A 57,077-nucleotide genomic window follows, 5' to 3' on the forward strand; every position below is an offset into this window, starting at 1 on the left:
TTGCACCGCAGCCCCGAATTTTCAAAAACGAAATGGATTCCCCTCCAAGATCTCAAACTGGAAATGTTTCCCAAATTCAAAAGGAAAGTCATTAAAAACGCCCTTCAGCAATTCTTCGGGCCCGGCTTTCCTTCCAAACATGCCGCCGTGAAAACATCTTCACCCTCCTCACCCTCATCTTCAACACTAACTCCGCGTACAATGAACCGTTACCTGGTGCCTCCCGGCAAAAAACTGCGTTTAAAGGATTATTCTCCGGACGATAAATCTCTCTTCTCCGGAACCAAGGAAGAATCCCTGATTGAATTCGACAAACTGAGGGAAGAACTGCAGGAACTGCAGAAAAAACTTTTTGCCCAGCACAAGCACAAAATTCTGGTCATTCTTCAGGCCATGGACGCAGGGGGCAAGGACGGCTGCGTCAAGCATGTCTTTTCCCGGGTGGATCCGCAGGGGCTGCACGTAGTCCCCTTCAAAAAACCTACTACTGAGGAACTGGACCACGATTTCCTGTGGCGCGTACACAAGGAAGTGCCCGCCAAAGGGCAAATCGCCATCTTCAACCGTTCCCATTATGAAGATATCATTGCCGTCCGCGTGAAAAAAATCTTCCCGGATCCGGTCTGGAAACGCCGCTACAAGCACGTCCTCGATTTTGAATCCATGCTTGCGGAAGAAGGCACCGTCATCATCAAGCTATTCCTGAATATCTCCAAGGCGGAACAGAAAAAACGGCTGGAATCCAGGCTTCAGGATCCGGACAAACTTTGGAAATTCTGCATGGATGACCTGGATGACCGGAATCGTTGGGACGAATTCCAGACAGCTTACCAGGATCTCATTGAAAAAACATCTACTCCGGAAGCGCCCTGGTACATTATCCCGGCAGACCGGAAATGGTATAGAAACCTGGTTGTCGCCCGCCTGATGGTAGAAAAACTGCGCCATCTCCAGCTTTCGCTCCCCACTCCCAACTTTGATCCTGCCTCCATCGTCATTCCAGATTGATAAAATCTGTCATAACGATAACAAATTTGTGCATCTTGAAATTATTTTTGTACATTTCTCGGTATTCAGTTGTCCCACTATTATAAAATCTGCATTATTCACAATAACAATCAAAACTTAGAATTTCTAACGCTTGACTGTTCTAGTGAAAAATTGTAGAAAACAACTTAACGCCCAGAACGTGTAAACATTCTACATAGAAAAACAAAATCAAATGTATTTAGCATCCCAACGAAAGGAGTTCATTCTGAAAACGCTGGCCGAACATGGAGCTGCAAGGACCATCGCTCTGGCCAAACAGATGAAGGTCACGGATGAAACGGTCCGCAATGATTTGATTAACCTTGAAAAACGCGGCTTCCTCAAGCGCGTCCACGGCGGTGCTCTGGCGCTTACTCACAAATCCCTTCATGAAGACATTGTCACTCAAGACGATGTGTCTATCAGGATTGCCAAAAAAACTGTTCAGAATATTCCCGCTTCCGTGGTTATGTTCATTGACAGCAGCACCATGGGCTATCAAATATGCAACCACATCAATTCCAAGGATACGCACGTGGTTTCCAACAACCCCACGTTGCTGACCCGGCTTGAAGGCATTCCGAACCTGAGCTTCTATTGCACGGGCGGACACTTTGACCGCGAAGCCCTGGTCTATGTAGGACAGGACGCCGCCAAGGCCGCCGGCTCCCTGAGCATTGACATGGTTGTGCTGACGCCGGACTGCTACTCCCCCAAGCATGGCGCCGGATACAAGAACATGCTGCAATCCGAATTCATCAAGAGCGTCATCCCCGCGGATGCCAAGGTGATCATCGCCATGCCTTCCACCAGCGTGGCTAACAACCCGGCATTCTATACCGTTGCGCCCTCCCAGGTTTCCATGCTCATCACTGATGAGGCCCTTTCTCCGGAAATGGCCGACCAGATTGAAAAGAGCGGCGTCAAGGTGGAACTCGCCTGACGGCTGTCTGCTTTACAGGAGGCGGAAGTTCATCGGAACTTCCGCCTTTTTTATGATAATCACATACTCTCTCTTTTCCATTCCATCCGGTACTCCCGGCTTCCCGTCAACTCATCCTCCCTGGAGCCGATTTCTTCAAACCCGCCCCGCCGATAGAATGCGCGGGCGCGGGCATTCTCTTCATAAACTCCCACCGTCAGCATTCCCTTGCTGTGTTCCTTTACCCAGTCCAGCAGCGCTGTACCTATTCCTTCACACTGGCGTTCCGGCGCCACGAACAGGGCGGCCAGTTCCCCTTCCCCCACCAGGCAGGCAAACCCGACAACGCGACCACCGTCCCTGCACACCCATGTACGCGCCTTGGGCAGGTACACCTGCCTCATATCTTCCACCAGACCGCACCAGAACCCCACGCCCGCAAAAGAATGGGCCTGTTCGGACGCTTTCAGCCAAATATTCAAAACCTCCGTTTCATCCCTATTCTGGTAATGTTCTATCTTCATACATCAATAACAGGTATTCGGAAACCTTCCTGTAGTCTGTACAGATTAGCATGGCGGATGTATGGAACTCAAGAAAGAAAGGCCCGCCTTCCGGTAAAAATGAAAGGAAAGGCCATGCCGGCCGGCTTCTCTTCCATCCTCTTCCTTCAACACACCGCCAGCCCTCAAATTATATAATACGGCTTTCTGAACGAGCGCCCCAACCTTCCCCCCCCTCCACTACGGCCTGTACACAAGCACCGGTCCGGTACGCGAAGACTGGACGCCGCGCACCTTCCGAACGGCGGCTCCCACCAGGGCCGCCGCCTGTTCCACCTCCTCCTGCGTCGTCATGAAAGACAGGGAAAAACGCAGGGAGGAACGTACCGCCTCATCAGATAATCCCATAGCCGTCAGCACATGGGAAGGCACAGGCTGCAGCGTGTGGCAGGCCGAACCTGCCGAACACAGCAGGCCGGCAGGTTCCAGCAACAGCATCAGCGCTTCCGCCGTACACCCGTCAAACGCCAGATTGGAAGTATTAGGAATACGTTCCGTTCCTCCGGAATGCACCGTCACGTCCCCCACCTGTGCCCTCAGGAGAGCCTCAAAAGAATCCCGCATCCGGGACAGCCGTCCGGCGTCTTCCTCCAAGTGCCTCAATGCCGCCCGCGCCGCCGCACCAAAACCAATGATTCCCGGAACATTCTCCGTGCCGGACCTCAGCCCGTACTCCTGTCCTCCGCCGAACAGCAAAGGGGAAAAAGGAGCCCCCGCTCTCCTGTACAGACATCCAATCCCCTTGGGGCCATGAAATTTGTGTGCGGATACGGAAGCATAATCCACTTCCATTCCGTGTAAATCCACGGGAATTTTCCCGGCGCACTGAACCACATCCAAATGCACGGGAACTCCGTGCTTCCCGGCGGAGGAACACAAAACCGCCGCATCCTGCAATGCGCCTGTCTCATTATTGGCCCAGGCAAAAGAAACGCCGGATACTCCCCCCGCGCACATGGACTCCCATTTTTCCGGAATCGCTCTCCCTTCCCCGTCCACGGGGCAGACACGGCCGCAGCCCAGGGCCAGGGCAGTTTTCAGGGAGGCGTCATGGTCCGTGGACAAAACGCCTATCCCACCCTCCCGCACCCCGGCCATCTGGCGGAAAGCCATATTGGACGCCTCCGTTCCGCCGGAAGTAAATATAATTTCCGAAGGAAATGCGCCCAACAGGGCGGCAACGGCCTCACGGGCCTCATCCACGGCCTCGCGCACGCGCCTGGCACAGCCGTAACCGGCGGACGGGTTGAAAAACCGTTCTTTTAAAAACGGCTCCATGGCCTCGTAAACCTCCGGGGCCAGCGGTGTGGTGGCGTTATTATCCCAATAAATCACGCCTTCATAACTCCCCCAATCGCGGGAAGGAGTCAAGCCGGAACATAATGCGCGGCTGCACAAGATCACTCTTCACTTTTACCCGTGATTCCGCATAATGCCTTCCATGCGTTTTCTCATCACGGCAGGCCCCACCAGGGAAGCTATTGACCCCGTCAGATACCTCACCAACCACTCCTCCGGGAAAATGGGGTATTGCCTGGCGGAAGCGGCTGTTCACGAAGGCCACAGCGTCCTTCTCATCTCCGGCCCCACGTCCCTGGACATTCCGCACGGAGTGGACTTCCTGCCGGTGGAATGTGCCCAGGAAATGTATGACGCCGTCAAAAACCAGGCCCCCTACGCAGACGCAGCCATCCTCAGCGCCGCCGTGGCGGATTACCGCCCCGTCTCCGTTCCGGACCGCAAAATCAAGAAAACGGGGGAACGCATGATTTTGGAACTGGAACGTACTGCGGATATTTTGGGCTCCATGCGCGCGGAATTCGGCTTCAGAGGCATTCTGGTAGGCTTCGCGGCGGAAACTCATGACGTGGAAAATTACGCGCGCGGCAAACTGGAACGCAAGCGGTGCGACATGATTGTGGCCAACGACGTTTCCCGCAGCGACATTGGTTTCAACTCCTCTGAAAATGAAGTGCTGCTCGTTTATCCGGACCGGACGGAGCTTCTGGAAAAAGCGCCTAAAACACAAATTGCCATCCAAATCATCGAGCGCGCATGCCGTCTCGCACAGGGGAAAGCTCCGTCATGCCGGCCGGCAGACCCGTTCCACGCTTGAACCGGAAGAAGGTTTGCCCCACGATTCCATGCTGGCATATAAATGCCGGCGGCCTTTCCCAAAACTACATTTTCCATTTTCATGCCCGTCACTCTTCAGGATTTAGGCTGGAACGACCACTTTCAACGCGCTTTCGACGCCGTTGCCAAACCAGGCTGGGTGCCGGGGCGCCTCATCCGGGAAACGAAAATCAACTTCACTGCTCTTCTGGAAGGGGGGGAAGATATAGATGCCGTCATCAGCGGCAAACTCTGGCATGACGCGGCCACGGATGCGGAACTGCCCGCCGTTGGAGACTGGGTGGCGATCGATCCGGGGGAAACGGGAGACGAGGCCGTCATACGCTCCATTCTCCCGCGCCAGACCTGTTTTTCCCGCAAAGCCCCAGGGAAAAGTAGCGCGGAACAGGTATTGGGAACCAATGTGGATATCGTGGCCGTGGTGACGGAGCCGGGAACGGACTTCAACCCCAGGCGCATGGAGCGCTACTTCACGCTCATCCGCCGCAGCGGAGCCTCCCCCCTCATCCTGCTTAACAAAACGGATCTTTTTTCCAGGGAGGAAGTGGCAACAGCCATGCAAATCCTGCGGGAGCTTTCCCCGGAATGCGCCATGATCAGCATCAGCGCCCTGCACAACAGGGGAATCAGGGAATTCCGCAAATGCCTCTCCAAGGGAAAAACCATCTGCATCGTCGGGTCCTCAGGCGTTGGGAAGTCCACACTGGTCAATACCCTGCTGGGGGATGAATGGCTCTGGACGGGAGAAGTCAATGAAGTAACCGGCAAAGGGCGCCATACGACAGTGGCGCGGGAATTGGTGCTCCTCAGGCATGGCGGTTTGCTGATTGATAATCCCGGCATCCGGGAAATACAGATGTGGACTGATGAACATACTCTCCGTGAAAGCTTTGCGGATTTGACGGAGCTGGCTCATGAATGCAAATTCGCGGATTGCAGCCACGGTAAAGATTCCGGCTGCGCCATCAGGAAGGCCGTGGACGAAGGGAGGCTGGACAAGGAGCGGTACTTGAACTTCCTGAATTTGGAAAATGAAATCGCCCGGCTTGCAAAACGCCAGAAAAAAAGGCAAATGAACGTGGAACGGGCCGGAAAAAGAGACCGGAAAGTGCAGGCCCGGAACTACGAAGACCGCGTGGAACTGGAACGCCGCCACAAACCCAACCACCGCAGCCATGACTGATGCTCCTTCAGAATTGGCTTGTCAAACTGCAAAAACACGCTTAATGGTGAAAAAATGCTATCCTCATGCAGCTTCATCCGCACTTCCCTGGCTCTTCTGGCGTTAGGGACGCTTCCCTTATCCGCAGAAGAACAGGCGGTTCCCGCCGCAGGCGGCCCTGTCGTGTCCATTACTGACCTGAACCCCGTAAAGCTGGAGAAGGATTCCCGCAGCAAGCTTCTTGTAGCGCAATGCGCTGTCAATGGAGTCCCATGCAATCTTATTGTGGACACGGCGGCTTCCCACACCACATTTGACATCAAATTCATCAAGAAGAATTTTCCCGGCCTGCCTCTTGAAGACGTTCAAATCGCCCCTGGTTCCAACGTCCGTGCCGCCCCCCGGCTATTTGCCATGCGGTCTTTCTCCATGGGAGGGCTTCATATTAAAAATTTCTTCGGCCTTGCCCTGGATCTTACTCCCCTTCAAAAGGATATGCAGGTGAAAGTGGACGGCATTCTGGGCATCAACTACCTGGGGTTCTCCCCATTCCTGCTGTCCGTCAGGAACGCTTCTCTGCAGTTTCTGGAACGCTCCCGCTTCCCCGTCCAATACATGAAGCCGCTGGATGTGGAACGAGGTCCTTCCGGAATTTTTTACATCCGCTGTTCCCGTGGGGGAGACGCTTTCCCCCTGGCCCTTGACTCCGGCTCTTCTCTTTCCATGGCGCCGGTGGAACAGTGGCCCGTGGATCCGAACGGCCATCAGCTCACCACCAAAGCGACCGACATTAACGGACACAACGGGGATTGTACTGTCATGAAACTGGGTATCCCCTCCACGCTCCGCATGGGACCGGACTTCCAAATGGACGGCCTTTCCTTTGCCGTAACGGGAACAGGGGGCCGATACCAGATTGGCGTAGACACCTTCCAGCATTTTGACATCATCATTGATGCGCCGCAAGGGGAAGTTTTCGCCCTCCCGCCCCATTCCAGGCCGGAGCCTCAGGGGCAAAAAACTCCCGATATTAAACGGGAATCTTGAGCATGATGCAGATCATGCGAATGGTCCGGGCCGTAGCGCCGAAATGGGCCTTCAGCGCCACCTGGGCGCGGGAAGACTGGGCATGAGCCAGCAGGGGATTGTCCAGCATCTCCTTGAGCACGTCCGCCAGACGGTCTTCTCCACACCTGGTGATTCCGTCCACGCCTTCAAGCAGCTGGACCAGGCCATCGAAATTTTCCATATGAGGCCCCGTCAGCACGGGCACGCCGCAGGCGACGGCTTCAGCCGGATTCTGGCCACCGTCCGCCAAAAAGCTTTTGCCGATCACGGCTACATCCGCCAGCGCAGTCCAGTCCCTCAATTCCCCCGTCGTATCCGCGATGTAACAAACATGGTCCTTCAGGGTTTCCGGAATTTCCCCATCAGTCCGCAACACGCACTGCCAGCCCTGGGCTTCCAGTTCCCGCACCACGGCATGGCGGCGTTCCGCATGCCTGGGCACGATCAGGGGAAAGCCCCCCGCCTTGCGCGCCGCCTCCGCAATCAAAACTTCCTCCCCGTCATGCGTGCTGGCGGCCAGCACTACAGGCTTGCCGCGTTTCAGCTTGTCCAGAATGGAGGCAAACTCCGCATTAACCTCCTTGCGCTCCGCCATTTGCTGGTCAAATTTGATGCTTCCCGTTACATGGATGATGGAGGAACGCACGCCCACGGATTCAAACCTCCGGACATCTCCCTTGTCCTGTACGCCCATAGCGTCAAGGAAGGAAAAATAATACTTTGAAATCCATTTAAAAGCGCGGTAACGGCTCTCGGATCTGGCGGACATGCGGGCATTAATCATCGCCATGGGTATGCCGCGCACCCTGGCGGCGCGGGCAAAGTTCGGCCACAACTCGGCCTCCACCAGAACAATGGCTTCCGGTTCAAAACGGTCAAAACACCTTCCCGGCAGGCCCAGAAGGTCAAAAGGGGCATAAATCACGCGCACGCCGGGAACCTGCGCATTCACCGCCGTATCATGCCCCGTAGCCGTACTGGTGGCCAGCACGGCGGAACCTCCGCGTTCCCGGAGCCACGCCCGGAGAAACTTGAGAGCCAGCACCACTTCACCCACGCTTACGGCATGCACATACAATACCCCCTTCGGTTCCCGGTTATAGGAGACCCGGTACAGCCCGAAACGCTCCAGAAGCCCCGTGCCGAATCCGCCTCTTCTCTTCTGCTTAAGCAGATAGGAAGGCAGCGTCACCAGCCATCCGACGGTATACAGAATATTGTAGCAGAAGGGAAACAGGAAGGCTTTCATCTTACTTCTCAGGTAATTGGTAGAACAGCAGCATATTTTTCCCGTACCGGCGGGTATCCACCAGATTCAGGCCGTCAATTTCCGCGGCGCCTTCCCTTCCGGTACCCCAGCCCTCCTGCACTTCCGCAATAAACACGCCGCCGTCCTTCAACAGCCCGGCAACTCCTGCCTCCGCCAGCTCAACAATAAAGTCGCGGTCCGCCGGACCCTTGCAATAAGGAGGATCTGCAAAAATAATATCGTACTTCCTGCCGGCCAGCAGGTCCCTTTTTACAAACTGGACGGCATCCCCCTGGATAACGGTTCCGCCTTCCAAACCTGTTTTGACGAGATTGGCTTTGGCCGCCGCGCAGGAGAGACGGGAAAAATCCACCATGCGGGCGTTTCCCGCCCCACGGCTGAGAGCCTCCAGGCCGAAAGCGCCGGACCCGGTAAACAAATCCAGCACGTCGGCCCCGTCCATCAGCGGATTCAGGATGGAAAAAACGGCCTCCCTGACCCGGTCTGTCGTGGGACGCACTTCCCCTTTGGGAACAGACAGGGTTATGCCGCCGGCCTTTCCGCTGATAATACGCATTGTTGTCTTACCGGAAATGAAAGGAACATCATATCCCTACTGGCGGGCCTTGGCCTTGGCCTTCTCCAGCAAAGGATCCCCCGCGATGCGGGTGACGGGAACGCGCAGAACAATGGACTGGTTGGCAATGGCAACATTGTCCGGGTTCTTTTCGGACATGTTGTAAACGAAATAGGCATATTTGCCGTCCTTGCTCTTGCCCGCAATGATAGTCTCCGTCAGGGTGGAAAGGATGGTTTTCTTTTCCATCGTCCATTCCTTGCCGCTCCACGCGCCATACACATTCAGTTCGTCATAGGACACGTCCCCTTTCAGGGACAGGGTTCCGTTGGGAGAAATCCACGACTTGGTGCTGGAATCATACTTCAGCGTGCTCATCGGCAGCGGCCCCTGCTGCGCCACAGCAGCCAAATCCCATATATTCCGTTCTCCCGAAGCGAAAATGCCCAGGGCCACAGGCGCTACTTCCTGCACCTGCTTCAGCTTCCAGCACTCCAGATACTTGGCATACTCGTCCTTGGTCCAGCCCAGGCGTTCATCATACGGGACGGGCTGGCCGGGGACAATCTGGCTGACAAGCTCTTTCTTGTCCTTGTCGGGCAGGGAGGCGAAAACGCCGTCTATCTTTTCCATAAACGGCTGCAGGCTTTCATCAAGCACAACGCTGACGGCGGCGGCTTCCGCCATTTTGCCGACCGGGAGATATTCGCCAACTATTTCCGGCTTTTCCGCTGCGGACAGGGAAGAAACCAGAACGGGGACCATCAGTGTTAAAGCCAGATTGCGGAGCGCTTTCATAACGTGTTCGTACATTTTACTCAACAAAAGACCCTTGGCAAGAGTCAAAGTGAGTGTTATCCGTATGCATATCATGAGTTGGAAGTTACTTTTCACTACCCTGTCCGCCGCTCTGTGCCTTGCTTCCTGCGTATCCACCCCGGCATCACGCATCCAGAAAAATCCGGCCCTTTTCAATTCCCTCCCGCCCAGCCAGAAAACACTGGTGGAATCCGGGCAAATTGCGGAAGGGATGTCTCCGCCGGCCGTTTTCCTGGCCTGGGGGGACCCCTCCGCCGTAGCGGAAGGCAACCTTAACGGGAAATCCGCCACGCGCTGGATTTATTCCTCCCTTCAGCCGGTTTACACTCCGCCGCCCTCTTTCTGGGCCGGACCTTACTGGGGCGGCCCCTACTGGGGACCGGGCTTCTACCGTCCCTATTACCCTTATTACAATGATGTCACCTACGTTCCGGTAAACACCGGTTACGTGCTCTTTATCAACGGAAAAGTACAATCCTGGGAACGTAGGCGCTGACGAAAACGGAACCTGCTCCATGAAATGAAATAAGGCGGCGCAGCCAAAAGGAGGGCTATCTCCCGCTGGCGCGCCGTTTTTCTCTCCGCGTTTCCAAATGTCACCCTAATCCCCGCCCCCGGACAGGGGGCGTTCCAGTTCCTCCCGGAATTTGGGAAAGAACGCTTTCAATTCCCCGGAAACCTTCGGGTATTCCAGCCTCATTTCCGCCAGGGCCTCCACAATGGCGCACAAGCAGACGAGCCGGGAATACCACTTGTTGTCCGCCGGCACCACATACCATGGAGCCTCCCGGGAAGAAGTATGGCGTATCATCTCCTCATACGCTTTCTGGTACTGGCCCCAGAATTCGCGTTCGTGGATATCTCCTTCTGAAAACTTCCAGTTCTTGTCCGGAGTATCCAGCCGCGCCAGAAGGCGCTTTCTCTGTTCCTCCGGGGAAAGATTGAGGAATATTTTCACAATGCTCGTCTTGTTGGCGAGCAGGTGGCGTTCCAGATTATTAATGGACCTGAACCTCTCCTCCCAGAAAGCACTTTTGGCATGGGCGGGATTAAATCCCTCTCCGGCCAGAAACTCCGGATGCACGCGCACGCTAAGAACTTCTTCATAATAGGAGCGGTTGAAAATGCCAATCATTCCCCGCCTGGGGAGACGGGATACACACCGCCACAGGAAATCATGGCTCCGCTCCAGCGTGGAAGGCTGCTTGAAGCTGCTGACTACGCACCCCTGCGGATTGACGCCTCCCATCACATGCTTCACAATGCCATCTTTCCCCGCGCTGTCCATCGCCTGCAACACCACCAGCAGAGCATAAGACTCGCTGGCATACAATACTTCCTGAAGCTGTGCCAGCAATTCGATGCCCTTTTCCAGCTTATCCACGGCCTCTTTCTTGCTGTCTTTGCCCAGTTTGCCGAGATCGCCCGGGTCATAGCGGGACAACTTGAATCCCCTGCCGTCCGTCACCCGGTACGGTTCAATAAATTTCCTGCATCTTTTGACCAGGCGGGAAGAAATATCCATCATTCCTGTAATGACACCGTCCCTTCTCAAAATGTTGAAACAACAGTAAAACATCAATGCTTCTCTGTTTGAAGGATTCCACCCCGGCGATAGACGACACTTCCCGGCATAAATCAGGAACGTTCATCCTTGCCGGCCCCATTGCATAAAAGCAGAAGTTAACATCACTGCCCTGCAATAAGATCCAGCCGTGCAGTAAAAACGGCGCAATCAAAAAACAACCAGCGTCTTTGGCCCCCTCCTGAAAAAACAGGATGATAAAAATATCCAGAATATATTAAATAACTTTATCCAGCAGCCTTCCGTTCCCTGCTGCATGACGCACGATGCATTATAACTTCATCAATCCAAAAACTTTGATTATTCAGGGAAACAAAAAGAACAAAAAAGTAAAATCCGCCATGTTTGACGCCTTCGTCATTGCCTTTCCCCGCTCTTTCTTGTTCCCGGCACATAGTGCAGGTCAATATGGCGGGACTGCATCTCCGGCTCCTGTTTTTTACAGGAAAACAATCACAATTCTATTGAATATCAATGAACAGATATTCAAATAGATTTATTTCTCTTCTTATCTCTGCAACTTTGAAAAGCTCTGAATGCTTTTATCCCGGAAAATATATTGCCGCCGGATATGTAATCCGCGGGAAAATGTAATTTCTATGAATATTGCTTAAAATAAAAAACTTACTCACCAAAACAAACCTGGTCTGCGGGAGTATTTTCCAGCTTGCAGTCTTCAAGAGTCCATGTGCGTGGAGGCAGCACCTTGTTATCTTTAATCAGAATATTGGCGCATCTTCTGAATTGGAAAGGTTTCTGCCCCCACCCCTTAAACTCATCATTGTAAATGACTTTATTATTGATGAACCTGAGGTTGTCCGTGGAAATGGCGAACAGCAGCGGCACATCGAACGTCTTGAAAACATTATTTTCTATCAGCACATTGCGATGATAGTAATCCTTCTGTCTGCCCAGCTGCTTGACTTCCGGGTAAATGGAAATAATGGCATTCGTAAACTGGTAGCGCGAGGTCAGGTTGTTAATGAACGTATTTTTGCGGATCACCACTTCATGGCAGGCGCCGCTTTCATACCACCCCTGGGCATCCCCTGCCAATAGAATGGCGGAGCCGGAGGAATGGTCAAACAAATTGCCCTCCACCAGCACTCTCTCCGGAGTTGTGAAAAGAGATCCTCGTGCACGGTTGTTGCGGACGATATTGTCGCGGAAAACCACGGAAGGGTAAAAATCCGCATTCTCCACGGCATCCCCGGCCCTGACGGAGGGGGGAAGCGGCTCTTCCACTGTAATCACCAATTCCGAGGAACTTTTTTTCACGGCCGTTTTCACAGTGGCCGTTCCTCCGGGTTCCAGCGTAGGACCGTTGATGAAACGGATTTTTTCACCGGGAAGAAATACCTCAAACCCCACCGCCTGACGATGCATGTATTTGCACTTCAGGGTATGGCCGTCCACTACTTCCATCACGCCCAGGCAGGTGGAATGGACATTGATGGCGTCATCCATCATCCCTTCGAAAAGGGCTTTCTCCACCACGATTGCGCCCCGGGTATTGGAAAAATGGGTAGCGTCCGCTCCGGCGGTGTGCACGCGCCCCGTACCTTTCCTGACCATGACTCCGCCGCCTTTCATATGGAAATCCTCCGACCGCTGGACCAGCAGGGCCATGCCTGAACTCTGGTGCAGGGATACGTCATTCAGTGATGTTTTCCGCGCCCGGTACACCACGCATCCCGGATGGGGGCGGTTGTAATTCCGTAGCACCAGCGTATCCCCCGGCTTGATTCCCTTCTGCTTGAGGTTCCAGTCCAGACGGAGACGGTTCCCGCCCAGCGGCTCCACATGTCCGTTCCAGCCGATGTCCGATGTATTAGCGATGATATGTCCCGTCCCCTTCTCAAAGGCCATGCAGTGTCCCATCCCTTCTTCCCAGCCTTTCCCCTGAAAGACGAATCTGTTGTTCCGAATTTCGTAAGGATAGGCTTTTTTGTCTATTTCCACTTCCGTAAACCGGTCGTCCGCCTTCATGACGCGCGCCTCCGTGCACCAGGACCGTTCATAATCCACGGCCAAACGGTTGACGCTGACATTTTCGCAGTCCATCACCAGCAGGGGAACCACCTTGCCGTGAAAAAGAAACAGGGAACCATTGCCCTCCACGCGGACATCTCTCAAATCGGCCAGGGGCACGCACACCGGATGAATCAGCGGCTGGTCATGGTTGGAAATATGGAAGCTCATGTTCAAAGCCCCCTCCGGATAAAAATGGTAAACGCCCCCGGGGATGTTCAAAACGCCTCCGCCCTGCTTTCGGAGAGCGGAAACGGCTGCCCTCAGCGCCGGCCCCTGGTCTTTTCTGACGCCGGGAACCATGCCGAATTCAGAGGCATTCACCACAGCTCCCTTCGCCCCCTGCCCACTTCCTCCCGTCTTCCAGGCCAGGTCCACCCAGTCCGCATGATCGTAGGAATTGTTGTCCACCCGGTCGGCCATCAGGTAAAGATGCCGTATGCCGTTTTCCGCCACCGGAATGGAAAACTTCTTCGCGGCCATCCCCCTCTTCATCACGCCGGAACTCCACAAAACCCCGGAACCGCTCATCACGCGGAATTCCACGCTTCCGTCCCCATCCGCACCGTCATCAATGCCGCATGCTCCTTCCAGCCTCAGAATTTTCGGGGTTTCCGGAACGGGAAGGGGAATCATGGACGTAGCGTGCGTACCGATTCCCGTGGCATATTTCTTGCCGCCTATGCTCAACCCCGCATTACTGAAAGAACGGTCCAGCCGGGTTTCTCCCGTCTCCTGGCGGGCCATCAGCAGGCTGGAGGCAGGCACTTTCACGGCGATGGCTCCAGATTGGGCAGCTTCTTCCCCGCCTAGGGACTGCGCCGGGAAAAATCCCGCCAGACACGCTGCCGCTGCAAAACTCCATGAAAACATCCGGACGAACATATATATCCTTTATACCCTTTTCCCGTTTTTCTTCTATCGGAAAAATTTCAATCCCTGAAAAAGACCATCATTAAGAAAAAAGAGAGATTGCCTTCCCCGTCAAATTCAGGAACACTGTTTCCATGCGATCAGCATTCTTCCTACTGCCCGGCATCCCGCTGGCGCTTTCCTCCTGCGGGCGCGGAGGCGCCACGCTTGAAACGGATAACGTCCAGGCGGAATGGTTCCCCAACGGCAGCAGAACGGAGATTGCCCTGGAAGGAGAAAGCGAACCCGTTTCCGAACGGGAAGCCCGGCATTCCCCTTCCGGCATGACTCTTTTTTACCATTCGCTGGGGGAAGGAAGAGGAACGCTGGAAAGCACAGGAGGGGGGACGGAAACGGCTACAGTAACATACAGCCAGGGAGCATCTTCCACAGTGCTGCATTTCAAAACGCCCTCCCAGGAAGTACTCCTGAATGATGTAAACTGCCTGGACGCGGACGGCAAAACGGCCCTCCTGAACGGCTGGAGCTGCCGGGAACGGGGCACAGCCCGGCTCCGCACCGGGACAGCCGGAACCATAATCACGAAGAAAAATTTCCCATGAACCTTCTGAGGCTACTGAAAACGGGAACATGGAAAATCCCGTGCACACTTCTGCTTGCCGGAGCGCTGGCCCTGGCGTGCCTCCAGTGCTCCGTCCGCTCCCTGGTGTACCTGCCGCCCCAGCCCAGGGACAAAACCGCGTATCTGGAAAAACGGGCCGCCTGGGAACCGCATCGGCGCACCTTCCACCATAATGGGGCCAAACTCAGCGGCTGGCTTATTGAAAAGAAGGGGCAGCCCCTCCTGGTATATTATGGGGGAAACGCCATGGACATCTCCATGATGCTTCCCTACCTGGACCGGTTTCCCCATGCCAAGCTCCTGGTCAATTACCGCGGGTACGGGCTCAGCACCGGCATCCCCACGGAACAGGATATCATGGGAGACTCCCTGGCTATTCTTGACTCCGTTCTGAAGGAAACCGGAAGAACGCCGGATGACGTCATTCTGGTCGGGCAAAGCCTCGGTTCCGGAGTCGCTACCCAGGTAGCCTCTGTCAGGCACGTAAAAAAACTGGTGCTGCTGGTTCCTTTTGACAGCCTTCTGGAAACCGCCCGGGGCCTCTTTCCGTACCTGCCCGTCAGGCTTCTCCTTCCGGACCACTTCCGGTCGGACCTGGCCGCGCCCAAAGTCGCCTGCCCTGTCAGCATTCTGGCCGCGGGAGCGGATGAAGTCATTCCGCCGAACCACGCCAAACGGCTTCGGGACTGTTTCTCCGTACCGGTCAGCTACCAGGAATTCCCCGGAGCCATGCATAATACCATCTGGTCCAGCCCCGGCTTTGACAAAGCGTTTTCCCAAAGCATCGGGTACTAATCCGTTTCATTCCGCAGGGGCCAGAGACACGCGGCGCAGGCAGCTTCCTTCATGTTCCAGCAACAGCCATGAGGCTTCTTCCGGAAGCGCTTCCGGAAACAGGTTGGCCCATTCGACAATGAGCACGGTCTCTCCGTCCAGATACTCTTCCCACCCTATGCCGGTCAGCTCGGACTCATCCTTCAGGCGGTAAAAATCAAAATGGCACGCCGGCAGACGGCCGTCAGCATGCTCATGCACCAGGGAAAATGTCGGGCTGGCTGCCGCCTCGGAGCTCCCCAGCCCCTCCATAATGCCCTGGGTCAGGTGCGTCTTTCCGGCCCCCAGCTCACCCACCACGCCCAGAATTTCACCGGGCATTAAAATTTTACCTATTCGCCTTCCCAGTTCCCTCATTTCCTCCGGGGAATGAGTCAAAACGGGGCCGTTTTTAAAAATTTTATGCCATTCGCTCATTTTTCCATGAAATTTTGCTTGTCTAAAAGAAAGTCATATGGTTTATTGCGGCTCCCGCATCTGCGGGCGAACCTTAACAGTGATAGCAATGGCATACGCAATTTTCAAAACAGGTGGCAAGCAGTACCGCGTCCAGACGGGCGACGTGATCGACGTTGAATGCATCAATACCCTTGAAGAGGGGGCCGAAGCAAGCTTCGATCAGGTGCTTATGGTGGAAAATGACGGAAAAGTGACCGTCGGCGCCCCTATGGTGGAAGGAGCTACAGTCTCCGCCAAGGTGGTCAGCCAGTTCCGCGGCAAAAAGATCATCGCTTTCAAATTCAAGCGCCGCAAGGGCTTCCACAAGAAAAAAGGTTCCCGCCGCGCCATGACGAAGCTGGAAATCACCGCTATCAACGCCTAATTTCAACCCTTAATTTTTATTATCTTATGGCTCACAAGAAAGGTCAAGGTTCTGTCAAGAATGGTCGCGACTCCCGCAGCAAGCGCCTCGGCGTTAAAAAATTCGGCGGACAGGAAGTGATCGCGGGCAACATCATCATCCGCCAGCGCGGCACCAAGTGGCACCCCGGCAAGGGCGTAGGCATGGGTCGTGACTACACCATCTTCTCCCTGGTGGACGGCCGCGTGTTCTTTGACCGCGAAGGCCGCCGCGTCAATGTGGCTCCGGAAGGATCTGAAGCCGCCAACTAAATTACGGATTACTCTATCTCCCTGCAGGGGCGGCCATCCACAGGGATGACCGCCCCTTTTTCTACCCTTCTCCGCGCTCCAATAAATAACAGGAATTGTTCTTGCAAAACAATTACCCCTCCCCCACTATCCACGCAGAGCATGAAAAATAAGATATGAATCCCAAAACAGATTCCAAGCAGGCCGTCCGCACCGCCTCTACCCTGCCGGTCATTTCCGGGTTGAGACTTACCAAGCAAAGGCAGGAAGTCTATCAGGTTCTTCTGGAACAAAGGGATCATCCTACGGCCAATGAAGTTTACCAGCGGGTACGCAAAAAACTCCCCAGCATTTCCCTGGCCACCGTTTACAACTGCCTGGAGGCTCTGGTAAACCACGGCCTGGTCAATCAGGTCAACTTTGAACGTAGCTCTTCCCGCTTCTGTCCCAACCTCGTTGAGCACGGTCACTTCCAGGACACCCGGACCGGACGCATTTATGACATCACCATCAAGGAAGGCGTGGACCTGAAGGAATTCATCAACCTGCCCGACGACGTGTGCGTGGAAGAAGCCCAAATCACCCTGAGGGGGTCCATCACCACGCCGCAGGGCTAACTCTCTTTCATCATCATGAGTCTGGTCATTAAAAATTTGCACGCCAATGTGCAAGGCACGGAAATACTTAAAGGCATCAATCTGGAAATTCCCAAAGGAGAGGTGCATGCGATCATGGGGCCCAACGGTTCCGGGAAAAGCACTTTATCCAAAGTGCTTTGCGGACATCCGGACTATGAGGTAACGGAGGGGGAAGCCTGGCTGGACGGACAGAACCTGCTGGATATGAGCATTGACGAGCGCAGCAGGGCGGGACTCTTCCTGGCATTCCAGTATCCCATGGAAGTTCCCGGCGTCTCCAACGCCAACTTCCTTCGAGCGGCCATGCAGGCCCGCATGCCCCACGGGGAGGAACTGGATGCGGTCACCTTCTACAAAACGCTCTATGCAAAAATGGACCAGCTCGGCATGGCCCGCAAATTTACGTCCCGCGCCGTTAACGAAGGTTTTTCCGGTGGAGAGAAAAAGCGCAATGAGGTGCTGCAAATGCTTCTTCTGGACCCCCTGTACGCCATTCTGGATGAAACGGATTCCGGCCTGGACATCGATGCCCTCCGCATTGTCTCGGAAGGGGTCAACTCCATGCGGTCCCCCTTCCGCAGCTTCCTGGTCATCACCCACTACAAACGCCTGCTGGACTACATTAGGCCGGATGTGGTCCACGTGCTGGCTGACGGGCGGATCGTCCGGACCGGAGGCGGAGAACTGGTGGACGAACTGGAAAGCAGGGGATACGAGTTCCTGAAAGACACGGAAACAGCGGAAAAGGCGTAATGCCGCCATCCGGCCATCAATCATGAGCGATACACCTGACATGCCAGAGAACGGGAACACACAGAACCTGTTTGACTTCGACCGGAGCAAGGGAAACTTCTCCTTCCCGGAGCGCCATAAATTTGATGCCGGATACGGCCTGACGGAGGCCACCATTGACTACATCTGCGACGTCAAGGACGACCCGGAATGGGTGCGCCAGTTCCGCAAAAACGCGCTTGCCGTTTTTGAAAGCAAGCCCATGCCCACCCACTGGGCTTCTCCGGATATTAAAAAAATAGATTTCTCCCAAATCCGCTACTACCTCTCCGACGGAGAACGGCCCAAACGAAGCTGGGACGACGTGCCGGAGGACGTCAAGCGCACCTTCGAACGCCTGGGCGTCCCGGAACAGGAACGCCAGTTTCTGGCGGGCGTGGAAGCCCAGTACGACTCCGAATCCGCCTACTCTAACATGAAGGAGGAACTCCGCAGCCAGGGCGTTATCTTCGTCAACTCCACGGAAGGCCTGAAACACCATGAAGACGTCTTCCGCCCCTGGTTTGGAAAAGTCATTCCCACGGGAGACAACAAATTCTCCGCCCTGAACAGCGCGGTATTTTCCGGAGGTTCCTTTATTTACGTGCCCAAAGGGGTTAAACTCAAACATCCTCTCCAGGCCTACTTCCGCATCAACTCGGAAAATTTCGGGCAGTTCGAAAGAACTCTCATCATTGCGGACGAAGGCGCGGAACTCATGTACATGGAAGGATGCACGGCTCCCCAGTTTGAAACTTCCACCCTCCACTCCGCCGTTGTGGAGCTGGTCGCGCTCAAGGGAGCGAAAATTCAGTACGTCACCGTGCAAAACTGGTCCTCCAATGTCTTCAACATGGTCACCAAACGCGGCCTTGCCATGGAAGATGCGGAAATCCGCTGGATAGACTGCAACATTGGCTCCGGCCTCACCATGAAATACCCGGCTGTGGTGCTCAAGGGCAGGCGCGCGCGCGGGGAAGTCATCTCCATCGCCCTGGCAAACACGGGCCAGCATCAAGATACGGGGGCCAAAATGATCCATGCGGCGGACGACACTACGTCCAACATCGTTTCCAAATCCATCAGCATTGGCGAAGGGCGCGCCAGCTACCGGGGCCAGGTAATCATGGGCAAAGGGCTCAAGGGTTGCAAAAACAACACGGAATGCGACGCCCTTCTTCTGGCGGCCAACAGCCGTACGGACACCTACCCCGCCATCACGGTAAAAGGGGATGGAGGCACGGTGCAGCATGAGGCGTCCGTCTCCCAGGTCTCCGAAGAAATGCTTTTTTACATGCAGCAGCGGGGCATTCCGAAAGCTGCGGCGATGTCCCTGGCCGTCAATGGATTCATTAACGACCTCGTTCAGGAATTCCCCATGGAATACTCTGTGGAGCTGCGCAGGCTCATTGATCTGGAAATGGAAGACAGCATCGGATAAGGAGGGAAATAATGGATCATTTGCTTAACGAAGAACAATTCCCCGCAGGCTTTCTTCCCGCATGGTTTGAAGCCCGGCGCCGCCATGCCCTGGAGCAGGCGGAACAGCTTCCGGAACCTTCCCGCCATATGGAATCCTGGCGTTTCGGCGCCCCCGGCAACGAATCCCTGGAACATGTGGAAGCGGCTCCTCCTGCAGATCCGGAAACCTTGGCCCCCATCATCAGGGAACGTGCCTCCATGCCGGAGGCCCTCCGCATTGTCTACGCCAACGGAATCCCCGTTTCCATCCCGGAAGAACTGCCGGAAGGGCTTTCCGTAATGGATATGGAAGACTTTGTGCTGCAATGCCCGGACACCGCCCGGAAATACCTGGAAACAGAGACGGAAACGCTCGGTTCCGAAAAACTGTCGGCATTGGCTACGGCCCTCCAGCACAACGGGCTGGTTATTATGGCGGGCAGGGAAATCTCCCTCCCTCTGGAAATACTCCACTTCATTTCCGGAGATAACGTGGCCGTTTTTCCCTCCACGCTGCTCATTGCGGAAACCGGAAGCCGCCTGCGTATTCTGGAACGCCACATTAGCGCAGACCATGGCCGCCAATTCTGCGGAGCGCTCCAGCAGTACCATCTTTCCTCCGCGTCATCTGTCAAATACGCGCTGGTTCAGGAACTTAACAGCCATTCCCGTGCCGTGGAGCTTTCCCATATGATGGCGGATGATTCCGCGGAAATGGAACATCTCGTCAGCCATCCCGGCGCGGCATGGGTCAGGCAGGAGACGGTCTGCATCCTGAACGGAGACGGCGCAGGAGTCCGCCTGCTTTCCGCCAACCATCTCAAGGAAAACAAGAAGCTGGACCAGAGAACCTGCCAGAAGCACCTTTACCGCGGAGCCTCCAGCAACCTGCTTTACGCCAACGTGCTTGACGACGAAGCCAGCAGCATTTTCAGCGGCATGATCCTGGTGGCGGAAGGAGCGCATGACACCAGCGCCTATCAAAGCAACCGTAATCTCATTCTCAGCCCCAGAGCGGAAGCCAACTCCATTCCCGGCCTGGAAATCCTGGCGGACAGAGTGCAGTGTTCGCACGGTTCCGCCACATCCTCCATTTCTCCGGAAGAAATCTTCTACCTGCTTTCACGGGGAATTCCGGAGCAGACGGCGCGCAGCATGATTGCCCAGGGCTTCCTGAAACATGCCTTGAACCAATTTGGCGATGAGACCATACGTGCCGCGGTAGAAAGCCTTATCCTGCCCTGACCGCTATTTCATGAAAACAAAAAAGACGGAGAGAAGGTCCTCCCTATCCCCTCTTTCCCGTCCTGGCATTCATGCGCCGCTGCAAGAAAACTGTCACAAGCAGAAACAGGGCCGTTCCCCCCATCATGCTGTAATACCATTCACGGTAAGGCGTATGGTACTGAAGGAGGATTTCCGTCTGCTGCTCCGAATCCGGGACAGAAACAAGAATGGAATAACGCTCAGTACTGGATAAAGGAAGCTCTTCCCCCTTCCCGGTGCGGGCGCTCCATCCCCTGGAATAGCTCTCAAGCACAGACAATTCCTTTGTTCCTGGCGGCACGGTAACATGGATTTTATTATTCGTTCTCCAATCCGGAACAACAGGGGAAAAATGATTTTCTTCCCCTTGGGCGCGGACGAAATAGCGTCCACGGTACAAGGGATTTTCCAGCAAGAAGAAATTTCCCGTTTCCTGAACCAGAATCCACCCGTCAAGGCGTGGTTTTCCGGCTCTGGCATCGCACAGCAAATGGGAAATGCCGGCCATGGCATAATCTTTCGGATGATAATGTCCATCCGACAAAGGTCTCAAATATTTGGGCTGTACCGTTTCATAGCCTGAAGCCAATCTTATTCCATATGTGGATAAATGATTGGTACATAGAAAATCCAAATCATTATGAGGATTGACGATGACAACGGCGCCATCCCCCACATGACCGCGGAACTCGGGCATCCATTTCGGTTCTTTATAAAGACAGCCACTTTCCGGTTTATCGGAATAGGCAAGCCAAGAAGAAGAAAACACCAGCTGCTCCCCAAAGGTACATAACACCACAAGTCCCGCCCACCACTTCGGATAACGGCTGGACATATTCAGGCGGGAACAAGCCCAGCCCCCTATGCCGACCAAAAAAATTAATGAAACATTGCGCCAATCCCAAATCATCAACTGGTCCAGGAGACGCTCGCTTCTGAACAAATACCAGGAATGACGGTATTGTTGCTGAGAAGTCGTTATGTTTCCGTCAATAAAGCCATGCAATTTTAACAGCAATGGTTCATGGAAGCACTGAACGGCTACCGACACGCCAAGCCATACGCACAAGATTCCAATTCCCCACCAGGCAAGTCTGCGCCAGACAGGAAGAGCTGGCTGCCGCCCAAGGTCAAATAACTGCCATCCGGCAAGCCAGCTCATTCCAAAGGCCATCACAACCGTGGAACGTGAATAAAGAAAAGTAGAAAGAGGAGTGCATGAAATAATGAAACTGACAAGAAAACAGAACTTGGCCGTCAACGGTGCCCGTCGGTTAAACAATGCCAGAACAGCCAGCACGAAAACAACTCCTCCACCAAACTTGATATCGAACAAATCAGCGCCGATCACTTTGGGAATACTGATTGTCTGAGGAATGCCGAAGAGCGTCGGCATCACAGACGTGACCAAAAAAGGAAGATTTTCCAGTCCCCAGACAAACGGCAGGCTTTTACAGCCTTCCATACGCGGCAGGGTATCCACAAAAACGTCCAAGGAAAGCAACGCCGCCAAAAATCCGGAGATCAAATAAAAAGAAGATGATTTCAGAAAAACTTTCCAAGACCAGCGATCTGTCCGTTTCCACCAATCCGCAAGAAACACGCACAGCACCAAAAGAAAAACAAAGAGACACGCTTGCAGATGGCCGCCTCTGAATCCAAGAGCAATAAAAAGAATAGAGGGAATATGCACCCATTTGTTTTTTCTTCTCCCTTCCAACAGGGACCAGACAATCAACGGAGCCCAAATCATTCCACCAAGCCACCGGTCATATATCCACATAATAAACTGGGAATAAAAACTGAAACTCACGGCTCCCAGCAATACGTACGGAACGGGAATTCCCCTGGATTTCAGCAGAAGGATCATCCCCAGCCCCGCTATAAAAAACTGCATCCAGATTCCCGCATCCCATGCCGTCCAGAAAGGAAGAAAACCAAATAACCAATGATGCCAATCCCCCGGGCTTAACATGGTGTTTTCCGGCAGGGAAGTGCCATTGTGGGTATAAGGGTTCCATCCCATATACCCGTCACTTTGCCAGGACTGCTGCATCGCCCAGCTATAAGGCAAATATTGCGAAGCCCCATCCACGTTATATTGGTTATGGACTTCCTCCATTGGCTGAACCGCGAAAGGTCTGAACAGGCACTCCACACAATCCACCGGAGCTAAAACCTTTCCCCCGAACACGGCAGGAGCAAAAAAAAGCAGTACAAGCGCAGCCCAAATGATTATCCCCCACCACAAGGAAACTTTTTCTATTTTTTTACAATTCATTTATCATAAAATCTGGCATTGGCCCCATGCATACCCGAATCAAATCCCTGCAAAGGAACGAATGAATTTTCCCACAGAATTGTTAAAAACCGGCATCTATCGTTCTCCTTCAATTCAGGAATCAAATCAACGTATCGGAACGCCTTTTTTTAGCGGATTTACAATCCGGAGTCAAGTTGTAACTCTAAGGGAAAAGAACTTGCAACGTTGTTCCTTTACGTATCAGGGGATTTTATGCAGAACAAAAATCTGCCTGGGCGCACCCTTGTGACGTGAACACAGAAAATTTCTACGATCTCCGGGCTTGAAGTAGAATTTTGGCAAATCCTCTTTCATGGAGTCCGTTGCATGTTAAAGCGGAGCCTCGTTCCAATAACTGTGAAGATCGGCACTTTCTCTGAGAACAAGATGACTTTTCCCGTTTCCTATCCGTAACGGATTGTAAATCCGCCCTCCCCCTCAAGGAAGAGCTGTCTTATTGAAAAACGCTTCACCAGGAACTATTTTCATTCTGAATTTCCGGTTCAGCATCTTGAGCAATGCATCAAAAAATCTGGCGGGGATGATAAGAAATAGCCTTGCCGCCGGTTGATGACCTGTCCGACAAATAAATTGAGGGAACAAATACTGGTGGTTCGTCATTCCACATAAAGAAAGAAGAACCAGAACAAACAGGAACAGCGTGAATAAATAAGTAATCCGAAATAAAAGGAAACCGGCAGGTTCGCCATGTGAGCCTCTCATCCGGCAAGGAAAGAGAAACTGTTTTTTGAAACAGGGGAGAGTGTTCCTCCGTTATTATTATCGTATGGTCACCTTTTACAACATCACTCTCTCCGCCGCCTTTTCCCTGCTGATGCTGTCTGTGGCGGAAGCGGCACGGCCCAATGTGGTCCTCATCAATGCGGATGATCTTGGCTGGGCGGAAGTGGGCTGCTACGGCCAGAAAAAAATTAAAACCCCGAACATTGACAGGCTGGCATCCGAAGGACAGCGATGGGTTTATTTCTATTCCGGGGCTCCGGTTTGTTCCCCCTCCCGCAACGTGCTGATGACGGGCAAGCATACGGGCAGCTGCGACGTACAGGATTTGAAACGCGTGGACGCGGGCGAAAACTGGCGCGACCTCAAAGGAGACTGGCCTATCGAAGAAAAAACCTACACTCTGCCGGAAGCCATGAAAAAAGCCGGTTACGCCACAGCGGTATTCGGTAAATGGGGTATTGGGGATTTCGGCTCCACCGGAGCGCCGGACAAACACGGCGTGGACAGGTTCTATGGCTACACGGACCAGAAAGCCTGCCACACCTACTATCCTCCATACCTCTGGAATAACGGAAAGAAAGAAGTTCTCAACACTTCCCTGACAGCCGCCACCATCGGACACGGTTCCCAGCCCAAAGGGGAAGTTCTGGCGGACACCTACCGCGCGGAACAGCACAGTTCCGATCTTATTGCGGATAAAATGCTGGAATTTGTGAGGGAAAAGGCCCATGGCAAACAACCGTTTTTCCTGTATTACGCCCCGCTGGAACCCCATGTGGCTATGCAGCCTCTTCAGGAATGGATTGACCGCTATCCCCGCGAATGGGACCCATCCCCCTACCGCGGCAACCGGGGCTATCTGCCCCATCCCCGCCCCCGGGCCGCCTATGCAGGCATGATTTCCCAGATGGACCACAACGTGGGACGCCTGCTGGACACGCTGAAAGCCTGCGGCCTGGACAAAAACACCATCGTCATTTTTACCAGTGACAACGGCACCACCCATGATGCAGGAGGGGTGGACCACCGTTTTTTCAACTCCGTAGCCGATCTCAAAGGATTGAAAGGACAGCTTTATGAAGGCGGCATACGTGTCCCCGGCATTATCCGCTGGCCTGGGAAAATAGCTCCGGGAAAAACCATTGCCCAGCCGGCCTTCCATGCGGACGTGATGCCTACGCTGTGCGCTCTGACGGGAGCGGATGCAGGTTCCCCGCTGGGAACGGACCTCTCCCCTGTCCTTCTGGGTAAAAAATCCGCCCTGCATGACAGGAAACCCCTGGTTTGGGCAGGAGGAGGCTACGGCGGCCAGGTAGCCGTCCGTTTCGACTCCAAGAAAGTCATCCGCCGCAACCTGTTTCCCGGTAAAAAACCGGACAACTGGGAAGTGTACGATATCGTGAAAGACCCCGCAGAGAAAAATAATATCGCCGCAGAAAACCGTGACCTGATCAACAGAGCCATCGCCATTCTGGACAGGGAATACCAACCCGCCCCCGGATTCCAGGCCCTGCGTTACAGGGCCCCGGAACAATAGCCGAACAAGAAAGCGGGAAAGAAGGCCCCACGATCCGCCTCCGCCGCCATTCTGCCCTTGACGCGAACGGCTCCGGGATTAGTCTTTCACTCATGAGTCTGACATCTTCCCTCCTTTCCAGGGTTCTCGGGGGCGGTTCCTGCTCCAGAGAAGAATTGATAGCCCTCAGCCGGGAACCGCTGGAAGAGTTGTGCCAGGCGGCCAACGCCATCCGGGAACATTTCTGCGGGAATATCTTCGACCTCTGCACCATCATCAACGGCCGCAGCGGCAAATGTTCGGAAAACTGCAAATACTGCGCCCAGTCCGCCCACTACTCCACGGCAGTGGAGGAATATCCCCTTTTAAGTGATGAAGCCCTCCTGGCGGGGGCCAGGTACAATGACGAACGCGGCATTCTGCGTTACTCCATCGTCACCTCCGGCAAGAGGCTGACGGATGAAAACGTGGACCGGCTCTGCGCCAGTTACCGGCACATCGCCGAACATTGCGGCATCTCTCTCTGCGCCTCCCACGGCCTTATTTCCAAGAAGCACTGCGAGCAGTTGAAAGCCGCGGGCGTTTCACGCTACCACAATAACCTGGAAACCTCCCGCCGCAATTTTCCAAACGTTTGCACCACCCATACGTACGACGACAAACTGCAAACCATCAAATGGGCGCTGGAAGCCGGGCTGGAAGTTTGCAGCGGCGGCATCATGGGGCTTGGAGAAACCATGGAGGACCGGATAGACATGTACATGGACATTGCCGCGCTGGGCATCAAATCCATGCCCGTCAACTTTCTGACCCCCATTCCCGGAACGCCGTACGCGAACATGACTCCTCTGGGAGAGGAAGAGCAGCTGCGCATCGTGGCCCTGGTGCGGTTCATCATGCCGGACGGCTTCGTCCGCATCGCCGCCGGAAGGAACACCATGAAGGACCACGGCAGGAAAATCTTCATGTCCGGAGCGAATGCCGCCATCTCCGGAGACATGCTCACCACCGCCGGCGTCACCATCCGGGAAGACCTGGCCATGCTGGCGGAACTGGGATATGAAGTCCGCATGAAATAAAATCCGCCCCACTTCCGCGACTTTTGCCATGAACCACTCCGACTGGTCAAAAAAAGATCTGGAATACATCTGGCATCCCTGTTCCCAGATGAAGGATTACGAAACGCTGCCTCCTATCGTGATCGACCACGGGAAAGGCGTCAGCCTGTATGATGTGGACGGGAAACGCTATCTGGACGTGGTCAGCTCCTGGTGGTGCAACCTGCTGGGCCACTCCCACCCCAAAATCAACCGCGCCATCAAGGAACAGCTTGATTCCCTGGAGCATGTCATCTTCGCCAACTTCTCGCACAGGCCGGCTATCACCCTGTGTGAAGAACTGATGAAGAAAATTCCGCGGGGGCTCTGCAAATTCAATTTCTCCGATAACGGTTCGGCATCCATCGAATCCGCGATGAAAATGAGTTTCCAATACCACTACCAGACCGGAAACCGCCAGAAAGTACGTTTCATGTCCCTGAGCGACGCCTATCACGGAGAAACCCTGGGAGCCCTCTCCGCAGGAGGCCTGGACCTGTACTCGGAACTTTACAGGCCTCTTCTGCTGGACATCGTGCGCATTCCCGCCCCGGATTGCTACCGCTGCCCCAAGGGGAACAAACGCGGCTGCTGCCAGGCGGAATGCATTGACGCGGCACAGGAAGCCTTTGCGCGCCATGGAGACGAATGCGCAGCCCTGCTGGTGGAACCCCTGCTCCAGGGCTCCGCGGGCATGCGGATGTACCCTCCCGCCTATCTGGCGAAACTGCGCTCCCTGTGCGACGCCTACAACGTGCACCTCATCGCGGATGAAATCGCCACCGGTTTTGGCCGTACGGGGAGCATGTTCGCCTGTGACCAGGCCGGCGTTTCCCCGGACATCATGTGCGTCTCCAAAGGGCTCACGGGCGGTTATATGCCCATGTCCATCACCATCACCACGCAGAAAATTTACGACGCCTTTTATGCGGACTACAGGGAAGGAAAAGCGTTCATGCACAGCCATACCTATTCCGGCAATCCGCTGGGGTGCTCCGCCGCTCTCGCCGTGCTGAAGGTCCTGGACGAGGAACAAATCATTCCCCGGGCGCAGGAAAAGGCCCCTCTTTTCCGACGGATGATTATGGAGACCCTGGGGGATCATCCCCACGTGGGGGAAATACGCAGCCTGGGACTGGTGAACGCCATTGAACTGGTGGAAAACAGGGAAACCAAAAAAAGCTTTCCGTCCGAACAACGGATGGGATACCGGATTTACAGGGAAGCCCTTAAACGGGGACTGCTGCTCCGCCCCCTGGGCGACGTCCTGTATTTCAATCCCCCCCTCGTTATTTCTCCAGAGGAAATGGAGGAAGCCGTATCCATCTGCGCTTCCTGCATCCGCAAGGTGCTGGGCTGAGCTGCCGCCCCGGTAATAATATATGCTTCCTTTTTTAAAGGAAAAATGCAACTTTATTAAAAAAGGGGGGTTTGTAAAAGTACCCTGTAATCTTATACCGCCATGACACATTTCATCCCGCTCCGCAAACGTCCGGCGCTTTCCGCGCTGATGCTTCTCCTCCTGGGGTCCTGTTTCTGCCAGGCTCAGGAAATGCTTACCGATTCCGCAAGAAAGGAAGCTTCCGAATGGCTGAAGGAAGTCAAAGCCGGCTACCTGAACACCAGCTCTTCCCGCATCCAGAAGGCCGTGGCCGCCCTTACCGCAGCCACCAGCACGGAAAACGCCGCCATGAAACTTTACGTGGACGCCATGAAGGACCGTTTCTTAAACCCCACCAGCATGATGTCCCGCATGCTGAACCGGGGTGGAGGCTTCCGGATGATGCGCATGCCGGGTTCCGGAGGGAAGGGAGGCAACAGCAGCAAGCCTGACAGCCCCAGCACCGCCTTCTCCAACTGGCGCAAGCAGAACACGGGAAACAACGTGGCCCCCGGTTTTAAAAAGGCCCTTCAAATCCAGTGCAAATGGATGCTGCTTTGCCTGAGAAAAGCGGATGCGGAAAAAAACGAGCGAGAACTCAACGTTTCCTCCAGCGTCCTCTCCATGCTGGATGAAGTAGCCGCCAACGCCAAGGACGTAGGCGAACAGCTTCCCATGGTAGGCGGAGCCAGCGAAGTCATCCGCACTTACCTGAACATTGGGGACTACCGTTCGGAAACCCTGCCGGACAACCTGATGGACCTCAACACCATCTTTGACCGCGTTCTGCTGGTTCCCTATAAGGAGAAAAAAGATGTGGAAAATTTCCGGAAGCTCTGGAACAAACGCATCGCCCTGGAAGCGACTCTGCTTCAAAACAACTCCGCCAGCGATAAGAAAACGGCGGAAGCGGAAAAAGCCGCTTTCCTGACCAAAAGGCAGTGGGACCGGGAAAAAGCCTGCTTTGAACTCGGTGACCAGGTAGCGGCCCTTGAAAAAATGAAAAGCCTGATTTCCAGCATCAAGGAGCCTTCTGAAAAACAGCGCGCCATCCGCGATCTGGAATTTCTGCTTCTTTCCCCCGCGGAACAGGCAAAACTCCGCGAAGAGCGCATGAACAGACGCATGCCGGGCGTCCCGCGCTTCTAAAAACCGTCGCCAAGCCCCAACCTCCCTCCTTTCATCCCCCGTCGCGTAATACGCATCGGGGGATGTTACGTTGCGGAGAGACACATTTCCGGAACAGAGGCGGCTTCCTTCCTGCCGGGCTGGAACCATGTCTTGCGCAGGCGGTAAACGCGCACACCCTGGATATTCTCATCCAGATGCCAGGCTGTGCGAACGCCGTGCTGCTCCCAGATATGGCGGCTGAGCATTCCCATGAACTTGCTGTCCATATCGGAAACGTCCCCTTGCGGCGTGAGACAGACAATGTACACATTATCCCTGCACAGGTTCAGGGAGGACTGCCCCGCCCACCCCATTTCCTTCAGTTTCCGCTGCACGGGTTTCAACGGGAAATTCCAGCCGCCCAGCGTGACTACATTCTTGCGGGAACAGCTCCAGGCCTTGCGGAAAACGGACTGCCCCGGAGCCAGATCGTCAATAGTGCCGCCGGACATCTGGACGCAAAACAGGGAATCGGGTTCCCGGTCCACCCGCTCGCATAACAGGCGCCCGGCATCCGGAGAAAAAGACTCCAGATTAGCCTCCCATACGGCGGCGCACGCCTGGGACAAGGAAACGGAAAACGCGCAGAACATGGGCACGCCGCCCGCAAGGGCTCCTTTCCCCGTCCAGTTGATGCGGATGGGGCGGTATTGCTCCGACCACAGCAGACACAGCCCGGCAATCAGGAACGTTGGGTAAACCACGCGGAAATACAAACGGTCTATGCTGGCCATGTACAGCAGAACCAGCACCAGCAGGGAGCCTACGCAGTACACCAGGGCGGGAGAATCCCCGCGCCGGAAAGAAACGCGGCATGCCAGGCCGAACAAAATCCAGCAAGGGAGGAGATCCATAACGGAATCCCACGAAAACAGATGCAAGGCTTTCTCTACGCGGGCCCATGCCCTGGGCCAGAATTCTCCCCCGTCCCGCGCCAATAGAAGCCTTTCCAGATAATCCGCGTTGAATACATTCATATCGCAATTGGTAAACATCCGGACCATCTTGATATCATTGGCGAACACGCCGTACTTTTCACACTGGTAGGCGCTCTCCTGCCTGATGGGGCATGTGTCCGAGAGAAGGGAGCGGGCCTGGTTCCATGCCGCCACGTCACATCCTTCCAGCACATTCCGGTGGGCGTACTTATTATATTCATTCAGGCTGAAAGAAGCGATGAGCACGCAGGCCAGAGCCAGCCAGAGGCGGCGGAGGGCAAACAGCTTCTCCCTGGACGGCCTGAGCCCTTCCAGACTGCCTGCCAGCAGGATGGCTCCCCAGAAAGCGGCGCATGCCAGGGCGGCATCCAGCCGGACCATGCTGCCCAGCACGCACAGGAATACCCCCGCGCACCATCCCTTCCAGGAAGAACCGTACTTCAAACACGCCAGCACACCTGTAAATCCCGTCAGAAAGGCGGCATGGCTGAATTGCAGGGCGGCGTAAAAACCCGGCATGATCAGCAGCCACACCAGCAGCAGAACCAGCGTATTGAAATCATATCTGCGCGCCTTGCGGGCATGCGCCGTCAGCATCGTGAAAATGGCCGCGCCGCTGGACAACGTGGCAAGCGCCAGAAACACAGGCCAGACGGACACCCCGCCAAGGACAGGCGCGGCTTTCAACAGAATTCCGGTCAACAGGGGATTGACGAAAATAACATGGGCGTCCGCGTAAGAGGGGTCCCCCCATCCGTCAAGTACGGACGCAATCACCAGATCGTCATTGGATTGGTACGCCACGCCCACAAGGCTCCAGGCCAGAACCAGAAGCAGCAGGTTGAACCATACGGGATGGAGCAGAGGGAAAAGCGATACCCATCTCCAAATCTGTTTCAACATAAGCAAATTCCCTGACTTTACAGACTGTTTTCCCTGTTCGGGAACGCATACTAGAAACGGGGAAAATGAAAGTCAAGAGCCGATCCGGATGAACAAACCGGGGGGATAAAAGACTGTACCCACCTTCTTAACGGTTCAGGCAGATGATAATGCCCGCGATGATCATCGCGTTGCCGCACACCTTGCGCAAGGTGATTGGTTTGCCGAAAAAAATCCGGTCAAACAAAAGGATGTACACGTATGCGGAGCATTCCAGCACATTCACCGTAATCATCGGCAGGTGGGACAGGCAATAAAACGTCAGCAGGCAGCAGCCCAAAAAAACGGAATATGCCGCTATCGTGGCCGGATTCACGAAATAGGAAAGGCCGGTCAGCCGGTCATTCATGGCGGACTTTTTCAAAACCACCTGGGAACAGGAAGCCAGAAAAACGGAAAACAGATTCAGTCCGATGTAAAATTCCTCACTCATGCGCATCCTCCGTGGAGACCAAAATAATACCGCCGATGACCAGCGCCGCTCCCGCCGCCAGCGTCCAGGAAAGGGCCTCCCCCAGGCAAAGCCATGCCAGCAGGATGCCCCAGATCACCACGGCGGAACGGTTGGCATAAGCTACGCCCAGGTTAAATTTTTTCAGCATGACCTGCCATCCCGCCGCATAAATGCCCAACAGGAACAGCACGCCGGCCAGCAGGGCGAACCGGCGCCAGTCCGTCCAGCCGTAAGGGGCGGCCATACGCCCCAGGACGGTATTCAGCGCATAAACAATAAACAGCAGATGCAGAATCAGGTAATTGATCATGAGAGAAAAAAGGTGGGGAAAACTCACTCATACCGGCGCGCCACCACTACGGCGGGCCGGTGCTTGGTTTCCTTGTAAATTTTGGATATGTAAATGCCGATAACTCCCAGGCTCATCAGAATCAAGCCCCCGACCAGCCAGATGGAGGCCACGGAAGAGGCCCAGCCGGTCGGGGCTACATTATACAGAAGCTGGCGCACAACCACCCAGGCTACATACAGCATGGCGATCATGGTGACCGCCAGGCCAAAATAGGAAATATACACCAGCGGCCTGGCGCTGTAGGAAACCACGGAATTCACCGCCAACGCCATTTTTTTGCGGAAAGTGTAGGTAGTTGGAGAAGAGGACGCCTTCTTCACCCTGCACGGCACCTGCCGGAAACCGGCGGAAACGCACAGCCCAAAGAAAAAAGGCTCCCGATCCTGGAATTTCAGCATCTCCCGCAGGAAACGCGCGCTCATCAGCCGCGCCGTCACCATATTCCTGGTAATCTGCTGGTCGGAAAGCAAATTAAACAATGTGTAGAACAATTCTCCGGAAACGGCTTCAAACAAGCCGCCCTTCCTCTTCTCCTGCACCCCGTACACCACATCCGCCCCGGTGGAATCCATCTCGCGGGAAAAATCAGCCAGCCATTCGGGAGATTCCTCCAAATCACTGTCAATCAAGAATACGCGCTCACCCCGTGCTTCTTCGCAGGCCACGTACATGGCCAGATGATGACCGAAGTTGCGGGATAAATCCACCACGCGCACCCGGCCGTCCTTCTCCCGCTCCTTCAAAGCCTGTTCCAGCCCGTCCCTGGGGCAGCCGTCATTCACCAGCACCACCTCCGTGCGGGAGGGGTCATAACCCGCCTCAAGCGCAGCGGCGAAACTGCGGGAACAGAACTCCGCCAGATAACCGCCCGTACAATACACGGTAGCCACAATGGACAATTGAATCTGTGGATCAGTCATAACGCTTTTACATACATCAGAACGCGCTTCCTTTTCCCGTTTTTCACGCGCACCTCGTCCTTTTCCGGGACACGGACAAACCCCATGCGCTCATGAAAACGCACGGAAGCCGCATTGTCTTCCAGAATCCGGGCATACAGCCGTTCCAGGCCCAGCTCCCCCGCGGCCAGCTCCATCATCCCGGCATACGCGGCAGAGGCCGGGCGCAGTTCCCTGAACGCCCTGTCGTAAAGATAAATGCCTATCTCTCCGCAGCGCGTGTTCCGGTCAAACCAGGGCAGGTAAACCAGGCCCTGCGGAACCCGGTCCGCATAAATCACGCAGGCGCGGGCATCCTCCCCGCGGATGTTTCTTTCCAGCCACGTCCGGTGCTGCTCCTCCGTTACCTGGTCCAACAAAAAAAACGGGCTGACCCTGTCGGAATTGCGCCACACGCGCAGGCGGCTGCGCATGGCCTCATCCACATCGGACACGTTGACCAGTCCAATTTTAATCATGATTCAACTCCTTCCAGCCCAAATCCGGCCCGCAATACCTCCCGGCAGCCCTCTTCCCCCAAATCGTAATACAAAGGAAGCCTCAGCAACGTATCGCTGGTACGGTCCGTATGCGGCATGGCCCCGGCAGAACGCCCGAACCTCATCCCGGCAGGGGAGGAATGGAGGGGAATGTAGTGGAACACCGCTTTAATCCCGTGCTCCGCCAGCTTGTTGATCAAGCGCGCGCGCTCCTCCATGGAACGGAGCAGCACGTAATACATGTGGGCGTTATGCGTGCAATGCTCCGGAACGCACGGACGCCGCAGCACTCCCTGTTCTTCCAGTGGAGCCAGCGCGCGGTGGTACATATTCCACCATTTCAACCTTTCGCCGTTGATTTCCTGCCCGTGTTCCAGCTGGGCATACAGATAAGCGGCGGTCATCTCTCCGGGCAAATAGGAAGAACCAACGTCCACCCAGGTGTATTTGTCCACCTGCCCGCGGAAAAACCTGGCCCGGTTGGTCCCTTTTTCCCGGATAATCTCCGCGCGTTCCATCAGGGAGGGGTCATTCACCAGCAGGGCCCCTCCCTCCCCGGAAATGACATTCTTGGTCTCGTGGAAACTGTAGCAGCCCAAATGGCCGATAGAACCGAGCCGACGCCCTCTGTAACAGGAGCCGACGCCCTGGGCGGCGTCTTCAATCACGTACAGGCGGTGCCTCTCGGCAATTTCCATGATTGCATCCATTTCACAGGCCACGCCCGCGTAATGAACCACGCAAATGGCGCGGGTGCGGTCCGTGATGGCCGCTTCTATCAGCGTCTCGTCAATATTCTGCGTATCCGGCCTGATATCCACGAATACGGGAACGCCGCCGCGCAGCACAAACGCGTTCGCCGTGGAGACGAACGTATAGGAAGGCATAATAATCTCGTCGCCCGGGCGGCAGTCGATCAACAGGGCCGCCATCTCCAGTGCGGCGGTTCCGGAATGAACCAGCAGAACCTTTCCGGCGCCGGTGCGTTCCGCGAGCAGTTCATGGCATTTTTTCGTGTAATAGCCGTCTCCGCACAAATGGGCGCGCTGGATGGCATCCCGGATATAATCCAATTCGGGGCCGTGCTGGTGAGGTTGGTTGAAAGGAATCTCCATAGCTTCAGAAAAGACCGGCCCATAACGGACGCCCGGCGCAGGCGTGCCGATCCCGTGCGGAAGGCGTTCCCCGCCTTCCGCACGGGGAGACCCTACTATGAACGGAGGACTGAAAACAAGCCTAGACCTTGATGAAGGTCCGGTTTTTGTACATGTAATACAGCACGCCCCAGATCAGGGCGTAATTGCAGAGATAAAAGACAAACCTGTCCGCATCCCCGAAACACCCGCTAAACCCGGTAAACAGCACCCGGGAGAAATTGCCCGTGGGGGGGCACAACGATACCCACATGTACACGAAAATGGCATTGCTTCCGATTACGGAGAAAAAGAATGTCAGCCAATTCAATTTCAGCACATCCGTCAGCAGGTAGAACAGAGCCAGCAGCAAATAGCACCATCCCGCCGCCCACAATACCATGGAACTGGTGAACAAACGCTTGATTATTGGGAAATCCAGGCTCCAGACATACCCCAGCGCCAGGCAGCCCGCGCCCGCGCCCAGCAGCCACGCCAGCTTTTTCCCGTGCCCCTGCACCCGTTTCAGCATCTGGCCGCCCAGCAGGCCGAGCATGGTCATGGCGCCAAAACCGAACTGCGCCAGGATCCACGCGTAATTCGTTTTATCCTGCCAGTTCCCCATCAGGTATTTATCCAGCAGCAGGGCCAGATTCCTCCCCGGCTCAAGCATTCCTGCCGCACAGAAACCCACCGAGGGATCGGAAAAAGGAACGAATTTAATCACCAGCCAGTAAACAACCAGCAACAGCCCTGTCACCGCTACCTGCCACCGGACGGACAAATGAAGAAGGCAAATGGCCGCAATCAGGTAGCCGGAGGCGATGGCCTGGAGCGTATTGCAGTACAGGGACATTTTGGACGGTTCAAAACTCAGCAGATTTCCCTGCACCACCATGCCAAGCAAAAAAAGCACCACTACCCGCCTGGCAACTTTCAGGTAAATCTTCCACACAGGCTCCGAACCGATGCGCCTGGAAAAGGAAAACGGCATGGCCGTTCCCACAATGAACAAAAAGAGGGGCATCACCAGGTCCCAGGCGGCAAACCCCTCCCAATTCACGTGCGTGCTGTGCTTCACCAGCCACTCGGGGCTCCGGTCATAAAAAAGGTTGATGCCGGAAACAACCAGAGCCAGCCCCCCGGTCAGGAAAAACATGTCAAATCCCCGCAGGGCGTCAATGGCCGCAATCCTCTGCGGCTTGGTATCGGAAAGAGAACTCATGGCGATATTCCAACTACGGCATTATGTCCGCCAACCTTTCCAAAGACTTTCTTTTTCTCAGGCTCCGTAAAAAAAAACGGCTGTTTCCGGAAAAACCTGTCCTCCACGGCAACTCCGTCATGATGCCTTTCTCCATATTCCCTTCCCCGTCTTCCATGCTATGCTTTCCCCGCAACATGACCATGGGGAACGACCAATCCGGCGAACGCGACAGCTTCCGGAATATTGAAACTTACGCCCGCCTGAAAATGGATGAACTTGGTCTGGCAGACTGGCAATTCGGCTGGGACCGGGCCAAAAGAAGGCTGGGCGTGTGCCGCCTGCTGGAAAAAAGCATTACGATTTCCATCCACTTCGTCCGCGCCAATCTGGAAACCCCTCACGAAATCCGTGACACGATTTTGCATGAGATCGCCCACGCCCTGGCGTGGACCCGCCATGGGGAACGCACCCACGGACCGCGATGGAGACAGATTTGCAGGGAAATAGGGGCCGTTCCGCGCGCCGCCGCCAAACAGGACGCCGTCCGCGTCACCACGTACAAATATATCCTGCGTCTGAAAACGACGGGCGAAGTCGTCGGCAAATACCACCGCCGCCCCTCTTTTGCCAAATACCTCAAGCGCATGGCCCTGAAAGACCGCCCCGATACGCTGGGACAGCTGGAACTGGCGCCTTATGAAGAATAATCTTCACAAAAGCTGAAAGAAACGCGCCGTTTCCCGGCTATTCTCCAGAATCAACGGCCCTCCCATTCCGGGCCTTTCCGTTTTCTTACGCCCGCTCATTTTCCGGAACGGAAGAGGAAACATTCAAGGTGCACTGGCGTACGTAGTCATACACCTTCGCGTCGCTGTCTCCTGCGGCCCAAACCACCCGCAAGAAGTCGGCTGGATGAATGTTTCCGTGGTCCCGGAAGAAGCGGCGGTCATTCTCGCAGCAGTAAATGACGTCATTCCCCATGGAACCGACGAGCTTGGCCCGCGCCTTGGCGATCAGGCGCGGAAGGTAGGGAAGGCCGCTGAGTTCGTCGCCGAACCCCGGCAAATCGTACCCGATCACAGGTTTCCCCTGGTAAAACTGCCCGTGCTGGACGGTCAGGAAGAAGTCCCGGCGCGCCGCAGCCATCAGCAGAACCGTGGTGGGGGAAGGTTCTCCCGTGCGGGCATAGGTTTCTACAAAATCAAACAATTCCCGCGTGCGGCAACCAATGGAAGACAGAAAGATAATTTCCTGATCCGTAAAAAAGCCGTCCACATTCCTGTGGCCTTCATGGTAGCGCCCCACCGCTTCGCGGAAAAGGTCGTAAAACGTATCGTTCCAATCTTCCTCCATCATCGGCCCGGCGATTTGTGTTTGCGCTTAAAGTTAAGCATCATGATCTGCTTGGTCAGATTGGCTTCAAAGCGGGCCTGTTCCTCGCGGGACATTTCCGAACGCGTCTTGAGCACCTCCTGCGCTTCCTGAATGGCCCGCTCCACGCTGCCTTCATCAATCTGGGAGGAATTGAGCGCGAGGTCGGTTACCATGAGAACCTGGTCGTCATTGACCTGCACAAAGCCGGTGCCCACCACCATGCTTTCCTCCGGGCCGTCCATGGGCTTGTAGCGGAGTTCCCCCGGTTCCAGGGAGGTAATCAGGGCCGTATGATGTTCCAGCACGCCCATCTCCCCGAGGCTGCCGGGCAGATAAACGTACTCTACAGTAGCGGCAACCGCCACTTCATCCGGGGTAATGACTTTGAACTCCATGCTCATGGTTCGGAACGGCGGGAAAAGGGTTATTTGGCTTCCTTGAGAACGTCATCAATGCCGCCGCGCATGAAGAAGGCGTCCTCCGGAACCATGTCCAGCTTGCCTTCCAGGATTTCCTTGAACCCCCGGACGGTTTCCGCCACGGGCACATAGGCTCCGGGAATGCTGGAAAAGACTTCCGCCACATGGAACGGCTGGGTCAGGAAGCGCTGAATCTTGCGGGCGCGGCTCACGATGAGCTTGTCTTCTTCCGAAAGTTCATCCATACCCAGAATGGCGATCATATCCTGAAGGTCCTTGTAGCGCTGCAGCACCATCTGCACGCCACGAGCCACTTCATAATGCTCATTCCCCACAATTTCCGGGGCCAGGGCCTTGGATGTGGAAGACAGCGGTTCCACCGCCGGGAAGAGCCCCTGGGCCGCCAGAGAGCGTTCCAGCACCACCGTGGAGTCCAGGTGGGCGAAGGTAGTGGCCGGGGCCGGGTCCGTCAAGTCGTCCGCAGGAACATACACGGCCTGCATGGAGGTGATGGAACCGTGCTTGGTGGAGGTGATGCGTTCCTGAAGATCCGCCATTTCCTCCGCCAGGTTCGGCTGGTAGCCCACGGCGGACGGCGTGCGGCCCAGCAGGGCGGACACTTCCGACCCCGCCTGGGAGAAACGGAAAATATTGTCAATGAACAGCAGCACGTCCTTATGCTCCTCATCACGGAAGTATTCCGCCATCGTCAGGGCGGACAGGGCCACGCGCAGACGGGCGCCGGGAGGTTCATTCATCTGTCCGTACACCAGCGCCACCTTGGATTCTTCCGGTTTTTCCAGGTTGATGACCCCGGACTCTATCATTTCATTGTACAGGTCGTTCCCTTCACGGGTGCGTTCCCCCACCCCGGCAAAGACGGAGAGGCCGCTGCGCGCCTTGGCAATGTTGTTGATCAACTCCATGATGAGCACGGTTTTGCCTACCCCCGCACCCCCAAAGGCTCCGATTTTGCCGCCTTTCAGGAAGGGGCAGATAAGGTCAATGACCTTGATGCCCGTTTCCAGCACTTCCGTGCTGGTGGATTGTTCGTCCAGCGGCGGAGCGCCGCGGTGGATGCTCTTCATGCCGGCGCAGGAGAGTTCGCCGCGCTCGTCCACAGCTTCCCCCAGCACATTGAAAATACGTCCCAGAACGCACTGCCCCACAGGCACTTCAATAGGGCGCCCCGTATCGCGCACGGGCATCCCCCGCCGCAGACCGTCCGTAGAGCTCATGGCCACGGCGCGGACCCAGCCGTCTCCGATGTGCTGCTGGACTTCCAGAACCAGGGTCTTGCGCCTGCCGTCAACTTCGTAATCCACCTCCAGCGCATTGAGCAGGGCGGGAAGCGTTTCAGCCTGGGAGAAATCCGCATCGACCACAGCGCCGATGATCTGAACGAGAATGCCTGTGTTATTCATCATGGAAAAAACTTGGTGTTGAAATGGAGTGGAGAGAATGTTCTGTTTGAAAGGCGGGTAAAGAAAAGGGAGCCATGTTATTCCATAGCGCGCATGGCTGTGGTGATTTCCAGCAGTTCGTTGGTGATTTGCGTCTGGCGCGCCTTGTTGTAATCCAGGGTGAGGCCGCCGATGATGTTTTTGGCGTTTTCCGTGGCCCCCTTCATGGCGACCATGCGGGCGGAGTGTTCGGACGCCCGGGCCTCCAGCACAATCTGGACCAGCCCGTGGAAAACGTAAAGAGGCAGGATGGTATCCAGCAGAGCGGCGGGGCTGGGTTCCAGCAGAAATTGCTTATGGGCTTCCGCTCCGTCCAGGGAGGAGCCGCCGGCCTTCGCCATGTTCATCAGGGGTTCCGGCTCAATGGGAAGAAGCTGGCGAAAGACAGGCTTCTGAACCATCGTGTTCACAAAACCGGAGAAAGCCACGAAGACGCGCCCATATTCCCCCGCCTTGAACTTTTGTACGATAAAATCAAATACCGGCTTTAGTTCCAGCAGAGAAAGGGGATCCGTCAGGCTCCAGGTGGCCTCCAACCGTTCATTCAATTTGGCGAGCGCCGCATTCAGCTTGCGGCCGATGGTGATATAATGGGCGTTTTCCGGGGCCTGTTCCCGGACCATTTTGATCAGGTTGGCGTTCAGGCCGCCGCAGAGGCCGCGGTCCGTATTCACCAGCAACACCAAATCCGCTCCGCCGTGGGTTTGCATCAGGGGGCTGTTGCTGGTGTCAATTTCATCCTGGAGATGGTAGAGCACTTCCGCCAGGGCGCGGATGTAGGGGCGGCCCTTGACGGCCTGGTCCTGAGCGCGGCGCATTTTGGCGGAAGCCACCATCTGCATCGCCCTGGTGATCTGGGACGTGTTTTTGACGGATTTGATCCGGCGTCTGATATCTCTCAGATTGCCCATGTGTCAGTACTCCCGTAATCGTTAATTCCAGCTGAGCTTGAAGGATTCGATAGCGGCTTTAAGCCCTGCGTCTATTTCCGGCGTCAGGTCTTTTTCCTTCAGGATGCTTTCCAGCAGGTCCGGATGCTGATCCTGCATCACCGCTTCCCACGCGTTCTGGCATTCCTTGATCCTGTCCACCGGTACATCGTCAAAGTACCCTTTCTGCATGGCATACAAGTCAGCGGCCTCCAGCCCCAGGGATTTGGGCTCATACTGGTTCTGCTTAAAGAGCTCCACGATGCGCTGGCCGCGGGCCAGCTTGGCCTTCGTGCTGGAGTCCAGATCTGACCCGAACTGGGCGAACGCCTGCAATTCCGTAAATTGGGCAAGATCCAGCTTAATGGAGCCGGCCAGTTTCTTGATGATTTTCGTCTGGGCGGAGGAACCCACGCGGGAGACGGAAATACCCACGTTGATGGCCGGGCGCACCCCCTGGTAGAACAGGTCCGTTTCCAGGAATATCTGGCCGTCCGTGATGGAAATGACATTCGTAGGAATGTAGGCGGAGACGTCGCCGGCCTGCGTTTCAATAATGGGAAGAGCCGTCAGGGAGCCGCCGCCATGTTCCTTGTTGATGCGCGCGGCGCGTTCCAACAGGCGGCTGTGCAGGTAGAATACGTCCCCCGGATACGCCTCACGGCCGGAGGGGCGGCGCAGAATCAGGGAAATCTGGCGGTAGGCCACGGCATGCTTGGAAAGGTCGTCATAAACGATAAGGGCGTCTTCCCCCTTGTCCATAAAGTATTCTCCCATCGCGCAGCCGGCGTAGGGCGCCAGGTACAGCATGGCGGCGGGATCGGAGGCGGAAGCCGCCACCACGATGGAATATTTCATGGCTCCCGTTTCCTCCAGCTTCGCCACCAGGCGGCTGATGTTGGCGCGCTTCTGGCCGATAGCCACGTAGATATTGTAAAGGGGCTGGTGATCCGGAAGCTTGCCTTCCTCCGCCAGACGGTTCTGTTCCGCCTGGGCAATCATGGTATCCATGGCAATGGCGGTCTTCCCGGTGGCGCGGTCCCCAATGATGAGTTCGCGCTGGCCGCGGCCGATGGGAATCATGGCGTCAATGGGAAGGATGCCCGTCTGGACGGGAACGGAAACGGACTGGCGGGAGATGATGCCGGAGGCGATTTTTTCCACCGGATAATACGCTTCCGCCTCAATCGGCCCTTTGCCGTCAATAGGCTCTCCCAGCGTGTTCACCACACGGCCCAGCAGGGAACGGCCCACAGGCACGGAAAGAAGGCGGCCGGAGCACTTGACCGTGTCCCCTTCCTTCAACCTGGAATCATCCCCCAGAATCACGGCGCCCACCTCATGCTCTTCCAGGTTCATCGCCAGCCCCATCACCCCGCCGGGGAACTCTATCATTTCATTGAGCATGACGCCGCTCAATCCTTCAATCTTGGCGACGCCGTCCCCCACGGAACGAATGACGCCCACGTTTTCCTGACTGACGGAAGCCGTGGCTTTTTTTATTTCTGCTTCGAGTTCTTGAAGTATGTTGCTCATGGGAAAAAATTCGTTAGTTAATTGGAAAGGGTGCGGGCCACCGCAGCCAGACGGTCGATTCTGGAACGCACGGAACCGTCCCTCACGTCATCCCCTACCTGGATGCGGACACCCGCCAGCAGAGACGGCTCCACCTCCCAGCGGTAGTAGAGGGCGCCGCCATATCTGGCCTCCAGTTTGGCCTGAATCAGGGAACGTTCCTCTTCCGTAAGGGGCACGGCGCTTTGAATAGTGGCTGTACGGCTCTTCACCGCATATTCCACCATGCCGGAAAAAGCCTTCAGCAGAGCAGCATAATTACGGGGCTTGCGTTCCGCAATCTTCCGGGCGATCAAACGCACGCGGTCCTCCGCCACGGCATTCCCGTCCATACAGAGCCGGAACAGTCTGCGGGCGGCATTTTGCGTGTCCTTTCCGATCTTCATAAACGTTTCAGGAATCCAGGCTGTCGATCGCTTCCCGGTTGATTCTCCGCTGGTCTTCTTCCGTCAGCATTTTTCCGGTAACCTGGGCCGCAGCCAGGGCCACCAGCTGGCCAAATTGTTCTTTTAACGCTTCACGCTCTTTCTGCTGTTCCAGTTCCGCAAGCTGCCGGGCTTTTTTTACGATTTCCTCAGCCTTCCGGGAGGCTTCCGCTTCCTGTTCTTCCAACAGGCGGGCGGCGGCAGCCTTGGCGGCGTCTATTTTCTCCTGCCCCTTTTCCCCTGCTTCCACCAGCATTTCATGCGTCTGTTCCTTGACGGAAGCCAGCTGCCGCTCGCTTTCCTCACGCATTTCCTCTCCTTCTTCAATCCGCCGGCGTCTTTTTTCCAGAACGTTCTGGATGGGCTTGAACGCCAGATACCGCAGGATCACCACCATCAGAATGAAAGCGATCAGGTTGGCAACAAAAGGCTCCCAACTCGTTACCCCGAAGGGAGCAAAAGGATTCCAGGCTTGGTCAGCTATGAGATTCAGCATAAGATGAGCGGTTTGAACATGCCGGAAATTTTCCGGACCGGCAGGGGACGGGCGCGCCGCCCCGGAGCGGAAAAGCTCCCTCCGGGGACGGAACTTCCGTTTTATTTCACAAAGATGGAGATCAGGGCCACGCCTTCAATCAGGGCCGCCAGCGTGATGGCAATCACCATAATGGGGGAGGAGGCTCCGGGGTTGCGCCCGGTGGCTTCCGCGGCTTTCGAGCCGATGAGGCCAATGCCGAGGCCGGCGCCGATGGTGACGAGGCCGAAACCTACGTTGCCGGACAATTCGGCCAGGGAGGTCATTGCGATAGGATCGATCATGTTATTGGTATGGTTTATGTTTTTTGTTGAACGTTCCCCCACAGGTCGCCCATGGTCCGGAACGGAAAGTTGGCGGTACGGTTTATGAGGCTTTTCCGGGAGGCGGGCTGTCCGGAACGGGAAGTTCCTTTTCCTCATTTTTGGAGGTATGGCCGTGGGCGTCATCGTCCCCTACCTGAAGTTTCAGGAAAATCGCCGTCAGGAGCAGGAAAACCAGGGCCTGAATGAACCCCACAAGCAGTTCAATCGCCAGAAACGGCAGTACGCACAGGGCGCTGAGCACGGGCCCGAACATGTGAGCCATAGTGTCAATAATCGTCTCCCCGGCGTAAATATTGCCGTAAAGACGGGCTGCCAGCGCAATGGGGCGGATCGTGATGCTCAGGACGTCCACCAGCCCCACAAAGATGAAGATGAACACCAGTACAAATCCCATGAACCCCGGCAGCCTTCCCTTGGGGCCGAACAGATGCATAAAGAAGCCTTTCAGTCCCTGCTCCCGGATAGACCAGTAAAGCCACATCAGCGCATAAAAAATACCCAGGAACATCGTCACGTTCATGTCCGCATTCGCACCGCGGAACAGCGGCACCCCATGGTAAGTGACGGTTCCCACTCCGGGAAGAAGCCCCATGTAATTGCTGACCAGAATAATAGTGAAAATGGTCCCGAAGTACCAGAAGTACTTGCGTGTCAGGCGCGGCCCCAGAAGGGACTTCACAAAGTTATACAGAGTCTCAAAAAAGTATTCCACCGCATTCTGCAAACGGGAAGGCAGGATGCGCATGGAACGGGTGGCGGACCATACGACCACCCCTATCAGAAGAACCGCCAGAAACAGCATCAGCATTGAGTTGGACACCGGGAGCTCAATGCCTCCGGGCAGCGGAATGGAAAACAAATGGGGAGCCGCCTGTTCCAATCCGTGCTCCGCTCCTTCCTCCGCCGCACAGGCGCTGCCGCCCATAACGCCGGACACGGTCAACGCCGCCAACCACAGGAACTGGAAAAATCTGCTCATTGTCTTTCTCTCACCATTACTTGTGCCAACTCCTGTAAATACTGGAAGAGGGAATCCATTCCCTTTATTTGACGGTTCTGATTATGTACTTCCCTCTTTCTTTTGGCAAGCCCAAAACTTGGCGCGCACGCAAATTGTATACATTTGTACATAATTTTAAAGCCCGCCTGGATGACCGTTGTGTCATGAACACAACCTTTTCTCCATCAACAAAAAAGGCTTCCGGGATGAACTCCCGGAAGCCTGCAGGAAAAACTGGGCGGAGGAAGGCCGTTACTTGGCGGCGGGAATAATATGGATGTGGTACACATCCCTGCCGTCCGCGGCCTTGCGCCCCGTGGCATGTACTCCCGTAACATCGGAAGTGATTACATCCAGGGTTTCCACAGTCTTCCGGAGCTTCTTGCTGCCCTCCGCCGCGCTCTTCAGGGCGTCACGGACCGGAACCAGGTTAAGCTGAAATTCGAGAGGGGCTCCCTGCGCCGGAGATTTCACGGATTCCCTGAGGACTTCCAGGCCGAAAGCCTTCGGCATGCTGATTGCCCAGCGGGTGTCGGAAATGCTCACTACCGGGTTCAGATCGGCGCCCAGAGGGCATTGGTAATCGTAGGTAGTGATATCCCCGTCCACAGAAGACTGGGGAGCGGGAAGCTCCGCCATTTTACCCTGGCTGAGCAGGGTGACGACGGTTTTGGCGGCATGAGTCACTTTCTGCCAGGCCTCGCCCAGAGCGGCGCGGTTGTTCACTTCATACGCAGCGGAGAAGCGCGGCGCCGGCACATTCTTGAGCATGGGATTGGGAGCGCCCTGCATGTCCATCATGAATACGCCTGAACCCGTAAGGCCGGAAAGAGCAGTTTTATAAGCCTTCCAGAGCTCTTCAATGGTAGGCCTGGCCATCTGGATCATAGGAGCGGCCATGCGCACCTGATCGCTCACATCATGCTTCGGGTTGGAAATATAGGCATTGCCGTAGTCCCATACAATCTGGGCAAGATTACCGCACAGGGAACAACCCATATCCATCATCTGCGGATTGACCGTGCAGGAGGAATACAGCACTGTGGACGCGCCCGGACGCACGCCGCTCATGGCGGAGGGGGCGTCCAGCTTGTAAAATTCAAGCGGATATGTGCATGCTTCCACATGCACCCCCTGATCCTGCCATGAATAGTAGGAAACGGACGTGGCCTTCCGGGCCAGCTCTTCATACATGCCAAGCATGCTGCCCCTGATGGAATCCAGAGCCGTCATGGAAGGAGCCGGATCGGCAATCTTCCAATCGGCGCCTATTGCCTGCATCACGTCCTTCAACCCGGTGAACATGCCCTTGTAATAGGCCAGATCCATGTTAATAACCCCTTTGACGGAGGCTTTGTCTGCGAAGAGCAGACCGTAGGCCGGATACTGGGACCGGGCATCGGCCATGGAAAAATCAGGACGAGACAGCACGGAGTCCTGGGGAGAAGAGGCTATGCGGACCTGTTTTTCAGGATTGGTGGTTATAAAGCCTACCAGGGTATCCTCCACAAAAGAGACGGCTACATACAGCCTGGATTCATCCAGACGAACGAGCGCCGCCTTGAGGCGGTCCATATTTTCCTGGGAAATGTCCATCTGCCCCTTTGCCTCCTCCAGAAGCTCTTCCAGCTTCGCGCGCACCTTTTTGCAGTCCACTTCCGCCACCTTGCAGGCCAGGCCATTGTAGGTCTTTTCGTACAGGGAAACCATTCCATGCAGCTCCATATCCTCCTGAAGATGGGCGTCCTTCAGGAAAGCTTTGGCCTGGGCCAGGGCTTCCGGCGTCAGTTTGGCGGCAATCATCACGGGCGCCGTCGCAGCCTGGGAAGGGCGTAAATCCATCATCTCAGCCCACTGCGCAATCATCTCGACCCCCTGGCCGCCCATGGCCTCCGCTTCCGCGCCATCGTCATCCCCGCTTCCATCCTTTACTCCCTGGAAAAGCCTGTAAACGGATAAAATTTCCTTCATCTGGTTCAGGCCCATCCTGGTAAAAGAGGACTGCGCGCTATCCAGCCACGGAGCCCATTCGGGGCCCAAGCCGATCATCGCGTCAATGACAGGACTGCTGAAAGAACATTTCCGCTGCACGGGTTCGGGAGCGTCTTCTCCCGGAATGGCTATGGATTCATCGGCCACCTCCCCGGATGAACAGGAACTCCAGGTTTTAACCATGTTCAAATTCTGAACGCTCTTCATGATGCCGGGGATATCGTAAACCCCCGCTACCACCCCCATATCCTTGGGAAAGAGGGCGGCTATTCCGAGGCGTTCGGCACGCTTTGCCACCAGATCGGAAGCAACGGAAGTCAAAGGATCAGGCGAAGCGGCGGAAGTCAGGCCGGCCGTATCCTGGCCGGCCTTGGCGGAAGATGATTTATCATCGTCAGAGCAGGCGGCAAGAGCGCAGGTCAGCGCCAAACAGGGTATGGAGTAGAAATAATGCTTTTTCATTATCTTTAAACGTGGGGTCATGATGTCATCCGACAGGAACGCCGCTCCTTGCGGCAACAGTCTCATCAGCGCACCGTCTTTATTATACAGGCGTTTTCCCGCGAGACGCAAGCACAATGCAAAGCATTAACGCCACTCAGGGCGCGCAGGGCGTTGACGCATGGAGAACCTTTCCGCGCCGCCCCTTTCCGCATCTTCCCGGGATTTTCCGGAAACCACAAAAACGCTCCGGATTTCCCTGAAAAACGGATTAAAGGGGTTCCGCCATGGGAATATCATCCTCCGGCAGGGGAGACTGCGGCGCGGGAGCGTTTACGGGAGTGGAACGGTTGAGATGGCGGGGAATCTGCTGGGGCAGCCCGGGAATGTAATCGGAATCTCCCCGGCGCGGCGTGAGAGGGGCCGCAGAAGGCTCCTCCGACAACGGGGGCGCCGCCGGCCCGGCATGCCCTGAGGAGCCGCCCACCGGGGTTGCCTTGATTTCCGCATCGGAAGAGTCATCCAGATCGGCAGGGATTTCATCAGCCTTGATCGGCTCCATCCCTTCCGGATCATACAACCCGGGGGGCAGGTTGTCCGGCACGACGGCAGGGGCCCCGCTCCGTTCCCGAAGAGCGGCCGCGGCCGTTTCCGGGGTTTCCTCCACCGGTTCCGCCACCGGAATGTCGTCCTTGGGCGGGTCAATAATAGCCTTGATGTCTTTTTTCTCCGTTTCGAAAAACTCCTTGACGATGGGAGCGGCGGCGGCTCCCCCGCCCAGCCGTTCGTGGGCGCGACCTTCATACAGCACCACATAGGCAAAGCGCGGATTGTCGCAGGGCATGAAACCGGCAAACCACGCCAGACGCTTGTCTTCCCGTTCCGGCCCCCATTGGGCCGTTCCTGATTTGCCGGCGATACTGGAATAGGACAGGCGCGCACGCCCCCCCGTACCGGCTTCAACCACTTCCCTCATCCCCTTGCGCACGCTGGACAGAGCACGCTCATAAGCAGGCAGCGGGCGCTGAACTTCCTGGGGCTTGGGCGCGTAAACGACATTGGCGTTGCCGTCCTGAATCTGCTTGATGAGCTGAAGCCTGGGCAGATACCCGTTTGCCACGCCGGACATCATGTGCGCCACCTGGAGGGGCGTCACCAGCAGCGTTCCCTGGCCGATGGACAAATTGGCGGCGTCTCCGGACATAAAATCGCGCTTGTAATTGCGGATCATATAATCACTGGTTGGAACCAGGCCGGGATCGTCCGGAATGGGCAGGCCGGTCCGTTCTCCCAGGCCGAAGGCGCGGGCCGTATCCATCAGGGTTTCCGCACCCAGCTTCAGGCCCATCTGATACATGAACGGGTTGTTGGACATCGCCAAAGCGCGGACGCAGTTGACATCCCCCAGGGGAGTCTTGCTCCAGTTTTTGAAAACGTGGTTGCCGATCGTCACGGAAGCCGGGCAATAAACGAGCGTATTTTCCGTGATTTTGTTGTTCCTCAAGGCACTGGCTACCGTCAGGACTTTAAATGTGGAAGCGGGAGGATAACGGCCCTGGAAAGCACGGGCGCCCAGAGGACCGGCAGGATCATTGCGCAGGGCGTCGTAATCCTTCTGGGATATGTTTGGAATGAACATGTTCGGGTCATAGGACGGAGTGGACGCCATCACCAGAACTTCACCCGTCACGCAGTCCAGCACCACCATGGCGCCGCGCCTCTTGCCGCGGGAAAGGATGCGTTCCGCATCCTTCTGCCATTTCAGGTTGAGGGTGGTGACGACAGCTCCGCCGGGCTTGGGGCGTATTTGCAGTTCATCCAGAATTTTGTTGCCGTCTTCATCAAACATCAAACGCCATACGCCGGGCGTTCCGGTCAGATTCTTGTTGAATTCCTTTTCCAGCCCCGCACGGCCTTCCACCTGTTCCCACAGCGGGTCCATGTGGTTGATGGGGCCGGTTGGCAGTTTTCCCTTGGATCCCACATAGCCGATGATATGGCCGGCGATTTCCTTCTCCGGATAGGAACGGATGTAAATGGGCAACAGTTGAAGCCCGCGCACGCTTTTCACCTTGTCCTTCAGCTTTTCCGCTTCTTCCGCACGAATGACGTTCGTGAGCGGAAGAGGCAGCCAGCGGCGGTGCTCATAATGTTTCCAGAGCTGTTCGTCGGAAAAAGACCACGCCTTTCCGGCAATTTTTTTGGCCTGTTCCAAACAGTTGCGCCCGAATTCCACCACGCGGGAACGGTCGGGGTTTTCAAAAATTTCAAACCGCAAAGCCAACTGGTAGGCTACGGAAGTCACGGCCAGCGGTTCCCCGTTGCGGTCCAGAATGGGGCCGCGCGGCGCGGGAATCAGCAAAGCCATGGTCCTGGCGGAAGGGCGCGTGCTGGTGTGCGCTTCCCGCGCGGCGTCCAACCGTCCCCCTCCGAGGGAAGGAATCAGGGACAGGGAATCCAAGCCATTCTGTTCCTTTTCCGTTTCCCCGGGCATCTCCGGAGCGGCGGCCACGCCTTCCCGTTCTCCGGAGGCCGTATCGGAATCCTTTTTCCTGTCTCCCAGGTCAACCGTTTCCACAGCGTCATCCTCTCCGCGCTGCTCCACCGCGGCCTGGCGCACGCCCCCTCCGGAAGATGAACGGCGCGGGGAGGACTGGCCCCAGGCCGTATCCGCCGTCCACGCGACCAACCCGGCCAACAATACCAGGGAACGTATCAGAACCTTTATTTTCATCAGTTTGCAGGAGTGTGGCAAATATACCGCAAGGAATCAACGATTATTCGCGCTCACGCTTATTCCTGAACGATGACGGTTGTTCCCAGGCCGCATTTGTCAAACAGGATGCGGCACGCCTCTACCGGAACCCGGATGCACCCATGGGAGTTGGCGTCCCGGTACACGGTGCCCACATGCAGCCCTATGCCGCCATGAATGCGCATCCACAGCGGCATTTTGGCGCCGATGAATTTACCGCCGGACGGCACGCGGGAAGAAGAGGTAGCGTCCGAATTTACGCACAGGCCGCTTGCGTCAAACACGCTGCCGTAAGACCGGGAACGGTAGTCCGCATCTTTTTGAATGATGGAAAACTTGCCGCGCGGCGTTTCATGGGCGGATTTGCCCGTGCAAACGGGAAAGTCCATGGCCGGCTTGCCATCAACCCACAACACGCCCCGCTGATCCTTCAGATGAATGACGATTTTGCTGTTCCGCGTCCGCGCCTGCTGGATACGTTCGTCATGATACCAGATATCGCGCGTGAAGCGGTACTGGGAGTCCGCGACAAAAGCTTCATAGGAAGACGCATACCTGCCGTCTTTCATCAACGGCTTTCCATGAGGCGTCCTGGGGGTAGAGGAACAAGCGGACAAAAACAGGGAGACACACAGAAAAAAAAGAAAAGCGGGAAGGGTGTGCGGCATGCGGCCTGCTTTACCTCCTTCCCCCGTGGAAATCAAGCACGATTCCCCTTCGTCCCGCCATGTTAGGCGGAAACATGATAGAAACTCCTTTTTTATCCGTATGATGCTTTTGTATGCCCGATTCCTCTTCCGTCTCCGCCCGTTCTCCCCGCCTGCACTCCCTGGACGCCCTGCGCGGACTGGACATGCTCATTATCCTGGGCCTGGACGCCCTGGTTCTGCTTCTGGCTTCCAGAAATCCGGAAAGCTCTTTTCTTCAGGAAGCCGCACGCCAGATGACGCATGCCCGCTGGGAAGGATTGCACCTGTATGATCTGGTATTCCCCGTCTTCGTCTTCATTTCCGGCGTTTCCATGTCCTTTTCCCTGGGGAAATACACCAGCGGAAACGCTTCCTCCGCCCCCGGGCTTCTCCATCTCTGGAAACGGGCTCTCGTCCTGGCTTTTCTGGGGCTCCTGGTCAACGGAACGCTTACCTGGACGGACAGCATGCGTTACGCCTCCGTTCTGGGGCTGATCGGTTTTTCCTGCGCCATTGCGGGAACCTGCATCCTGCTGTGCCGCCGGACGGGGGCCATTGCCTCAGCGGCGGGGGCCATCCTGGCCCTCATTACCCTGCTCCAGTTCACCTGCGGCAACTTCACGCCGGACGGCTCCGTCAACTCATGGGTAGACAGGCACTGGCTCCCCGGGCGTCTGCATGGGGGAGTTTTCGACCCGGAGGGACCGCTTTGCGTCGTCTCCGCCTCCGTCCTGTGTCTGGGAGGATGGCTGGCCGGGAAATTGTTGAAGGAAAGTCGGCTCTCTCCCGCGCGCCTCTGCTCGGCAATGGCAGGGGCGGGCCTTCTCCTTTTCTGCGCCGCCAGGATGCTGGACGGCCTCTACCCCATCATTAAAAGCATGTGGACAGGCACTTTCGTCCTGGCCGCCGCCGGCATCTCCCTGACGCTCCTTTCCCTGTTTCATCTGGCCGTCGATGTGTGGAACAAAGGGAAATGGGCCCTGTGGGCGTTTCCCCTCCGCGTTATCGGCATCAACGCCCTGACCGCCTACCTCATCAACTCCCTGCTCAACATTCATGCACTCAACCGGCGCGTCTTCAGCGGCATAGCAGATTTTTTCACACCTTTCCAACCCGTCTTCCTGGCTGTATCCCTGCTGGTGCTGCAATGGCTCGTCTTGTACTTCCTTGACAAGCGCCGCGCTTCCCTCGCCCCAAAAGCGGCCAAGTAACCGGGCGGCGGAACTCCCGGCCATGGCTGCCGGTGTTCTCTGAAAAAACGAAATTCCCCTGTAAGACGGCCAGCCGACGTTATTTCTTTCCTTCAACGCCCTGAAAAAAGAAATAAAGCGGAAACATTATTTTTTGCTCGTTTCAGGGAAAAGCTCTGCCATCCTTTCCGGAAAGAGGCAAAGCACGTTCCTTCCACAATTCCCCCGGGTTCCCCCGCCCCATTTTCCAACCCTGTGATCATTCCATGAAAGCAATCATGTTCCCGGTTCTTGCTTTGGCGGCCCTGAGCGCCTGGACCGGCGCCGCCCAACCCCGGACATCCGCCATTCCTCCCATACCGGGCAAAAAGGCGTATCGGCTTTCGCTCCCACCCTACCAGGCCTTCTGCTGGTTTTCAGCGGATCGCGGCCGCTGGCCCGGAGACGGAAACCGGGTTCTTCCCTGGTTCGGACGGACATCCCCCGGCAACCTGCTGGACAGCAGACCGAATCCCAGCACCGCCAAACCGGGGGACCATGCCATGTTCGCCCTGTTCCACCTCAAAGACGGCAATTTCATGGCCTTGCTCCCCGTCGCCGCCCCTGATTCCCTCTCCTGGCTGAAACTTGAAAGGGACGGCACATTCCTTGTGGAAGACGGCTCGCTGGGAACTTCCTCCGCCAAACCGCAGACCGTTCTGGCCGTCACCGCCACGGACAGGGATATTTACCGCGCCTGCTCCGCCGCATGGAACAAGGCCCTTTCCCTTCCCTTCATCAAGGGCAGAACCTTTCCACGGGAAAAGAAAATTTACCCGGAACCGTTCAAGTACCTCGGCTGGTGCAGCTGGGAGCAGTACAAAAAGAATATTTCCTCCAATCTGCTTGAAGAAACGGCCAGACAACTGGAAGCCTCCCCCGTTCCCGTCCGGTGGATGCTGGTGGACGACGGATTCCAGACCCAGGAAGACCTTCAACTGGTCAGTTTCCAACCCCGGCAGGACCGATTCCCCCGGGGCTGGCAGCCCCTGATGAAACACAAAAGCCCCAAATTGAAATGGATGGGCCTGTGGCACTGCTATTACGGCCTCTGGAACGGCATTCACCCCAGGCACCGTCTGGACGGCGATACCGCCCGCGGGCTGGTCCGTACCGCCAAAGGAAGAATCCTCCCCGGTGACGGCCCCGGAGGAGCCGGCGCGTTTTATACCCCTTTTCTCCAATCCGTCAAAAATGCCGGGTTCGATTTCGTGAAAATTGATGTGCAGGCGGAATACCTGAAACATGCGGACGGCCTGGACAACCCGGTCCGCCACAATACCAGGTGTTCGGAAGCCCTGGAACAGGCCTGCCGGGAAACCGGCCTCAGCCTGGTCAACTGCATGGCGCAGGGCACCGTCAACATTCAGAACACGCGTTACAGCGCGGTCACCCGGTGCAGCATTGACTACAAGCTGGGAGACGAAGCCATGGCCAAATCCCACCTCCTCCAGTCCTACGCCAATACGCTCTGGCTGGGACAGACCGTGTGGCCGGACCATGACATGTTCCATTCCACAGACCCCGCCTGCGCCCGCCTCATGGCCGCATCCAAAGCCATTTCAGGCGGTCCTGTCTATCTTTCAGACCCGGCAGACAAACTTAACCCGGAAAACATCATGCCTCTCGTCTGGTCGGACGGCCTTCTGCTGCGCCCGCTGGTGCCCGCCGTTCCCCTGCCGGACTCCGTTTTTCTGGATGCCCTGAACGAGAACCGCCTGTACCGGGTAATCGCCCCTCTCCCCGGTCAAAGCGCCGCCGTGGCGGTGTACAACCTCAAACACCCTTCCCCGGCGGAACCGGTGCGGGGGAAAATTTCCCTGGAGGACTATAAAAGCGCGGCGGCCCTGCTGAACGGCAACGCGGCGGAAGCGTATGCCTCTCTCCCGCCGGAGGGCATCGCCGCCTATTCCGCAGAGGGAGGCCGCGCGCTGACTCCGGCACAGCCGGACCTGGACGTGGAGCTGACGGGATTCAAGGACCGCCTGTTCATCATGGTCCCTATCGTCCAAGGCTGGGCCGTCATCGGCAGGAGGGACAAATTTCTCTCTCCCTGCTCTCTGGATTCCTCTCCCGGGTACAGGGAAAACAGCCTCCGCTTCCGCGTGAAGGAATCCGGGCCGGTCGTCATCTGGCGGGGGAAAGGTCCTGTCAAAGCGGGGAACACGCCCGTGAAAAACCTGGGGAACGGGTTTTATGAATTGCAATTCCCCGTCTCCAACCGCCCCCTGGACGTCACTGTAACAACGGAATAATTCCGCACATTTCCTCTCATTTTTTCCTGCTTCATTTTCCATGAACCCGCTGCATCCCCTCCTTGCTTTCTCCCTGTTGCTCCCGCTCTGCCGGCATTCCATGGCCTCCGACGCGGTTCCGGCCGCCATTTCCGCGCCGAAGCCTGAGACTCCCAGGCAGGCGATAGAACAATTCCTGGGGCTTACCGCCATCTGGATGCTGGAAATGGAATGGACCCACGCTTATGCCAATAAAACGCCCAAAGCGGAGGATTTCCGGAATGCCATGCTGGCAGCGGGCCTTCAGCAATGCCCCGCGGACTTCCGGGAGGCATGGCTCCGGCAAACGGCCAAACCGGGCCGCAATTACGCAGCTCCCGTCCTGCGCAAGTACGGCGTCAGCCTGAAAGATCTCAGGGAAAGGCTCCAGGGCAAACTATTCAAAATCAACCCACGGGTGCATCCTCCCATCCCCCTTTACGACGAAGGGGAACAAATCCCACGCATGGACCCGCGCACATGCGGAGACCCCGGGGCTATCCTGGAAGCCCTGGCCGCCCTGCGCGCCCAGATTATGGGCCTCACCCCGGCCCAGCTGTCCCAGGCCAGACAGTCCATTGAACGGGTTATGCTGGAATTCACGCTGGCCTACATGGAAACCGCCATCTGCATGGGCACTGCGGGCATCCGGGAAAGCCAGGTCAGGGAACTGTTCGCCCCCATCAGAACAGAGGGATGCCCGGAAGACTTCCGGCGCGCCTGGCAGCACGATCTGCCTTTCTTTCTCAAAGGCCGCTTCACGGGGCCGGAACTGACTCTCTCCGCCGTCTGCAAAAAATACGGAGCCAACGAGCAGGAACTCTTACTCAAGGTAAGACGGAAAATGAAAGAATGGGATATCCAGCCGCCTACTCCGCAGACTCAGGACGCTTTCCGCCGGGACATGCAGGAAATCCGGGAAAACATGCTGGGAGGGAGATAGAAAACAGCCTTTCCGCATGCAGCGCCTTTCGGGAGCCTTCCCGGACATCAGGCCAAAATCACCCCAGCAGCCCGGCATCCATTCCTTCGTTATATTCCCAGATTCCCTGCTCCGCCATAAACGCGCTCCAGCTGTTGAGCAGCTGTTCAAAATAGGCGGCGTTCACATTGAAATGGTAAAACGTGTGGTCCGCCACATCCAGAAGTTCAAATCGGGAACAGTTCTTCTTTTTTCTCCACAACTCCGCCAGCCTCTCGCTGTTGCGCCACGGCAGAAGCCTGTCTCTTCCTCCATGACTCGCAAACAGGGGAGGCAATCCTCTCTGCACGCGCCGCAGGGGGTTGACGGCATCCCTCTGGTCCGGAGGCATCATGCCGCTCAGTTTAAAAGCGGATTGCGCCGTCAGGTCGCACACGCCGCGGAACAGGGCCACGGCGGCGGGGCCGGGAGGGAGGGGCGCCTTTTTGCGGAACAGGGACCAGCGCGCGGGGTGGTCCGGAAGGGCCACATGCAGGGCCATCAGCCCCCCGGCATCGCTCCCCGCCACAGTAATGCGGGCCGGGTCCAGCCCCAGCAGTGCGGCGTTCTCATACGTCCAGGCCCATGCTTCCCTGCCTTCTTCCAGAATGTCCATGGGCTCCACTTCATAATCGCCGCGCGTGCGGAACATGGGTATAATGCCCACAATGCCCTGCTGTGCAAGATGAAGCGTCCACGGCACAAAATCCCCCAGGCTCTTGCCCACCCACATGCCGCCGTGAAAAAAAAGCACGGAGGGAGCGGACGCGTCCGCACGATGGCCGGGAGGGAAAAAGACATACGCCATCAGCTCCTCCCCGTCTGAAAACCGCCTCCACACAAAGCCGGGCTGTTCCCGCAACAGTTTCCTGTACCGGGCTTCCGCCAAATGATCGGCTTCCGTGAACAATTCCATAAGAACGGCTTCATGATGCAATTGTGTTGCACTCCGCGCAAGTTTGATGTCTAAATAATCGTGTAATGACTTTCCGTTCCATTTTCTCCCTGGCCTGCTGCGCCGCAGCCCTTCTTTCCCCCGCTTCCGCAGCCCCCCGGCCCGGAGACGCCAAACTGAGAGACGACCTGGACGTGGCCTACAATACATGGCGCCTGCACCTGCTGCGCGGCAATTATGACGGCTGGAGGGCCACAACCTCCGCCTACCGCCAGGTGAAAGTGCGCAATCTGGCCGTCTCGGAAAAACGCCCCTTTCCCGCCTCTCTGTTCCGGCAGCCCATGGCTCCCCCCGCGCTCGCTCCTCTGATGTACGTAGGCTCCGTCGTCAACGGCCCTACGGCCGCAGCCACTTATTACGGCAAGGTGGATCTGGGGCTGGGCCAGGAACCAACGGATTCGAACGCCCTGGTGCTGCTGTTCACCCATGAAAACGGAAAATGGAAATATGACCAGGCGCGCTTTTTCAACCTCACCCGCCTGCCCGCCGTCAAAGAACGCCTCAAACGCGGAGACGCCTCCGTGCTGATGGAGCAGGACGGATTCCAGCCCCTTGGAAAAATTCCCGCCGTGCCGCCTGTCTGCCCGCCGCCCAAATACATCGCAAAAATTCTGGTGGACTGCCCCGGCCGCACCGTCCAGGCGAACGTGAACAATATTTCCCTGCATGAATTCGACAACACCCGCCTGGCGGAAGTCATCTCCGGAGGGCTGAGGGACGGGACCAACTCTCTCACGCTGAACTTTTCCGACAGCCCGAACGGAAAAAAAGGCGCCGTACTCGTGGAAGTGTACATCATGCCGGAAACCCCGGGCTACCTGCCCGCCAGGGCTTTTTCCTACTTCGTCCCCCCGCAGGCGCAACCCAAAAGCGGCCCCGTGCTGATTAACGTCACGCCGGAATTGCTGAAGACCATGGAGCCGAAAACTTCTTCCCCGCAGGCAGCCGCCGGCAAATAAAACCGTCATTCTTCAACGTTTCCGTTGCGGGCCCGGTCATACCGCCATATGACAACTCAACCTCAAGTTCAAGGCAGCAGCTCCGCGGTATCCGGCAACTCATGGTGGATGGGTATCCTTGGCGTCATCGAGCTATTTCTTGGCTTCATCGCCCTGGCCTCTCCCTGGATCGTCGGAGCCAGCTTTATTTGGGTAATCGGCATCATGCTGATGGTTCTGGCCGTCGTCCGGCTGATCCAGGTCTTCACCGTTCCCTCCTCACGGGGGTGGAACCTGGTGACGGCCATCCTGTACGGCATCGCCGGCTGGTTCCTGTTCCGGGACCCCAATATTTCCCTGGCTATCACCACGCTCATCATCGGATGGGGCCTGGTTATTGCCGCGGTCTTTCAGGGAGCCATCTGGCTTCAAACCCGTTCCCTGCCCGCCAGCGGGTGGCGGCTGTTCAACGTGATCATCACGCTGATCCTGGGCCTCATGGTCATCTTCGGCTGGCCTGAATCCACGGCATGGTTCATCGGCACCCTGATTGCGGTGGAACTGATTTTCTCCGGGTGGACGCTGCTCCTGTATGCTTTCAGCGGCAATTCCGCCCGCCGTTAATCCAGACGACGACAATGACCCTCACCCAGGAAGAAACCGAACGGTACGCCAGGCATCTTTCCCTTCCGGAACTGGGAGAACAGGGCCAATACAAACTCAAACGGGCGCACGTCGCCCTGACGGGCCTCGGGGGGCTTGGCTCCCCGGCGGCCCTTTATCTTGCCGCCGCAGGCGTGGGGCGCCTGACCCTGATTGACCCGGACGAGGTGTGCCTTTCCAATCTCCAGCGGCAAATCCTGCATGCCACGGATGCGGCGGGCACGGCTAAAACAGCCAGCGCCGCCAGACGCCTTTACGCCCTGAATCCCTCCGTACGCATCAACACGGTCCACAGGCGCCTTACGCCGGATAACGCCGTTTCCCTGCTGAAAGGGTGCGACCTGGTTCTGGACGCTTCAGACAATTACGCGGCGCGCTTCGCCATGGCGGACGCCGCCTGCACCCTGCGCATTCCGCTGGTGTACGGCGCCGTGAAAGGCTTCATCGGGCAGGTGGCCGTCTTCGCCCCCCATCAGGGAACCGCCTGTTACCGCTGCCTCTTCCCGGCAGACACGCCCATGCAGGAAAAAGACACCGCCTCCGCCGCAGGCATTCTGGGCGCGCATGCGGGCATCATCGGCTGCATCCAGGCCATGGAAGCCCTGAAATATCTTGCGGGCATTCCCTCTCCGCTGGTAGGAGCCATGCTCTCCGCGGACACGCGGCGCATGCGCTTCTCCACCATTCCTCTGGCGCCTAATCCCGCGTGCAGATGCCGGACAAGCGGGGGTGCGGAGCCGCAATGAAAAATTGACGGCGACGG

Annotated in this window: 54 protein-coding genes (1 of these 54 running past the window's edge); 25 read left to right on the top strand and 29 right to left on the bottom strand. The window is 56.3% G+C overall.

Annotation, left to right across the window (positions count from 1 at the left end; genetic code table 11):
* Both O4G22_RS02585 and O4G22_RS02590 read left to right on the top strand, forming a co-directional pair.
* Positions 1 to 1,008 carry the 3' portion of a PPK2 family polyphosphate kinase gene (locus O4G22_RS02585; RefSeq protein ID WP_094136946.1) on the top strand. Its footprint begins 336 nt before the window's first position, so only the last 1,008 of its 1,344 coding nucleotides appear in the window; its start codon lies beyond the left edge, outside the window; its stop codon occupies positions 1,006 to 1,008.
* A gap of 214 nt (positions 1,009 to 1,222) precedes the next feature.
* Positions 1,223 to 1,972 (top strand): DeoR/GlpR family DNA-binding transcription regulator, encoded by a 750-nt coding sequence (locus O4G22_RS02590; RefSeq protein WP_012419521.1) that lies wholly within the window; start codon positions 1,223 to 1,225, stop codon positions 1,970 to 1,972.
* Between the two features lie 59 nt (positions 1,973 to 2,031).
* Here the strand turns inward: O4G22_RS02590 and O4G22_RS02595 are convergent, their stop codons facing one another.
* The gene (locus tag O4G22_RS02595) at positions 2,032 to 2,475 is read right to left on the bottom strand and encodes a GNAT family N-acetyltransferase (protein WP_306702087.1); all 444 of its coding nucleotides are present in this window, start codon (positions 2,473 to 2,475) and stop codon (positions 2,032 to 2,034) included.
* A 219-nt stretch (positions 2,476 to 2,694) separates the two neighbouring features.
* Positions 2,695 to 3,885 carry a cysteine desulfurase family protein gene (locus tag O4G22_RS02600; RefSeq protein ID WP_306702088.1) on the bottom strand — a complete coding sequence of 397 codons (1,191 nt, stop codon included), beginning with the start codon at positions 3,883 to 3,885 and terminating at the stop codon, positions 2,695 to 2,697.
* A gap of 70 nt (positions 3,886 to 3,955) precedes the next feature.
* Here O4G22_RS02600 and O4G22_RS02605 point away from each other — a divergent pair, with 70 nt between their 5' ends.
* The 3 genes from O4G22_RS02605 (at position 3,956) to O4G22_RS02615 (ending at position 6,859) form a co-directional block, all read left to right on the top strand.
* On the top strand, positions 3,956 to 4,630 hold the full coding sequence (locus O4G22_RS02605) for a phosphopantothenoylcysteine decarboxylase (protein ID WP_306702089.1): 675 nt from the start codon (positions 3,956 to 3,958) through the stop codon (positions 4,628 to 4,630).
* An 81-nt stretch (positions 4,631 to 4,711) separates the two neighbouring features.
* Entirely contained in the window at positions 4,712 to 5,833 is a 1,122-nt protein-coding gene (gene rsgA, locus O4G22_RS02610; RefSeq protein WP_094136995.1) for a ribosome small subunit-dependent GTPase A, read from the top strand.
* Positions 5,834 to 5,887: 54 nt separating this feature from the next.
* On the top strand, positions 5,888 to 6,859 hold the full coding sequence (locus tag O4G22_RS02615) for a retropepsin-like aspartic protease (protein ID WP_306702090.1): 972 nt from the start codon (positions 5,888 to 5,890) through the stop codon (positions 6,857 to 6,859).
* Here the strand turns inward: O4G22_RS02615 and O4G22_RS02620 are convergent.
* From O4G22_RS02620 to O4G22_RS02630, 3 genes are read right to left on the bottom strand one after another with little or no spacing between them, the layout of a single operon-like run.
* Positions 6,843 to 8,129: a 3-deoxy-D-manno-octulosonic acid transferase gene (locus tag O4G22_RS02620; protein ID WP_306702091.1), complete on the bottom strand. Its 1,287-nt coding sequence runs from the start codon at positions 8,127 to 8,129 to the stop codon at positions 6,843 to 6,845. The two genes, O4G22_RS02615 and O4G22_RS02620, sit on opposite strands and share 17 nt — an antisense overlap.
* 1 nt (position 8,130) lies before the next feature.
* Positions 8,131 to 8,706, bottom strand: coding sequence for an RsmD family RNA methyltransferase (locus tag O4G22_RS02625; protein WP_094136940.1), 576 nt, complete (start codon positions 8,704 to 8,706; stop codon positions 8,131 to 8,133).
* Positions 8,707 to 8,742: 36 nt separating this feature from the next.
* The gene (locus O4G22_RS02630) at positions 8,743 to 9,504 is read right to left on the bottom strand and encodes a hypothetical protein (protein ID WP_094167854.1); all 762 of its coding nucleotides are present in this window, start codon (positions 9,502 to 9,504) and stop codon (positions 8,743 to 8,745) included.
* A 73-nt stretch (positions 9,505 to 9,577) separates the two neighbouring features.
* Here O4G22_RS02630 and O4G22_RS02635 point away from each other — a divergent pair, with 73 nt between their 5' ends.
* Entirely contained in the window at positions 9,578 to 10,021 is a 444-nt protein-coding gene (locus tag O4G22_RS02635) for a hypothetical protein (protein WP_179218484.1), read from the top strand.
* A 105-nt stretch (positions 10,022 to 10,126) separates the two neighbouring features.
* Here O4G22_RS02635 and O4G22_RS02640 read toward each other — a convergent pair whose 3' ends face one another.
* Positions 10,127 to 11,053: a polyphosphate kinase 2 family protein gene (locus tag O4G22_RS02640; protein ID WP_306702092.1), complete on the bottom strand. Its 927-nt coding sequence runs from the start codon at positions 11,051 to 11,053 to the stop codon at positions 10,127 to 10,129.
* Between the two features lie 681 nt (positions 11,054 to 11,734).
* Positions 11,735 to 13,915 carry an NPCBM/NEW2 domain-containing protein gene (locus O4G22_RS02645; protein WP_306702093.1) on the bottom strand — a complete coding sequence of 727 codons (2,181 nt, stop codon included), beginning with the start codon at positions 13,913 to 13,915 and terminating at the stop codon, positions 11,735 to 11,737.
* A gap of 233 nt (positions 13,916 to 14,148) precedes the next feature.
* On the opposite strand from O4G22_RS02645, the gene O4G22_RS02650 reads away from it, so the two are divergent.
* Together O4G22_RS02650 and O4G22_RS02655 are read left to right on the top strand one after the other, a co-directional pair.
* Complete coding sequence (locus O4G22_RS02650) at positions 14,149 to 14,616, top strand: hypothetical protein (RefSeq protein ID WP_306702094.1); 468 nt, start codon at positions 14,149 to 14,151, stop codon at positions 14,614 to 14,616.
* On the top strand, positions 14,613 to 15,431 hold the full coding sequence (locus tag O4G22_RS02655) for an alpha/beta hydrolase (RefSeq protein WP_102738650.1): 819 nt from the start codon (positions 14,613 to 14,615) through the stop codon (positions 15,429 to 15,431). Before O4G22_RS02650 ends, O4G22_RS02655 begins: the two co-directional genes overlap by 4 nt.
* A gap of 6 nt (positions 15,432 to 15,437) precedes the next feature.
* On the opposite strand, the gene tsaE is transcribed toward O4G22_RS02655, so the two are convergent.
* Positions 15,438 to 15,887: a tRNA (adenosine(37)-N6)-threonylcarbamoyltransferase complex ATPase subunit type 1 TsaE gene (gene tsaE / locus O4G22_RS02660; protein WP_102738649.1), complete on the bottom strand. Its 450-nt coding sequence runs from the start codon at positions 15,885 to 15,887 to the stop codon at positions 15,438 to 15,440.
* 88 nt (positions 15,888 to 15,975) lie between these two features.
* Between tsaE and rplU the strand changes: the two genes are divergently transcribed.
* The 6 genes from rplU (at position 15,976) to O4G22_RS02690 (ending at position 20,677) form a co-directional block, all read left to right on the top strand.
* The gene (rplU, locus tag O4G22_RS02665) at positions 15,976 to 16,293 is read left to right on the top strand and encodes a 50S ribosomal protein L21 (RefSeq protein ID WP_094136932.1); all 318 of its coding nucleotides are present in this window, start codon (positions 15,976 to 15,978) and stop codon (positions 16,291 to 16,293) included.
* Positions 16,294 to 16,319: 26 nt separating this feature from the next.
* Positions 16,320 to 16,583: a 50S ribosomal protein L27 gene (gene rpmA, locus O4G22_RS02670; protein ID WP_012419538.1), complete on the top strand. Its 264-nt coding sequence runs from the start codon at positions 16,320 to 16,322 to the stop codon at positions 16,581 to 16,583.
* 155 nt (positions 16,584 to 16,738) lie between these two features.
* The gene (locus O4G22_RS02675) at positions 16,739 to 17,179 is read left to right on the top strand and encodes a Fur family transcriptional regulator (RefSeq protein ID WP_031930286.1); all 441 of its coding nucleotides are present in this window, start codon (positions 16,739 to 16,741) and stop codon (positions 17,177 to 17,179) included.
* Positions 17,180 to 17,194: 15 nt separating this feature from the next.
* A complete protein-coding gene (gene sufC, locus O4G22_RS02680; protein WP_180975542.1) occupies positions 17,195 to 17,953 on the top strand; it encodes a Fe-S cluster assembly ATPase SufC in 759 nt (252 codons plus the stop codon).
* 22 nt (positions 17,954 to 17,975) lie between these two features.
* A complete protein-coding gene (sufB, locus tag O4G22_RS02685) occupies positions 17,976 to 19,412 on the top strand; it encodes a Fe-S cluster assembly protein SufB (protein WP_046436700.1) in 1,437 nt (478 codons plus the stop codon).
* Between the two features lie 11 nt (positions 19,413 to 19,423).
* Entirely contained in the window at positions 19,424 to 20,677 is a 1,254-nt protein-coding gene (locus O4G22_RS02690; protein ID WP_306702095.1) for a SufB/SufD family protein, read from the top strand.
* A gap of 43 nt (positions 20,678 to 20,720) precedes the next feature.
* Here O4G22_RS02690 and O4G22_RS02695 read toward each other — a convergent pair whose 3' ends face one another.
* A complete protein-coding gene (locus O4G22_RS02695) occupies positions 20,721 to 22,979 on the bottom strand; it encodes a YfhO family protein (protein WP_306702096.1) in 2,259 nt (752 codons plus the stop codon).
* Positions 22,980 to 23,787: 808 nt separating this feature from the next.
* Here O4G22_RS02695 and O4G22_RS02700 point away from each other — a divergent pair.
* The 4 genes from O4G22_RS02700 to O4G22_RS02715 all read left to right on the top strand — a co-directional run bounded on the left by O4G22_RS02700 (position 23,788) and on the right by O4G22_RS02715 (position 28,887).
* Positions 23,788 to 25,281, top strand: coding sequence for an arylsulfatase (locus tag O4G22_RS02700; protein ID WP_306702097.1), 1,494 nt, complete (start codon positions 23,788 to 23,790; stop codon positions 25,279 to 25,281).
* A 92-nt stretch (positions 25,282 to 25,373) separates the two neighbouring features.
* Positions 25,374 to 26,339 (top strand): biotin synthase BioB, encoded by a 966-nt coding sequence (bioB, locus tag O4G22_RS02705; protein WP_306702098.1) that lies wholly within the window; start codon positions 25,374 to 25,376, stop codon positions 26,337 to 26,339.
* 28 nt (positions 26,340 to 26,367) lie between these two features.
* Positions 26,368 to 27,717: an adenosylmethionine--8-amino-7-oxononanoate transaminase gene (gene bioA, locus O4G22_RS02710; RefSeq protein WP_290489644.1), complete on the top strand. Its 1,350-nt coding sequence runs from the start codon at positions 26,368 to 26,370 to the stop codon at positions 27,715 to 27,717.
* Positions 27,718 to 27,819: 102 nt separating this feature from the next.
* Positions 27,820 to 28,887 carry a hypothetical protein gene (locus tag O4G22_RS02715; RefSeq protein WP_094136925.1) on the top strand — a complete coding sequence of 356 codons (1,068 nt, stop codon included), beginning with the start codon at positions 27,820 to 27,822 and terminating at the stop codon, positions 28,885 to 28,887.
* A gap of 65 nt (positions 28,888 to 28,952) precedes the next feature.
* Here the strand turns inward: O4G22_RS02715 and O4G22_RS02720 are convergent, their stop codons facing one another.
* From O4G22_RS02720 to O4G22_RS02750, 7 genes are all read right to left on the bottom strand, one after another.
* Entirely contained in the window at positions 28,953 to 30,749 is a 1,797-nt protein-coding gene (locus O4G22_RS02720; RefSeq protein ID WP_306702099.1) for a hypothetical protein, read from the bottom strand.
* Positions 30,750 to 30,876: 127 nt separating this feature from the next.
* Complete coding sequence (locus tag O4G22_RS02725; protein ID WP_290489642.1) at positions 30,877 to 31,221, bottom strand: EamA family transporter; 345 nt, start codon at positions 31,219 to 31,221, stop codon at positions 30,877 to 30,879.
* Positions 31,214 to 31,552, bottom strand: coding sequence for a hypothetical protein (locus O4G22_RS02730; RefSeq protein ID WP_290489641.1), 339 nt, complete (start codon positions 31,550 to 31,552; stop codon positions 31,214 to 31,216). The genes O4G22_RS02725 and O4G22_RS02730 overlap by 8 nt, the downstream gene beginning before the upstream one ends.
* Before the next feature lie 23 nt (positions 31,553 to 31,575).
* Complete coding sequence (locus O4G22_RS02735) at positions 31,576 to 32,514, bottom strand: glycosyltransferase family 2 protein (protein ID WP_295977479.1); 939 nt, start codon at positions 32,512 to 32,514, stop codon at positions 31,576 to 31,578.
* Positions 32,511 to 33,011, bottom strand: a complete 501-nt coding sequence (locus O4G22_RS02740; RefSeq protein WP_306702100.1) for a GNAT family N-acetyltransferase — start codon at positions 33,009 to 33,011, stop codon at positions 32,511 to 32,513. Before O4G22_RS02740 ends, O4G22_RS02735 begins: the two co-directional genes overlap by 4 nt.
* A complete protein-coding gene (gene rffA, locus O4G22_RS02745; protein WP_102759257.1) occupies positions 33,008 to 34,147 on the bottom strand; it encodes a dTDP-4-amino-4,6-dideoxygalactose transaminase in 1,140 nt (379 codons plus the stop codon). Before rffA ends, O4G22_RS02740 begins: the two co-directional genes overlap by 4 nt.
* 121 nt (positions 34,148 to 34,268) lie before the next feature.
* Positions 34,269 to 35,390: an acyltransferase family protein gene (locus tag O4G22_RS02750; RefSeq protein ID WP_306702101.1), complete on the bottom strand. Its 1,122-nt coding sequence runs from the start codon at positions 35,388 to 35,390 to the stop codon at positions 34,269 to 34,271.
* A 155-nt stretch (positions 35,391 to 35,545) separates the two neighbouring features.
* Between O4G22_RS02750 and O4G22_RS02755 the strand changes: the two genes are divergently transcribed.
* Complete coding sequence (locus O4G22_RS02755; RefSeq protein ID WP_306713923.1) at positions 35,546 to 36,079, top strand: SprT-like domain-containing protein; 534 nt, start codon at positions 35,546 to 35,548, stop codon at positions 36,077 to 36,079.
* Positions 36,080 to 36,164: 85 nt separating this feature from the next.
* Here O4G22_RS02755 and O4G22_RS02760 read toward each other — a convergent pair whose 3' ends face one another.
* From O4G22_RS02760 to O4G22_RS02815, 12 genes are all read right to left on the bottom strand, one after another.
* Positions 36,165 to 36,728, bottom strand: coding sequence for a DUF5069 domain-containing protein (locus O4G22_RS02760; protein WP_306702103.1), 564 nt, complete (start codon positions 36,726 to 36,728; stop codon positions 36,165 to 36,167).
* A complete protein-coding gene (gene atpC / locus O4G22_RS02765) occupies positions 36,725 to 37,147 on the bottom strand; it encodes an ATP synthase F1 subunit epsilon (protein ID WP_290489635.1) in 423 nt (140 codons plus the stop codon). The genes O4G22_RS02760 and atpC overlap by 4 nt, the downstream gene beginning before the upstream one ends.
* Positions 37,148 to 37,170: 23 nt before the next feature.
* Entirely contained in the window at positions 37,171 to 38,589 is a 1,419-nt protein-coding gene (gene atpD / locus O4G22_RS02770; protein ID WP_094136993.1) for a F0F1 ATP synthase subunit beta, read from the bottom strand.
* A gap of 77 nt (positions 38,590 to 38,666) precedes the next feature.
* On the bottom strand, positions 38,667 to 39,539 hold the full coding sequence (gene atpG, locus O4G22_RS02775; protein ID WP_290489633.1) for an ATP synthase F1 subunit gamma: 873 nt from the start codon (positions 39,537 to 39,539) through the stop codon (positions 38,667 to 38,669).
* A 21-nt stretch (positions 39,540 to 39,560) separates the two neighbouring features.
* Entirely contained in the window at positions 39,561 to 41,093 is a 1,533-nt protein-coding gene (gene atpA / locus O4G22_RS02780) for a F0F1 ATP synthase subunit alpha (protein WP_295977468.1), read from the bottom strand.
* Positions 41,094 to 41,110: 17 nt separating this feature from the next.
* Positions 41,111 to 41,518, bottom strand: coding sequence for a F0F1 ATP synthase subunit delta (locus O4G22_RS02785; RefSeq protein ID WP_290489631.1), 408 nt, complete (start codon positions 41,516 to 41,518; stop codon positions 41,111 to 41,113).
* A 7-nt stretch (positions 41,519 to 41,525) separates the two neighbouring features.
* Complete coding sequence (locus O4G22_RS02790) at positions 41,526 to 42,053, bottom strand: ATP synthase F0 subunit B (RefSeq protein WP_297667338.1); 528 nt, start codon at positions 42,051 to 42,053, stop codon at positions 41,526 to 41,528.
* 101 nt (positions 42,054 to 42,154) lie between these two features.
* Positions 42,155 to 42,376 carry a h+transporting two-sector ATPase C subunit gene (locus tag O4G22_RS02795; RefSeq protein ID WP_022198527.1) on the bottom strand — a complete coding sequence of 74 codons (222 nt, stop codon included), beginning with the start codon at positions 42,374 to 42,376 and terminating at the stop codon, positions 42,155 to 42,157.
* 82 nt (positions 42,377 to 42,458) lie between these two features.
* Entirely contained in the window at positions 42,459 to 43,397 is a 939-nt protein-coding gene (gene atpB / locus O4G22_RS02800; RefSeq protein ID WP_290489629.1) for a F0F1 ATP synthase subunit A, read from the bottom strand.
* A gap of 273 nt (positions 43,398 to 43,670) precedes the next feature.
* Entirely contained in the window at positions 43,671 to 45,872 is a 2,202-nt protein-coding gene (locus tag O4G22_RS02805; protein ID WP_306702104.1) for a hypothetical protein, read from the bottom strand.
* A gap of 250 nt (positions 45,873 to 46,122) precedes the next feature.
* A complete protein-coding gene (locus tag O4G22_RS02810) occupies positions 46,123 to 48,585 on the bottom strand; it encodes a penicillin-binding transpeptidase domain-containing protein (RefSeq protein WP_306702105.1) in 2,463 nt (820 codons plus the stop codon).
* Positions 48,586 to 48,644: 59 nt separating this feature from the next.
* On the bottom strand, positions 48,645 to 49,175 hold the full coding sequence (locus tag O4G22_RS02815; protein ID WP_179218479.1) for a L,D-transpeptidase: 531 nt from the start codon (positions 49,173 to 49,175) through the stop codon (positions 48,645 to 48,647).
* Positions 49,176 to 49,387: 212 nt separating this feature from the next.
* Between O4G22_RS02815 and O4G22_RS02820 the strand changes: the two genes are divergently transcribed.
* The 3 genes from O4G22_RS02820 (at position 49,388) to O4G22_RS02830 (ending at position 53,740) form a co-directional block, all read left to right on the top strand.
* Positions 49,388 to 50,506 carry an acyltransferase family protein gene (locus O4G22_RS02820; protein ID WP_306702106.1) on the top strand — a complete coding sequence of 373 codons (1,119 nt, stop codon included), beginning with the start codon at positions 49,388 to 49,390 and terminating at the stop codon, positions 50,504 to 50,506.
* Positions 50,507 to 50,751: 245 nt separating this feature from the next.
* The gene (locus O4G22_RS02825; protein ID WP_306702107.1) at positions 50,752 to 52,779 is read left to right on the top strand and encodes a Sip1-related alpha-galactosidase; all 2,028 of its coding nucleotides are present in this window, start codon (positions 50,752 to 50,754) and stop codon (positions 52,777 to 52,779) included.
* Positions 52,780 to 52,819: 40 nt separating this feature from the next.
* Positions 52,820 to 53,740, top strand: a complete 921-nt coding sequence (locus tag O4G22_RS02830) for a hypothetical protein (protein ID WP_306702108.1) — start codon at positions 52,820 to 52,822, stop codon at positions 53,738 to 53,740.
* 58 nt (positions 53,741 to 53,798) lie between these two features.
* Here O4G22_RS02830 and O4G22_RS02835 read toward each other — a convergent pair whose 3' ends face one another.
* Positions 53,799 to 54,674, bottom strand: a complete 876-nt coding sequence (locus tag O4G22_RS02835) for an alpha/beta hydrolase (RefSeq protein ID WP_306702109.1) — start codon at positions 54,672 to 54,674, stop codon at positions 53,799 to 53,801.
* A 65-nt stretch (positions 54,675 to 54,739) separates the two neighbouring features.
* Between O4G22_RS02835 and O4G22_RS02840 the strand changes: the two genes are divergently transcribed.
* Genes O4G22_RS02840 through O4G22_RS02850 form a run of 3 tightly spaced genes read left to right on the top strand, consistent with a single transcriptional unit; the run spans position 54,740 to position 57,060 of the window.
* The gene (locus O4G22_RS02840) at positions 54,740 to 55,672 is read left to right on the top strand and encodes a hypothetical protein (RefSeq protein WP_297545635.1); all 933 of its coding nucleotides are present in this window, start codon (positions 54,740 to 54,742) and stop codon (positions 55,670 to 55,672) included.
* Between the two features lie 48 nt (positions 55,673 to 55,720).
* On the top strand, positions 55,721 to 56,275 hold the full coding sequence (locus O4G22_RS02845; RefSeq protein ID WP_094136903.1) for an HdeD family acid-resistance protein: 555 nt from the start codon (positions 55,721 to 55,723) through the stop codon (positions 56,273 to 56,275).
* 14 nt (positions 56,276 to 56,289) lie between these two features.
* Positions 56,290 to 57,060, top strand: coding sequence for a HesA/MoeB/ThiF family protein (locus O4G22_RS02850; protein ID WP_306702110.1), 771 nt, complete (start codon positions 56,290 to 56,292; stop codon positions 57,058 to 57,060).
* Positions 57,061 to 57,077 lie beyond the last annotated feature (17 nt).

Origin of the sequence: Akkermansia muciniphila (genome assembly GCF_030848305.1) — a bacterium.
Taxonomy (GTDB): domain Bacteria; phylum Verrucomicrobiota; class Verrucomicrobiia; order Verrucomicrobiales; family Akkermansiaceae; genus Akkermansia; species Akkermansia muciniphila_A.

Coding starts and splice junctions, on each gene's coding strand:
- sufB (WP_046436700.1), top strand. CDS start 17,976: ATGAGCGATACACCTGACATGCCAGAGAACGGGAACACACAGAACCTG.
- O4G22_RS02595 (WP_306702087.1), bottom strand. CDS start 2,475: ATGAAGATAGAACATTACCAGAATAGGGATGAAACGGAGGTTTTGAAT.
- O4G22_RS02605 (WP_306702089.1), top strand. CDS start 3,956: ATGCGTTTTCTCATCACGGCAGGCCCCACCAGGGAAGCTATTGACCCC.
- O4G22_RS02640 (WP_306702092.1), bottom strand. CDS start 11,053: ATGATGGATATTTCTTCCCGCCTGGTCAAAAGATGCAGGAAATTTATT.
- O4G22_RS02620 (WP_306702091.1), bottom strand. CDS start 8,129: ATGAAAGCCTTCCTGTTTCCCTTCTGCTACAATATTCTGTATACCGTC.
- atpA (WP_295977468.1), bottom strand. CDS start 41,093: ATGAGCAACATACTTCAAGAACTCGAAGCAGAAATAAAAAAAGCCACG.
- O4G22_RS02655 (WP_102738650.1), top strand. CDS start 14,613: ATGAACCTTCTGAGGCTACTGAAAACGGGAACATGGAAAATCCCGTGC.
- O4G22_RS02850 (WP_306702110.1), top strand. CDS start 56,290: ATGACCCTCACCCAGGAAGAAACCGAACGGTACGCCAGGCATCTTTCC.
- rsgA (WP_094136995.1), top strand. CDS start 4,712: ATGCCCGTCACTCTTCAGGATTTAGGCTGGAACGACCACTTTCAACGC.
- O4G22_RS02825 (WP_306702107.1), top strand. CDS start 50,752: ATGAAAGCAATCATGTTCCCGGTTCTTGCTTTGGCGGCCCTGAGCGCC.
- O4G22_RS02720 (WP_306702099.1), bottom strand. CDS start 30,749: ATGTTGAAACAGATTTGGAGATGGGTATCGCTTTTCCCTCTGCTCCAT.
- O4G22_RS02630 (WP_094167854.1), bottom strand. CDS start 9,504: ATGAAAGCGCTCCGCAATCTGGCTTTAACACTGATGGTCCCCGTTCTG.
- O4G22_RS02740 (WP_306702100.1), bottom strand. CDS start 33,011: ATGATTAAAATTGGACTGGTCAACGTGTCCGATGTGGATGAGGCCATG.
- O4G22_RS02835 (WP_306702109.1), bottom strand. CDS start 54,674: ATGGAATTGTTCACGGAAGCCGATCATTTGGCGGAAGCCCGGTACAGG.
- O4G22_RS02760 (WP_306702103.1), bottom strand. CDS start 36,728: ATGATGGAGGAAGATTGGAACGATACGTTTTACGACCTTTTCCGCGAA.
- O4G22_RS02695 (WP_306702096.1), bottom strand. CDS start 22,979: ATGAATTGTAAAAAAATAGAAAAAGTTTCCTTGTGGTGGGGGATAATC.
- O4G22_RS02830 (WP_306702108.1), top strand. CDS start 52,820: ATGAACCCGCTGCATCCCCTCCTTGCTTTCTCCCTGTTGCTCCCGCTC.
- rffA (WP_102759257.1), bottom strand. CDS start 34,147: ATGGAGATTCCTTTCAACCAACCTCACCAGCACGGCCCCGAATTGGAT.
- O4G22_RS02795 (WP_022198527.1), bottom strand. CDS start 42,376: ATGATCGATCCTATCGCAATGACCTCCCTGGCCGAATTGTCCGGCAAC.
- O4G22_RS02805 (WP_306702104.1), bottom strand. CDS start 45,872: ATGAAAAAGCATTATTTCTACTCCATACCCTGTTTGGCGCTGACCTGC.
- O4G22_RS02675 (WP_031930286.1), top strand. CDS start 16,739: ATGAATCCCAAAACAGATTCCAAGCAGGCCGTCCGCACCGCCTCTACC.
- O4G22_RS02735 (WP_295977479.1), bottom strand. CDS start 32,514: ATGACTGATCCACAGATTCAATTGTCCATTGTGGCTACCGTGTATTGT.
- O4G22_RS02715 (WP_094136925.1), top strand. CDS start 27,820: ATGACACATTTCATCCCGCTCCGCAAACGTCCGGCGCTTTCCGCGCTG.
- O4G22_RS02820 (WP_306702106.1), top strand. CDS start 49,388: ATGCCCGATTCCTCTTCCGTCTCCGCCCGTTCTCCCCGCCTGCACTCC.
- O4G22_RS02815 (WP_179218479.1), bottom strand. CDS start 49,175: ATGAAAGACGGCAGGTATGCGTCTTCCTATGAAGCTTTTGTCGCGGAC.
- O4G22_RS02650 (WP_306702094.1), top strand. CDS start 14,149: ATGCGATCAGCATTCTTCCTACTGCCCGGCATCCCGCTGGCGCTTTCC.
- O4G22_RS02840 (WP_297545635.1), top strand. CDS start 54,740: ATGACTTTCCGTTCCATTTTCTCCCTGGCCTGCTGCGCCGCAGCCCTT.
- atpC (WP_290489635.1), bottom strand. CDS start 37,147: ATGAGCATGGAGTTCAAAGTCATTACCCCGGATGAAGTGGCGGTTGCC.
- O4G22_RS02845 (WP_094136903.1), top strand. CDS start 55,721: ATGACAACTCAACCTCAAGTTCAAGGCAGCAGCTCCGCGGTATCCGGC.
- O4G22_RS02755 (WP_306713923.1), top strand. CDS start 35,546: ATGCTATGCTTTCCCCGCAACATGACCATGGGGAACGACCAATCCGGC.
- bioA (WP_290489644.1), top strand. CDS start 26,368: ATGAACCACTCCGACTGGTCAAAAAAAGATCTGGAATACATCTGGCAT.
- O4G22_RS02690 (WP_306702095.1), top strand. CDS start 19,424: ATGGATCATTTGCTTAACGAAGAACAATTCCCCGCAGGCTTTCTTCCC.
- O4G22_RS02625 (WP_094136940.1), bottom strand. CDS start 8,706: ATGCGTATTATCAGCGGAAAGGCCGGCGGCATAACCCTGTCTGTTCCC.
- bioB (WP_306702098.1), top strand. CDS start 25,374: ATGAGTCTGACATCTTCCCTCCTTTCCAGGGTTCTCGGGGGCGGTTCC.
- tsaE (WP_102738649.1), bottom strand. CDS start 15,887: ATGAGCGAATGGCATAAAATTTTTAAAAACGGCCCCGTTTTGACTCAT.
- O4G22_RS02635 (WP_179218484.1), top strand. CDS start 9,578: ATGAGTTGGAAGTTACTTTTCACTACCCTGTCCGCCGCTCTGTGCCTT.
- rplU (WP_094136932.1), top strand. CDS start 15,976: ATGGCATACGCAATTTTCAAAACAGGTGGCAAGCAGTACCGCGTCCAG.
- O4G22_RS02790 (WP_297667338.1), bottom strand. CDS start 42,053: ATGCTGAATCTCATAGCTGACCAAGCCTGGAATCCTTTTGCTCCCTTC.
- atpG (WP_290489633.1), bottom strand. CDS start 39,539: ATGGGCAATCTGAGAGATATCAGACGCCGGATCAAATCCGTCAAAAAC.
- atpB (WP_290489629.1), bottom strand. CDS start 43,397: ATGAGCAGATTTTTCCAGTTCCTGTGGTTGGCGGCGTTGACCGTGTCC.
- O4G22_RS02750 (WP_306702101.1), bottom strand. CDS start 35,390: ATGAGTTCTCTTTCCGATACCAAGCCGCAGAGGATTGCGGCCATTGAC.
- O4G22_RS02590 (WP_012419521.1), top strand. CDS start 1,223: ATGTATTTAGCATCCCAACGAAAGGAGTTCATTCTGAAAACGCTGGCC.
- O4G22_RS02700 (WP_306702097.1), top strand. CDS start 23,788: ATGGTCACCTTTTACAACATCACTCTCTCCGCCGCCTTTTCCCTGCTG.
- O4G22_RS02615 (WP_306702090.1), top strand. CDS start 5,888: ATGCTATCCTCATGCAGCTTCATCCGCACTTCCCTGGCTCTTCTGGCG.
- O4G22_RS02810 (WP_306702105.1), bottom strand. CDS start 48,585: ATGAAAATAAAGGTTCTGATACGTTCCCTGGTATTGTTGGCCGGGTTG.
- O4G22_RS02785 (WP_290489631.1), bottom strand. CDS start 41,518: ATGAAGATCGGAAAGGACACGCAAAATGCCGCCCGCAGACTGTTCCGG.
- O4G22_RS02725 (WP_290489642.1), bottom strand. CDS start 31,221: ATGAGTGAGGAATTTTACATCGGACTGAATCTGTTTTCCGTTTTTCTG.
- atpD (WP_094136993.1), bottom strand. CDS start 38,589: ATGAATAACACAGGCATTCTCGTTCAGATCATCGGCGCTGTGGTCGAT.
- rpmA (WP_012419538.1), top strand. CDS start 16,320: ATGGCTCACAAGAAAGGTCAAGGTTCTGTCAAGAATGGTCGCGACTCC.
- O4G22_RS02730 (WP_290489641.1), bottom strand. CDS start 31,552: ATGATCAATTACCTGATTCTGCATCTGCTGTTTATTGTTTATGCGCTG.
- sufC (WP_180975542.1), top strand. CDS start 17,195: ATGAGTCTGGTCATTAAAAATTTGCACGCCAATGTGCAAGGCACGGAA.